Source organism: Inquilinus sp. NPDC058860, assembly GCF_042743185.1.
Classification (GTDB): domain Bacteria; phylum Pseudomonadota; class Alphaproteobacteria; order DSM-16000; family Inquilinaceae; genus Inquilinus.
The window spans coordinates 1-55,092 of sequence record NZ_JBHYMS010000051.1 but is presented as its reverse complement, the minus strand read 5'-3'; the positions used below and the strand labels follow the sequence as shown (position 1 = coordinate 55,092).

Below are 55,092 nucleotides of genomic sequence, written 5' to 3'. Positions count from 1 at the left end.
CGGCTGAAGGTCCGGCTCTCCCGCTTGGACATCGGTTCTCCTTCTCAGAGAACTGTCCCTATTTTCCCTGTCTCACCAGCGGGGTCCACTCCACCTCTCCCTGGCGGCGGCAGACTTCGTCCTGTGATCCGATAAACCGCGTCGGGGCCGGCGGGCGTGCCGGGTGGTGCCGACCCGGTTTGATTTCCCTTCATCAAATTTTGATGATATCCCTTCAATCAGGGAGGGGCTTCCGTGGCCAGGACGACGCTGCAAGACGTCGCACGGGAAGCCGGCGTCAGCGTCGCGACCGTCGATCGCGTGCTGAACGGACGTGCCGGCATCCATGCGCGCATGATCGACCGCGTGAAGGCGGCGGTCGAACGGCTGCAATACGAGCCGGACCGGCTGGCCTCGCGCCTGTCGCGGGCACGCGATTTCCGCTTCACCGCGATCCTGCCGGCCGGCACCAACGACTTCATGGACAATCTGGAGCGAGAGTTCCGCACCCTCGCCCGCCGCTATGAGGCCGAGCGGGTGGCGATCGACGTGCTGCAGGTCGACGTCTTCGACGGCGAGGCCCTGGCCGAGGCGCTGGAAAGGCTGCCGACGGAGCTGGACGGCGTCGCCGTGGTGGCGCTGGACCATCCGGCCGTGGTCGAGGCGCTGAACGCCCTGACGGCCCGCGGCATCGCGGTGGTCACGCTGGTCTCCGACCTGCCAAATGCCAGGCGGCACCATTATGTCGGACTCGACAACCACGCCGCTGGCCGCAGCGCCGCCAGCCTGCTGGGCCGCTTCCTGGGCCCGCGCCGCGGCAAGGTCGGACTGATCGCCGGATCGCTGCAGCTGCGCGACCATATCGAGCGGCAATTCGGGTTCGAGCAGGTCATCGCCCGCGAATACCCCCAGCTGGAGGTGCTGCCGTTGCGCGAGGCGCGGGACGATCCCGGCCGGGTGGAGGCTGCCGCCCGCACCCTGCTGGACGAGAACCCCGACCTGGTCGGGCTGTACAATGTCGGCGGCGGCCAGCAGGGCGTGGTCGCCGCGCTGGAGGCGACCGGCCGCGCCCGCGACGTCGTCTTCATCGGCCACGAGCTGACCGACTTCACCCGCCGCCACCTGATCCGCGGCACCATCGACGCCGTCATCAACCAGGATGCGGGCCACATGGCGCGCAGCAGCATCCGGGTGCTGCTGGCGCTGCGCGAGGGCGTGCCGATCGTGCCGGACCAGGAGCGGATCCGGATCGACATCTTCATCCGGGACAACCTGCCATGACCGTTCCCTCCCCTGCCCTCGGCCCGGTGCTGTCCGTCCAAGGCCTCGGCAAGACCTTCGGCACCGTGGCCGTGCTGCAGGAGATCGGCTTCGACCTGCTGCCGGGCGAGGTCCACGCCGTGATCGGCGAGAACGGCGCCGGCAAGTCGACGCTGATGAAAATCCTGGCCGGCCATCTCGAGCCGACCGCCGGCACCATCGCCCTGAACGGCGCGCCGATCCGCTTCGCCGGCCCGGTGGACGCGGAGCGGCACGGCATCGTGCTGGTGCATCAGGAGATCCTGCTGGCGCCGCACCTGACCGTGGCCGAGAACCTGTTCCTGGGCCGCGAGCTGCGCCGAGGCTTGGCGGTCGACGATCGCGCCATGAACGCCCGCGCAGCCGAGGCGGTGCGGTCGCTGGGGGCGGAGATCGACCCGGCCGTCGTGGTCGCCCAGCTGTCGATCGCGCAACGCCAGCTGGTGCAGATCGCCCAGGCGCTGCTGGTGCCGCACAGCGTGGTGATCTTCGACGAGCCGACGGCGTCGCTGACCTCGCACGAGACCGACGCGCTGCTCAAGGTCATCCACGACATCCGCGCCAAGGGCGTGGGCGTGCTCTACGTCTCGCACCGGCTGCCGGAGGTGAAGGCGATCGCCGACCGGGTGACGGTGCTGCGCGACGGCAGGCTGGTCGGCACCCGGCCCGCCGCGGAGCTGCAGCCGCTGGACATGGCGCGGATGATGGTCGGCCGCGACATGGCCAATCTCTACCCGCCGCGCACCGACGCCCCTTCCGGCGACCCGGTGCTCGAGGTCAAGGGCATGACCGTGCCGCGCTATGCCGAGGACGCAACCTTCACCCTGCGGCGCGGCGAGATCCTTGGCTTCGCCGGACTGGTCGGCGCCGGCCGCACCGAGCTGCTGGAGGGCGTTCTGGGGCTGCGCACGGCCCATGGCGAGGTCTTCCGCGACGGCAAATCGGCCCGCTTCGCCACCGTGCGCGACAGCATGGCGGCCGGCATCGTCTATCTCAGCGAGGACCGCAAGGGCAAAGGCCTGCTGCTGGCCCAGGACCTGCGCATCAACCTGACACTGGCGGCGCTGAAGCGCTTCACCCGCGGGCCGGTGATCGACGCTGCGAAGGAGTGGGCCGAGCTGGACCGCGCCATCGCCGCCTTCGACGTCCGCACCCGCCGGAAGGACCTGCTGGCCGGGCAGCTGTCCGGCGGCAACCAGCAGAAGCTGCTGCTGGGCAAGATGATGCTGCTGGAGCCGGAGATCGTGGTGATCGACGAGCCCACGCGAGGCATCGACATCGGCACCAAGCAGCAGATCTACCGCTTCGTCGCCGAGCTTGCGGCCCAGGGCAAGTCGGTGATCGTCATCTCCTCGGAGATGCAGGAGTTGATCGGCCTTTGCCACCGCATCCTGGTGATGCGGTCCGGCCGCATCGTCGGCGAGGTCACCGGCGACGCGATGACCGAGGACGAGATCGTGACCTACGCCACCGGCGTGAAAACCATGGCACCGGCGGAAGCGTCGGTGGAACAGGCATGAGCACCACCACCACCACGACAACCGCCGGACGGGGCTTCAAGTTCGACATCCGCACCGCGGCGCCGTTCTTCGCGCTGGCCGTGCTGATCGTCGTCGGCGCCCTGCTGAACCCGAACTTCCTCAGCGCCGACAACCTGCTGAACGTCGCCACCCGCAGCGCCTTCATCGCCATCATCGCGGTCGGCGCCACCTTCGTCATCACCGCGGGCGGGCTGGACCTGTCGGTCGGGTCGATGTCCGGCTTCGTCGCGGGCGCCATGATCCTCTTGATGAACGCGGCGCCGCTGGGCGACGGGGTCAGCCTGATCGCCCTGGCCATGGCCTCGGCGATCATGCTCGGCGCGCTGTGCGGCCTGGGCAACGGGCTGATCACCACGGTCGGGCGGATCGAGCCCTTCATCGTCACCCTCGGCACCATGGGCATCTTCCGCGGCCTCTTGATCTGGCTGGCCGAGGGCGGCTCGATCGCGATGAAGGCGCCGGACCTGCGGGCGCTGTACCGGCCGGTCTATTTCGGCACGGTGTTGGGCGTGCCGGTGCCGATCCTGGTGATCCTGGCGGTCGGCGCGCTGGGCGCCTTCGTGCTGTACCGCACGCCCTTCGGCCGCCATGTCCGCGCCGTCGGGTCGAACGAGGAGGTCGCCCGCTACTCCGGCATCGCCGTCGACCGCATCCGCACCCTGACATACGTCATCCAGGGCGTCTGCGTCGCCGTGGCCGTGCTGGTCTATGTGCCGCGGCTCGGCTCCGCCACCTCGACCACCGGGCTGCTGTGGGAGCTGCAGGCGATCACCGCCGTGGTCGTCGGCGGAACCGCGCTGCGCGGCGGCATCGGCCGGATCTGGGGCACGATCTGCGGCGCCCTGATCCTTGAGGTCGTCGGCAACATCATGGCCCTGTCCAACCTGGTCAGCGAGTACCTGATCGGCGCGGTGCAGGGCGCCATCATCATCATCGCCATGCTGGTGCAGCGGTCGCTGCTGCGCCGGCCGGGCAATTAGGGCCGCCCGTTCGCAACAGGCTCGATTTCTGGGGAGGAATAGATGCGTTTCAAGATGATCGGCCTCGCGGCCGTGGCCCTGATGGCGGCCTTCGGTGCCGCCCAGGCACAGGAGAGCAAGACCATCGCCGTGTCGATCCCGGCCGCCGACCATGGCTGGACCGGCGGCGTCGTCTATCACGCGCAGGAGCAGGCGAAGGCGCTGGAGGCTCGCTATCCGGGGCTGAAGGTGATCGTCAAGACCTCGCCGGACGGCGCGTCCCAGGCCAATGCGCTGGAGGACCTGACCACCCAGGGCATCGACGCGCTGGTGGCCCTGCCGCACAATTCCGACGAGCTGACCGACCCGATCCGCCAGGTGAAGTCGAAGGGCGTCTTCGTCACCGTGGTCGACCGGGCGCTGAGCGACCAGTCGATCCAGGACCTCTACGTCGCCGGCAACAACCCGGAGCTCGGCCGCGTCGCCGGCACGTACATCAAGGACACGCTGGGCACCGGCGACGTCGTGGTCATCCGCGGCCTGCCGATCGTGATCGACGAGGAGCGGATCAAGGGCTTCGACGAGGCGATCGCCGGCAGCGGCATCAAGGTGCTGGACAAGCAGTTCGGCAACTGGAGCCGCGACGACGCCTTCAAGGTGATGCAGGACTACCTGGCCAAGTACCCGAAGATCGACGCGGTGTGGTGCCAGGACGACGACATGGCCGTGGGCGTCTTGGAGGCGATCCAGCAGGCCAACCGCACCGACATCAAGTTCGTGGTCGGCGGCGCCGGCATGAAGGACATGGTCAAGAAGGTGATGGACGGCGACAAGATGATCCCGGTCGACGTGCTGTACCCGCCGGCCATGGTCGCGGTGGCGATGGACCTGACCGCCGCCAACCTCTACGACCACCTGCCGGTGCGCGGCCGCTACATCCTGGACGCCACGCTGGTGACCAAGGAGAACGCCGAGGAGTTCTACTACCCGGACTCGCCGTTCTGACGAGACGTCGTGGTGCGGACCTGTCCTGCACCTGCGCTATCTACTGACTGTCATCCTCGGGCTTGACCCGAGGATCCAGGGGCGGCCAGAGCGGCTCTTCGTGGCCCCTGGATTGCCGGGTCAAGCCCGGCAATGACAGTGTGGGGATGGTCACAACAAAAGGCCCCGACCTTCGCCGGGGCTTTTCGTTCGATACGCTACCGTCGGCTCAGAAGTTCAGCGCCTTGGCCTGGACCACGCTGGGCAGGCCCAGCACGGTCTTGACGATCTCCTCCGCCACCGGGCTGTCGACCGAGACCAGGGCCAGCGCGCTGCCGCCCTCGGGCCGCCGGCCGAGGTTGAAGTTGGCGATGTTGATGCCGGCGTCGCCCAGCACCGTGCCGAGGCGGCCGATGAAGCCCGGCTTGTCCTCGTTGCGCACGAACAGCATGTTGCGCGCCACCTCGGCTTCCAGCGAGATGCCCTCCAGCTCGACGATCCGCGGCTTGGTGCCGGCGAACAGCGAGCCGGCGATGCTGCGGGTCTGGCGCTCGGTCGTCACCGTCAGCCGCACCAGCGTGTGGTAATCCTCGCAGGTCTCGCGCTTGGTCTCGCTGACGTCGATGTCGTATTCGCGCGCCACCACCGGCGCCGATACCATGTTGACGCTGTCCAGCAGCGGCCGCAGCAGCCCGGCCAGGATGACGCTGGTGATCGGCCGGGTGTTGAGCTGGGCGACGTCGCCCTCATAGGTGATGTTGACCGCCTTCAGCCGGGTCTCGGTGATCTGCCCGGCGAAGCTGCCCAGCTGCTCGACCAGGGCCAGGTACGGCTTCAGCTTCGGCGCCTCCTCCGCCGTCACCGACGGCATGTTCAGCGCGTTGGTCACGGCGCCGGAGAGAAGGAAGTCCGAGATCTGCTCGGCCACCTGCAGCGCCACATTCTCCTGGGCCTCGCTGGTCGCCGCGCCGAGATGCGGGGTGCAGACCACGTTCGGCAGGCCGAAGAAGGCGCTCTCCTTCGCCGGCTCGGCCGCGAAGACGTCCAGCGCGGCGCCGGCGACATGGCCGGATTTCAGCGCCGCCAGCAGGTCGTCCTCGACGATCAGCCCGCCGCGGGCGCAGTTGATGATGCGCACGCCCGGCTTCATCTTCGCGATCGCCGCCGCGTCGATGATGTTGCGGGTCTGGTCGGTCAGCGGCGTGTGCAGGGTCAGGAAGTCGGCGCGCTGGAACAGCCCGTCCAGTTCGACCTTCTCCACGCCCAGGTCCAGCGCCCGCTCCGGCGACAGGAACGGGTCGTAGGCGATGACCTTCATCTTCAGCCCCACGGCGCGGTCGGCGACGATCGAGCCGATGTTGCCGCAGCCGATCAGGCCCAGCGTCTTGCCGAACAGCTCGACGCCCATGAAGCGGGACTTCTCCCATTTGCCGGCATGGGTCGACGCGTTGGCGTCCGGCAGTTGCCGGGCCAGCGCGAACATCATGGCGATGGCGTGCTCGGCGGTGGTGATGGAGTTGCCGAAGGGCGTGTTCATCACCACCACGCCGCGCTGGGTGGCGGCCGGGACGTCGACATTGTCGACGCCGATGCCGGCGCGGCCGACGACCTTGAGGTTGGTCGCGGCGGCCAGCACCTCCTTGGTCACTTTGGTGGCCGAGCGGATGGCGAGGCCGTCATACTGGCCGATGATCGCCTTCAGCTCCTCGGGCTTCAGGTCGGTCCTGACGTCGACCTCGACGCCGCGGTCGCGGAAGATGGCGACGGCGGCCGGGGACAGGCTGTCGGAAATGAGAACCTTGGGCATTGTCTTGCTCCGAAGGGAACCTGCGCCCCGCCGCTCCGCGACGATGGCGGGGCGAGGTGCAGGGTGTTGACGGGAGAAAGGATCAGGCAGCCAGCTTCAGCTCGGCCCGGGCGCGGTCGAACGCCCAGTCGAGCCAGGGCAGCAGCGCTTCGAGATCGGCGGTGTCGATCGTGGCGCCGCCCCAGATGCGCAGGCCCGGGGGCGCGTCGCGATAGCCGTTGATGTCGAAGGCGACGCCTTCCTTCTCCAGGAGCGAGGCGATCTTCTTCGGCACCGCGGCCTGCGCGTCGGCGTCCAGCGCCGTGACTGCCGGGTCGACGATCTTCAGGCAGATCGAGGTGCAGGAGCGGATCGCCGGATCCGCAGCCAGGAAATCGACCCAGGGGGTGCGCGCGACCCAGGCGGCGACGGCCGCCAGATTGTTCTCCGACCGCTCGATCAGCTTATCCAGCCCGCCGATCTCCTCGGCCCAGGCGAGGCCGTCGATCGCGTCCTCGACGCACAGCATCGACGGGGTGTTGATGGTCTCGCCCTTGAACGGCCCCTCGGCCAGCTTGCCCTTGGAGGTCAGGCGGAACACCTTGGGCAGCGGCCAGGCCGGCGTGTAGGACTCCAGCCGCTCCACCGCGCGGGGAGACAGGGCCAGCATGCCGTGCGCGCCCTCCCCGCCCAGCACCTTCTGCCAGGACCAGGTGACGACGTCGAGCTTGTCCCAGGGCAGGTCCATGGCGAAGGCGGCCGAGGTGGCGTCGCAGATCACCAAGCCCTGCCGGTTCGCCGGGATGGCGTCGCCATTGGCGAGCCGCACACCGGAGGTGGTGCCGTTCCAGGTCAGCACCACGTCGCGGTCGAAATCGACCTGCGCCAGGTCCGGCAGCTCGCCATAGGGCGCCTTGAAGGTGCGGACATCCGGCAGCTTCAGCTGCTTGACGACGTCGGTGACCCAGCCCTCGCCGAAGCTTTCCCAGGCCAGGAGGTCGACGCCGCGGGCGCCGAGCAGAGTCCACAGCGCCATCTCGACGGCGCCGGTGTCCGATCCCGGCACGATGGCCAGGCGCCAGCCGGCGGGCATGCCCAGCACGCGCTTCGACCGCTCGATCACGTCGGCCAGCTTGGCCTTGCCGATGCCGGCGCGATGCGACCGGCCGAGGGCGGCATTCTGCAGCGCCTCGAGCGACCAGCCGGGGCGCTTGGCACAGGGACCGGAGGAGAAATTGGGGTTGCGCGGACGGAGTCCGGGCATGGGGGCGAGCGCGCTCGCAGTCATGTCTATCCTTCCAGATAGCAGCGTCCCGGTGGGGGGACGTGGCCCGCCGCGGAGGATAGAGATCGCCCCGATTCCGTCAATCGGTATTTGCAAGAGGACTGGATCGTAGGTTGGGTTCGCGCTTGCGAACCCAACGATAGCTCAGGCGGCACGATGTTGGGTTCGCCGAGCGAACCCAACCTACGCACCGAGAATCACGCTGCGGTCTCGATCGTCGCGCAGATCTCGCCGACCAGGCTTTCGATCAGCGCTGCGTCCTCGCCCTCGGCCATCACCCGGATCACCGGCTCGGTGCCGGATTTGCGGATCAGCAGGCGGCCGTCCTTGCCGAGCCTGGCCTCCGCCTCGGCGATCGCCTGCTTGACCAGGGCCTGCTCCAAGGGCGACGGCGCGCCCGGCACCGGCTTGAAGCGGACGCTGCGCAGCCGCTGCGGCAGCGGCTCGAACACCCGGAACACCTCGCTCGACGGCCGGCCGGACTGCTGGATCACCGCCAGCACCTGCAGCGCCGCGATCAGACCGTCGCCGGTGGTGGCGTAGTCGCTCATGACGATGTGGCCGGACTGCTCGCCGCCGAGGTTGAGCCCGCGCTCGCGCATGGTCTCGACCACGTAGCGGTCGCCGACCGCGGTGCGGATCAGGCCGAGGCCGAGGCCGCCGAGGAAGCGCTCCATGCCGAGATTCGACATCACCGTCGCCGCCACCGCCGGCTGGGCCAGGCGGCCGCCGGCGAACCAGTCGCGCGCGATCATCGCCATCAGCTGGTCGCCGTCGATCTGCCGGCCGGTCTCATCGGCCATGATCAGCCGGTCGGCGTCGCCGTCCAGCGACAGGCCGAGATGGGCGCCGTGCGCCACCACCGCCTGCTGCATCACGTCGGTCGCGGTGGCGCCGCAGAGCTTGTTGATGTTGAGGCCGTCCGGCGACACGCCGATCTTGATCACCTCGGCCCCCAGCTCCCACAGCACCGCGGGGGCGACCTTGTAGGCGGCGCCGTTGGCGCAGTCGACCACGACCTTGAGCCCGTCGAGCCGCAGCCCCTTGGGGAAGGTGTTCTTGGCGTATTCGATGTAGCGGCCGGAGGCGTCGTCCAGCCGCCGGGCGCGGCCGAGCCGGGCCGGCGGCGCCAGCTGGTCCTCGGTCGGCTGGGCGATGCGGTCCTCGATCGCCTTCTCGACCTCGTCCGACAGCTTGTAGCCGTCCGGACCGAACAGCTTGATGCCGTTGTCCTCGTAGGGGTTGTGCGAGGCCGAGATCATCACCCCGAGATCGGCGCGCAGCGACCGGGTCAGCATGGCGATGGCCGGGGTCGGGATCGGGCCGACCAGGGTGACGTCCATGCCGGCGCCGATGAAGCCCGCGGTCAGCGCCGGCTCCAGCAGATAGCCGGACAGCCGGGTGTCCTTGCCGATCACCACCAGGTGGCGGTGGTCGCCGCGGCGGAACTGCGCCGCCGCCGCCGTCGCCACCTTCAGCGCCGTCTCAGCCGTCATCGGTTCGACATTCGCGCGACCGCGGATGCCGTCGGTCCCGAACAGCTTGCGCGTCATCTAATCCCCTGCCTCCAGCTCGGTCCCCACCTGCAGCGCCGACCACACGGCCAGCGCCTGCCGCGTCTCCGCGACGTCATGAACCCGTAAGATTTGCACCCCCTGAGCCACGCCGTACAGCCCCGCCGCGATCGACCCCGATACCCGCTCCTTCGGATCGGCGGCACCGGACAGGGTGCCGATGAAGCGCTTGCGCGACACGCCGAGCAGCACGGCGCAGCCGAGTCCGTGCAGCAGAGAGAGACCACGCAAAAGCGGCAGATTGTGGGTCAGCGACTTCTTGCCGAAGCCGATGCCGGGATCGACAGCGATGCGGCCGGGCGGGATGCCGGCGGCGGCGCAGGCCGCGATGCGCTCTTCCAGCCAGTCGAACACGTCGAGCAGGACGTCGTCGTAGACGGGATTCTGCTGCATCGTCCGCGGCTCGCCCCGGATGTGCATCAGCACCACCGGGCAGCCGGCGCGGGCGACCACGCCCAGGCTGGCGGGATCACCGGTCAGGCCGGTGACGTCGTTGACGATCCGGGCACCGGCGGCCAGCGCCGCCTCCATCACCGCGGCGTGGCGGGTGTCGACCGACACGGTCAGGCCGCGATTGGCCAGGTCGCGGATCACCGGCTCGATCCGGGCGATCTCCGCCTCCGGCGACACCGGGGCGGAGCCGGGCCGGGTCGATTCGCCGCCGATGTCGAGGACCTCCGCCCCCGCCTCGGCCAGGGCCAGCCCGTGCGCGACCGCGCGGCCGGCCTCGGCGAAGTCGCCGCCGTCAGAGAAGCTGTCGGGGGTGACGTTGACGATGCCCATCAGCCGCGGCCGGTCGAGATCGAGCCCGGCGAAGGCCGGCCGGGGCCGGCTCAGCCGGTCGAGCCGGTCTTCGATCGCGGCGCCGAGGCCGTGGCGCGCAGCCCAGCGGCGCAAGGTCACGAGGTCGGCGACGGCTCGTTCCAGACGGCCGTCGCCGCGCAGGATCAGCTCGACCCGGTCGAAGGACAGCGGGCCGCCGGCCAGGGGCAGCGCGTCCGGCGCGGCGTCGGCTAGGCCGAGCGGGCGCAGATACGGTCGCAACCCGGGCCGGGCGGCCCAGGGCGCGACATCGTCGGAGAGGGAAACGGCACGGGCCGCGTCGAAACGCGGCCCGTGGTCGGTCTGGGTCGTCACCAGGTTCCCGCCCGATTACGTACCAGGTTGGGGCTCCGGATCGATGCCCTTGGCACCGCCCGAGGGCACCGAGGTGCGCTTGCCGCTGGTCGGACGCTTCGGCGGCGGCGGCTCGTCGTTCGGCTCCGGCCGCACGATCGGCTCGCCGCGCAGGATCAGGCCCCGCACCTCGTCGCCGGTCAGCGTCTCGTATTCGAGCAGGGCGTTGGCCAGCAGGTGCAGCTGGTCGATATGCTCGGTCAGGATGGTCCGGGCCTTGGTCTCGGCCTCCTCGATCAGGCGACGCATCTCCTCGTCGATGATCTTGGCGGTCTCTTCCGAGACGTTCTGCGTCTGCGTCACCGAATGGCCGAGGAACACCTCCTGGCCGTTCGAGCTGTAGCGCAGCCGGCCCAGCTTGGGCGACATGCCCCATTCGGTCACCATGGCGCGGGCCAGGTTGGTCGCCGCCTGGATGTCGCTGGCGGCGCCGCTGGTCACCCGCTCCGGCCCGAAGATCAGCTCCTCGGCCAGGCGGCCGCCGAAGGTCATGGCCAGGCGGGATTCCATCTGGATCTTGGCCCAGCTGATGCGGTCGTTCTCCGGCAGGCTGACCACCATGCCGAGGGCGCGGCCGCGCGGGATGATCGTCGCCTTGTGGATCGGATCGTGCTCGGGCACGTACAGCCCGACGATGGCGTGGCCGGCCTCGTGATAGGCGGTGGTCTTCTTCTCCTCGTCGGTCATGACCATCGAGCGGCGCTCCGCCCCCATCATGACCTTGTCCTTGGCTTCCTCGAACTCGGCATGGGAGACCACGCGCTTGCCGCGCCGGGCGGCCAGCAGCGCCGCCTCGTTGACGAGGTTGGCGAGGTCGGCGCCGGAGAAGCCGGGCGTGCCGCGGGCGATGACGCGCGGGTCGACGTCCGGCGCCAGCGGCACCTTGCGCATATGGACCTTGAGGATCTTCTCACGGCCCATGATGTCCGGGTTCGGCACCACCACCTGGCGGTCGAAGCGGCCGGGGCGCAGCAGCGCCGGGTCCAGCACGTCCGGGCGGTTGGTCGCGGCGATCAGGATCACGCCCTCATTCGCCTCGAAGCCGTCCATCTCGACCAGCAGCTGGTTCAGCGTCTGCTCGCGCTCGTCGTTGCCGCCGCCCAGGCCGGCGCCGCGATGGCGGCCGACCGCGTCGATCTCGTCGATGAAGATGATGCAGGGGGCGTTCTTCTTGCCCTGTTCGAACATGTCGCGGACGCGGGACGCGCCGACGCCGACGAACATCTCGACGAAATCCGAGCCGGAGATGGTGAAGAACGGCACGTTGGCCTCGCCCGCGACCGCGCGGGCGGTCAGGGTCTTGCCGGTGCCTGGAGGGCCGACCAGCAGCACGCCCTTCGGGATCTTGCCGCCCAGGCGCTGGAACTTCTGCGGGTCCTTCAGGAACTCGACGATCTCCTCGAGCTCCTGCTTGGCCTCGTCGATGCCGGCGACGTCGTCGAAGGTGATGCGGCCGGTGCGCTCGGTCAGCAGCCGGGCGCGGCTCTTGCCGAAGCCCATGGCCTTGCCGCCGCCGGACTGCATCTGGCGCATGAAGAAGATCCAGACGCCGATCAGCAGCAGCATCGGCAGCCACGACATCAGCGTCGTCAGCAGCAGGTTCGGCCCCTCGGGCGCCGCGGCCTGCACGCGCACGCCGGCCTGCGTCATCTTATTGACGATGTCGGTGCCGTCCGGGACGTAGGTCTGGAACGACCCGCCGCCGCCGTTCTGATTGTAGTGGCCGATGACGGTGTTGCCCTGGACCTTGGCGTCCAGGACCTGCCCCTTCTCGACCGCGGTCACCAGGTCGCTGTAGGCCAGCTCACCCTGCGGGCTGCGGCCGCCGGAGCTCTGAAACAGGTTGAACAGCGCCAGGAGCAGCAGGCCGATGATGATCCAGAGCGCAAAGTTCTTGCCGAAATTGTTCACGGACGGTCGCCTCATGTCCCGCGCATACCGCTTGCGCGGCGCCACGGCGTCGTGGGTCCCCGGAATGCTCCGGGGGCTCGCTAGTAGATAATATAGCGCCGCCTCTAAACAACCGGGAATCCATTCGGCAGCAGCGGCCGAAGCGGCTCGAACCGCAGAAACAGGCCGGGCCCGGCCGCATCCGGGACCGGTCGGCGCAGCACGCGGCCGTTCCGCCACAGCGCCGGCAGCACCGCAGCGGCGTCGAAGGGCAGTCCGTCGGGACGCCCCTCCCCGGCCGCGGCGTCGCCCCAGGCCGCGATCCGGTCGTCCGGCGCGGCATCCGCCGGCGTTTCGATGCGGAAACGGCCATCCCAGAGCAAGGATGTGCCGGGCGGGGGCCCGACGACCTCCGGCAGGCGGCGCCGCTCGCGGAACACCAGCAGCCGGTCGCCGGCCGTGCGCAGGCGGCAATGGCCCAGGGTGCGACCCAGCAGCGCACCGTCCTGCACCGCGCCGGCCAGCCGCTCCAGCGCATCGAAGCGGGCCTCCGCGCCGCCGCCGATGCAGGCGGTGACGGAGTCGAGCAGGCGGCGGGCGATCTCCGGATCCGCCTCGCGCAGCGCCGGAAGATCGATCGCGGCATAGCCGGCGGGGTCCAGCCGCACGGCGCGCGCGCCCAGTTCGGCGGTGAAGCGCTCCAGCGCCGCCCGGGCCTGGCCGGCGCGGCGGGCCAGGGCGAACAGCCGGTCGTCGGTCAGCCCCTCCGCCGCCAGCACTTCGCGGGCGGCGCGCAGCCGGGCGCGGGCGTAGCGGCTGCGCCGGTTGGAGGGATCGTCGACCGGGACCACGCCGAATCCGGCGCAGGTGGCGATCAGCCGGGCCTTCGGCAGGTCGAGCAGCGGCCGCAGCAGCCGGCCCCAGGGCGTCGGGCGCCAGGCGGCCATGCCGGCGAGCCCGTCGACGCCGCTGCCCTTGGCCAGGCGCAGCAGCACGGTCTCGGCCTGATCCTCGCGGTGATGGGCGACCAACAGGTCGCGGATGCCGGCCTCCCGGCAGGCCCGGTCCAGCAGGGCGTAGCGGGCGCGGCGCGCCTCGTCCTGCGAGGCCCGGGCGGGGGCGTCGGTCCAGGTCAGGATCCGGTGCGGAATGTCGTGGCGGGTCAGGGAAGCGCCGGTGGCGGCGGCTTCGGCGGTCGAATCCGGGCGGAGCCGGTGGTCGACGGTCAGGGCCAGGATCTGGCCGCCCCTCTGCCGGACCCAGCATGCGGCGAGGAGGCTGAGCGCCATGCTGTCGGGACCGCCCGAGACGGCGACGGCAAGGCGAAACGGCCGGTCGAACGGGCCGAGGCGGTCGAGCCGCGCGGCGAATTCCTCATCCGAGACGGGCTCGGGCGCGACCGGACTGGTCATGCATCAGCAGCGCATCAGCAGCTGCTGGTCCTTGGCGCGGCGCAGCATCTGTGCCGGGGCGTCGGGATAGTCCGCCACCAGCCGGGCGAAGGCGTCGCAGGCCGAACGCTCCTGCCGGGCGGCGACCAGCGACTGGCCCAGGCGCATCAGGGCGTCCGGCGCCCGCGGCCCGCGCGGATCCGTCGACCAGGCGGTGTTGAAGGCGTTGGCCGCCTCGCCCGGCCGGCCCCTGGCCAGCAGGGACTCGCCGAGCCAATAGTTGGCGTTGCCGGCCAGGCCGCCGCCGGGGTCGGCGGCGATGACCTGGCTGAATCCGGCGATGGCGCCGTCATAGTCGCCCCGGTTGTACAGGCCCTGGGCCTGGTTGTACCAGGCCGTGACGTCGCCCGGCGCCGTGCCGCCGAGGCCGTAGGATTGCGGCTCGGTCGAGGCGAAGGCCGGGACCGAGGGCGCATAGCCCGGATCGGCCGCGCCCATCTCCTGCGGCGCGCCCAGGCTGTCGCCCTGGCCGTCGTAGCCAGGGGCCGGCGGGCCGGCGTCGGACCGCTTCGGCGGCACCAGCGGCGTCGGGGTGAAGGGCTGCGGCGTCCGCGGCGCGGTCTGGGCCGGCGCCCGCTTGGCGGGCGCCGGGGCCGGTGCGGCCTTGGTGCTGCCGCCACCGCCGCCTTCGAGCTCGTTCAGCCGGAACTCGATATCGGCCTGGGCCCGCTTCAGCTGGTCGGCGAGCTGCTGGTTCTGATACTGCAGCTGCTCGATCTGGCCGGTCAGCTGGGAGATCTGCTGCTCCAGCGTGCTGACCCGGACCTCGAGCTGGGCCTCGTAGCTCTGCGCCCGGCCGGGCCCGGACGGGGCCAGGACCGCGACGGCGAGCGCCGCGGCCGCAAGAATACTCCATCGCCTCTGCGAAACCGGCATGTCGCCTCCACCTCCATGGTTCGGAGCACGGGTTCGGTCTGGCCGCGGGACCGATCCTGAGCCGATCCCAGCGGCGAAAATAAGACGCGCCGGTCGCAGCGACAACGGCGATGCCGCTGCCGCCGCCCGGCGCGCAAGTCGTCCGACCGGCCGGCGGGCCACGCCGCGAAGGCGCCGCCCGCCGTCCCGGCGGAGATCAGTTGACGACCGTGACCGCCCGGCGGTTCTGCGCCCAGGCCGACTCGTCGTGGCCCGGCACAGCCGGACGCTCCTTGCCGTAGCTGATGGTGGTGACCCGCGACGGGGCCACGCCATTGGCGATCAGGTAGTTGCGCACCGAGTTGGCGCGGCGGTCGCCGAGCGCGAGGTTGTACTCGCGGGTGCCGCGCTCGTCGGCGTGGCCTTCGACGGTCACGGCGACGTTCTGGTACTGCTGCAGCCAGCCGCCCTGCTTGTTCAGCGTGGCCTGGGCCTCGGGGCTCAGGTCGAAGCCGTTGAGCGAGAAGAACACCCGGTCGCCGATGTTCTGAGCCAGATCCTGCTGCGAGCCGGGAACGGCGGTGCCGCCCGTGCCGAGGCCGCCGGCGCCGGCGCCGGTGCCGGCGTTCTGGGTGGAGCTGCAGGCGGTGGCCAGCAGCAGAGCCCCCATGAGGGACACAATCTTGAGACGCATGGTTCTTTGCCCCTGACGTGGATCCGACTTTACGATTCGGAAATCGGTTGAGGGAAAAGCAGGTTACTGCCTGCTCCGCAAGGTATTTCTTGCGGTATTTCTAGCATTTCTGCGGCTTGCCGTCACGGCAGCAGCGGCGACCAGGCGGCGTCGGACGCGTCGAAGGGCGTCGGCACCGCGGCGCTGACCCGGCCGGTGATGTCGACCGTGACCAGCTTGCTGCCGCCGCCGCCGCTGGCCGTGTACATCAGCACGCGGCCGTTCGGAGCCCAGGTCGGGCCTTCCGCCAGGAAGCCCGAGGCCAGGTCGCGCTCGCCCGTCCCGTCCGGCCGCATCACGCCGATCGAGAACTGGCCGCGCGTGATCTTGGTGAAGGCGATCAGGTCGCCGCGCGGCGACCACACCGGCGTGCCATAGGTGCCCTGGCCGAAGCTGAGGCGGCGCACGCCCGAGCCGTCGGAGTTCATGATGTAGAGCTGCTGGCTGCCGCCGCGGTCGCTCTCGAACACGATCTGCGACCCGTCCTTGGAGTAGGAAGGCGAGGTCTCGATCGAGGGGTCGGAGGTCAGGCGCTGCACCGAGCGGGTGCGCAGATCCTGGACGTAGATGTCGGTGTTGCCGTTCTGCGCCATGCTGAAGATCACCCGGTTGCCGTCCGGGCTGAAGCGCGGCGAGAAGGTCATGTTCGCGAAGTCGCCGAGCGATTCCTGCCGGCCGCTGCCGAGGTCGAGCAGATAGACCCGCGGCTTGTTGCCGACATAGGCCATGTAGGTGATCTGCTGCGTGTTGGGCGAGAAGCGCGGCGTCAGCACCAGCTGCGACCCGTCGGTCAGGAACTGATGGTTGGCCCCGTCCTGGTCCATGATCGCCAGGCGCTTGACCCGGTTGGTCTCGGGCCCGGTCTCGGAGACGTAGACGACGCGGGTGTCGAAATACCCGTCCTCGCCGGTGACGGCGCGGTAGATCTCGTCCGCGATCTTGTGGGCGACGCGGCGCATCAGGGCGCTGTCGCCGGTCAGGGTCAGGCCGGTCAGCTGCTGCTCGGCCGCGACGTCCCAGAGCCGGAAGTCGACGTCGAAGCGGCCGTCGCCGCGCGGCCGGACCTGGCCGGTGACCAGCGCCTGGGCGGCCAGCACCTTCCAGTCGGCGAAGCGCGGGCCCTGCTGCAGCGAGGCCGCATCCTGGGTGAAGGCGCGCGGGTCGATCGGCGCGAACAGGCCGGAGCGCTGCAGATCCGCCGTGATGATCTGGCTGATCTGGCTGCCGACGGCATCACCCGGGAAGTCGGTGATCGCGATCGGCATCGGCTGGGTCACGCCCTGGTTGATGTCGATCCGGATCTCGGCTTGGGCCGGCGCGGCCGCGAGCGAGAGGGATACGACCGCAGCCAGGGCGGCCAGCGTGGTCTGGAGGAAGCCTCGTTTCATTGTCTGCACCTCGGTTCCTGGCTGGTCAGAACATGTCCTTGGGATCGAACACAAGACGGAAGGTGTCGTCTGGCCACCCCCCTTGCGGGACGGGCCATTGATCGAACGTGACATAGACAGCGCGCACGGCTGCACGGGCGGCTGCGTTGCTGCGCATCGACGGATCGGCGATCTCCACGGAGGACAGCTTGCCGCTGCCGTCGATCCTGACGAGAACCTCGACGACGGGAACGTCCTGCGCTTGGCGATCCACGTTCCATTGGTCTCCGACCACGCGGGCGATCGCATCCTTCTCGCCCTTGCTGATGTCCCGCGACCGGGAGTTTTGGCCGGATGGCGCCGCAGTACGGTTCGAACGGCTATTGCTCGGCCGCGTCGACGTGGACTCACTGGCCAGGGCATCAAGGGCGTCGCTGTCGACCGACTGCGATTGGCCCTGCGCTGATCGCGTCGGCGTGGCCGCCTGCTGCGTCGGCGCCGGCGGCGGAGCCGTCGGCCGCTTGCCCGGGCGCGGCGCCTCGGTCGGGGCGATCGCCATCGGGTCGGCCTGCGCCGTCTCGGCCGGCGGCGTCGGCGGCGACGGAGTCGGGGTCGGCTCCGCCTGCGGCTTGCCCGAGGGCGGGTTCGGCCGTTGCGGCGGCGGGGGTGGTGGAGGCTGTTGCGGCGTCGGCGGAGGCGGCGGCTTGGTGGCCTCGGGCGACGGTGCCTGCACCGGCGGTGGCGGCGGCGTGGGCGGCGGCGGAGTCGGGGTCGGCGGCGTCGGCAGCTCCGGCGCCTGCGGCGGCGTCTTCGGCGCCGGCGGGGTCGGCGGCGGAGGCGGCGGCGAGGCCGGCTCGGGCTCAGGCGCCGGCCGCGCCTGCGGCGTCGGCTCGGACTGGCGCGGCTGCGGCAGCTGCGCCACCTTCGGCGGCTCCGGCCGCTGCGCCGGCGGCTTCGGCGACGGCGGCGTCTTGGCCGCGGCCGGCGGCGGCGGCGCCTCGGCGTCGCCGGTGGCATCCGGCGCCGGCGGGCGGTCCGGCGCGATCTCGCCGGTCGCGCCCGCGCCGACCGCATCGGCGCTGACGATCTCCACCGGCACGACCGCGATCGCCGGCGCGTCGCGCCGGAACAGCGGCAGCCCGAACATCAGCACGACCAGCAGGATCGCGTGCAGGGCCAGGGAGATGATGAGACTGGGACGCATGGGGCTCTTGTCAGCGCCTCGGTGCCGGTGCGGTGGTCGCCGGGGCCGGCGTCAGGGCGGCCTGCCCCTTCGGCGTCTCGGAGATCAGCGCCACCCGGGTGAAGCCGGCCGAGGTGATGGCGCCCATCACCTGCATGATCCGGCCATAGGCCAGGGCCTGATCGCCGAACACGAAGATGCGGGTCTCGGCCGGGCCGCCGCCGGTGCCTGCCGCCGAGCCCTGGGCCTGGGCCTTGGCGATCGCGGTCAGCATCGGCACCAGGTCCTCCATCGCCACCTGCTTCTTCTGCACATAGATCTGGCCCTGGGCATCGATGGTGACCTGCAGCGGCTGCTCCTTGGTCGGGATGTTCTGGGCCCGGGTCTGCGGCAGGTCGACCGGCACGCCGACGGTCAGGAGCGGCGCGGTGACCATGAACACGATCAGCAGCACCAGCATGACGTCGACGAAGGGCGTGACGTTGATGTCGGAGTTCGGGCGGAAGGTGCGGCGGCCGCCGCGTGTGCGACCCGTGGCGTGGGAGAGCGAGACACCCATCAGCTGCGGTCCTCGAGATAGCGCGACAGGATGGCGCCGAACTCGCCGGCGAAGTTCTCCAGCCGCTCGGCGTATTTGTTCAGGTCGTTCGAGAACTTGTTGTAGGCGGTGGTGGCGGGAATGGCGGCGAACAGGCCGATGGCGGTGGCGAACAGCGCTTCGGCAATGCCCGGCGCCACCACGGCGAGGCTGGTGTCGGCCTGGGCGGCGATCGACTGGAACGAGTTCATGATGCCCCAGACCGTGCCGAACAGGCCGATGAAGGGCGCGGTCGAGCCGACCGAGGCCAGCACGGTCATGCCGCGCTCGACCCGGCCCAGCTCACGCGTCATGGTCACCTGCATCACCCGGTCGATGCGCTGCTGCAGCCCGGCCCGCATGCTGCCGGAGGCGGCGATGCCGCGATCGGCGGCGATGCGCCATTCCTTCATGCCGGCGGCGAAGGTGGCGGCCATCGGATCGGGCGGGTTGGCGCCGACCTGGTCGTACAGGTCGTCCAGCGACCCGCCGGACCAGAACGCATCCTCGAAGGCATCGGCCTGGCGGTTCAGCCGGCGGACGCGGATCCACTTCTCGAAGATGATCGCCCAGCACCAGACGGATGCCGCCAGCAGCAGCAGCATCACGAATTTGACGATCACGTCGGCCTGCAGGAACAAGCCCCACATGCTCATGTTGTGCACGGCACCTTGCCCGACCGCCTGGGCGGTTTCGATCACCGACTGCTCCATACCTTCGCCCTTCACTCCGCCGCGTGCGACGCGGTCTGACCTTTGATCGCGTTGAAGACCTCGCGAAGCCGCGGCGGCATCCGTGCCGCCCGGCCGTCACGAGTGATGCAGGCCAATTTCAGCAGCAATGTGACGATGTCGTCCCCATCGCGCCGGATCACCTGCGACATTTCGAGACTGGCGCCGCCGATCGCCGTCACCCGCGTCTCGACCAGAAGCTGGTCGTCGAGCCGGGCGGAACGGCGGAAATCGATGGCGCAGTGGCGCACGGCGAAGGCGATACCGGTCTTCGCCAGCATCGACCACTGCTCGAACCCCGCCGCGCGCAGAAGCTCGGTCCGCGCCCGCTCGGCGAAGCGCAGATAGGAGGCGTGATAGACGATTCCCGACCCGTCCGTGTCCTCCCAATAGACCCGGACGGGAAAAAAATGGGGCGCGGTCACGGCTCGTCTTCCGGCAACAGATCGAGCTGGGAGGCGGCGCGCTTCGGCTCGGCCAGGCCGAGCGCGCGGTAGCCGCGGTCGCCCAGGACGCGGCCGCGCGGCGTGCGCTGCACCAGGCCCTGCTGCAGCAGGTAGGGCTCGATCACGTCCTCGATCATGTCGCGCTGCTCGCTCAGCGCCGCCGCCAGCGTCTCGACCCCGACCGGACCTCCGCCGTAATGCTCCGCGATCAGGCGCAGATAGCGCCGGTCCATGGCGTCGAGCCCCGCCTCGTCGACGTCGAGGCGCTTCAGCGCCTGGTCGGCGGCGCGGGCGTCGATCCGGTCCAGCCCGGCCACGGCGCCGAAATCGCGCACCCGGCGCAGCAGCCGGCCGGCGATGCGCGGCGTGCCCCGCGACCGCTTGGCGATCTCGTGCGCGCCCTCGTCGGTCAGCGGGCAGCCGAGCAGCCGGGCGCCGCGGCTGACGATCGATTCCAGCTCCGGCGTGCCGTAGAAGTTCAGCCGCAACGGGATGCCGAAGCGGTCGCGCAGCGGCGTGGTGATCAGCCCCGACCGGGTGGTGGCGCCGACCAGGGTGAAGGGCGGCAGGTCGATCCGCACCGACCGTGCCGCCGGCCCCTCGCCGATGATCAGGTCGAGCTGGAAGTCCTCCATCGCCGGGTAGAGGATCTCCTCCACCGCCGGGTTCAGGCGGTGGATCTCGTCGATGAACAGCACGTCGCGCGGCTGCAGGTTGGTCAGGATCGCGGCCAGGTCGCCGGCGCGGGCGATCACCGGGCCGGAGGTGGCGCGGAAGCCGACGCCGAGCTCGCGCGACACGATCTGCGCCAGCGTGGTCTTGCCCAGGCCCGGCGGGCCGAACAGCAGGACATGGTCCAGCGCCTCGGCCCGGCCGCGGGCGGCGGTGACGAAGACGCGGAGATTGTCGCAGACCTCGCGCTGGCCGACGAAATCCTCCAGCGTCTGCGGCCGCAGCGAGGCGTCGTCGTCGCCCTGGCGCTCGCCGGTGACGATGCGGTCGGTGTCTCCGGGGCCGCTCATGACGCCAGCTCACGCAGGGCGGCGGGGATGATCGCCGACACGGTCGCCTCGGAGCCCAGCCTGCCGCCGGCCCTGGCCACGGCGGCGAAGGCCTCGGCCCGGCCGTAGCCGAGATTGACCAGGGCGGAGACGGCATCGGCCGCGGCGCCCGCCTCCGCCGGCGCGGAGGGGGCCGCGGCGCCCCCGCCATGGAAGGCGGCGACGGCTGGCCCGAGCGCGATGCCGCCGACCTTGTCCTTCAGCTCCGACGCGATCCGGCCGGCCAGCTTCGGCCCGACGCCCTCGGCCCGGGCCAGCATCGCCTTGTCGCCGGCGGCGATGGCGGTGGCCACCTGGTCCGGCGACAGCACCGACAGGATGGCCAGCGCCACCTTGGCGCCGACCCCCTGCACCGTGGTCAGAATCCGGAACCAGTCGCGCTCCGCCGTGTCGGCGAAGCCGTAGAGATGGATGTGGTCCTCGCGCACATGGGTCTCGACATGCAGCGCCACCGCCTCGCGCGGACCGCCCAGCAGGCCGAGGGTGCGGCGCGAGCAGAAGACCAGGTAGCCGACGCCGTTGCAGTCGATGACCGCATGGTCGGCCCCGGCGCTGTCCAGGAGGCCGCGCAGCCGGGCGATCATCGCGCCACCTGCAGCCGGATGCCGGCGATGCTGGCCTCGGTCTGGCGATGATGGGCGTGGCAGATCGCGACCGCCAGCGCGTCGGCCGCGTCCGGCGTCTTGAAGGTGGTCCCCGGCAGCAGCATCCGCACCATGTGCTGGACCTGGGTCTTGTCGGCATGGCCGGCGCCGACCACGGATTTCTTGATGTGGTTGGCGCCGTATTCCGCGACCCGGAGGCCGGCCAGCGCCGGCACCAGCAGCACCACGCCGCGGGCGAGGCCCAGCTTCAGGGTCGAGGTCGGGTTCTTGTTGACGAAGGTCTCTTCGACCGCCGCCTCGTCCGGCGTCCAGCTTCGGATCACCTCGACCAGCCCGTCATGCAATTGCACGAGACGCGTGGCGAGGTCGGCCTTGTCGTCGGAATCGACGCTGCCGTCGGCGATGTAGCGCAACCGGTTGCCGTCGACATCGAGGACGCCCCAGCCGGTGTGGCGCAACCCGGGGTCGAGGCCGAGGATCCTCATCGGCTGCTCATTGCCGGAAACCGGCCTCGATAGCATTTTTTGCTGTCATTGCCGGGCTTGACCCGGCAATCCAGAAGATGTCGACAGCCTCTGGATGCCCGGGTCAAGCCCGGGCATGACAGGATGGGAGGTGTCGGCGAGGACAAGACAAAAGCCGGCCAGCCGCTCGCGGCCGTCCGGTCCGATCCCATCTCCATCCCCCGAAATGCCATCACCCCTCCGCCGGCTCAGGCCGTGAGCCGCGCCATGATCTCGTCCGGGATCTCGAAATTGGCCGAGACCCGCTGCACGTCGTCATTGTCGTCGAGCGTGTCCAGCAGCTTCAGCAGCGCCGCGCCCTGCTCCTCGTTCACCGCGATCGTGTTGAGCGGGCGCCAGACCAGCCCGGCCGAATCCGGCGCGCCGAACTTTTCCTCCAGCGCATCGCGCACGGCGGCGAAGCCCTCGACCGAGGTGGTCACGGTGTGGCTCTCGTCATCGCTCTGCACGTCGTCGGCACCGGCCTCCAGCGCCGCCTCGAACACCGCGTCGGCGCTGGCGGCCTTGGCCGGGAACACCAGCTCGCCGACCCGGTTGAACATGAAGCTGACCGAGTTGGTCTCGCCCAGCGACCCGCCATGCTTGGTGAAGATCGAGCGCACTTCCGCCGCGGTGCGGTTGCGGTTGTCGGTCAGCGCCTCGACGATCACGGCGATGCCGGCCGGGCCGTAGCCCTCGTAGCGGATCTCGACATAGTCGCTGTCGTCGCCGTCGCCGGTGGCGCGCTTGATCGCCCGCTCGATGTTGTCCTTCGGCATGTTCTCCTTGCGCGCGGCCTGGATGGCGGCGCGCAGGCGCGGGTTCATCGCCGGGTCGGGCAGGCCGAGCTTGGCGGAAATGGTGATCTCGCGCTGGAGCTTGGTGAAGATCTTGCCCCGCTTGGCGTCCTGCGCGCCCTTGCGGTGCATGATGTTCTTGAACTGTGAATGACCGGCCATGGGGCTGCGCCTGACTGACTTTGGAAACTCGCGGCGGGAGACATATGCGGCCGGCCCGTCGACGGCAAGCGCCACCGCTCGGTCACCCGCGCCGCGTTAGGCCCAGACTATGGCGGTTTTGTGGCCCGGAGGAAAGAGGCACGAAAGTTTCCAGCCCGGGATATTCCGTTTCACTGCAATCGGATAGACGCAATTGCAGAGAAACAAGTTGAATAGGATCAACCCGCCGATTCGGCCGGGGCGAAGCCGCTGGGCCAGGCCGGCGTCAGCCGGCCGCCGATGCGCAGCGGCTCGACCCGCCGGGCGAGTCCCGTGGTCTCGTCGGTCTCCAGCACCAGGCCGCAGATCGTCGGCTGGCCGTCGGCCGGGGTCAGCCGCTCGGTCGGCATCTTGCGGATGAAGCGGGCGATCGCCGGCTCCTTCACCATGCCGATGACGCTGTCGTAGTCGCCGCACATGCCGGCGTCGGTCTGATAGGCGGTGCCGCCGCGCAGGATGTGCAGATCCGCAGTCGGGACATGGGTGTGGGTGCCGACCACCAGCGTCACCCGGCCGTCGAGATGGTGGCCCATCGCCATCTTCTCGCTCGACGCCTCGCCGTGGAAATCGACGACGATGGCGTCGACCACGCCCGGCATGGCCATGTCGGCCAGCAGCTTGTCGACCGCGGCGAAGGGGTCGTCCAGCGCGTCCATGAACAGCCGCGCCATGATGTTGACCACCAGCACCTGGCGCCCGCCGCGGGCCTGCAGCAGGGTGGCGCCGCGCCCCGGCGTGCCGGCCGGGAAGTTCGCCGGACGCACGATCCGCCGATCGCGGTCGATGCTGCCCAGGAGCTCGCGCTGGTCCCAGACATGATTGCCGGTGGTCAGGCAGTCGACGCCCGATTCGTAGAACTCCTCGGCGATCTTCGGGGTGATGCCGAAGCCGCCGGCCGAGTTCTCGCCGTTGACCACCACGAAATCGAGGTCGAGGCGCTGCCGCAGCCGCGGCACCTGCTCCATCACCGCCAGGCGGGCGGCGCGGCCGACGACGTCACCCAGGAAAAGAATGCGCATCCGAAATCCGTCTCAAGCAGCAATGCGGATCGCCTCGCGATCCGTCACGATCCAATCCAGGGCCTCGTCGTGCAGGCCGACCGGCACCGCCGTGACCTCCTGCCCGGCATAGCCGATGCCGACCGCGACCACGGGCCGCTGCGCCCGCAGCCCGGCCAGGGTGCGGTCGTAGAAGCCGGCGCCGTAACCCATGCGGAAGCCCTTGCGGTCGAAGCCGAGCAGCGGCACGAACAGCAGATCCGGCACCCGCTCGGGTGCCGAGGGCGCCGGCACCGACACCCCGAACACACCCTCGACCAGCGGCGCCTCGGGCGTCCAGTCGCGGAAGATCAAAGGCTGGCCCTTGCCCTGCACCACCGGCACGCAGGCGGCATGGCCGCGATCGATCGCGGCGCGCAACAGCGGCAGCGGGTCGAGCTCGTCCTCGATCGGCAGGTAGCCGCTGACCACCCCGCCCGGCGGCATGGGAATCGCCTGCAGGACGATGTCGCGGAGCCGTTCGCCCGCCCCGGCGCCGTGCCGGGCGTGGTAGGCGGCACGGCGTTCCCGCGCCGCGGCCCGGAACGCCTTCTTGGCGTCGCGCAGCTCGGTCCCGTCAGGCATCGCGGCTGGGAAAGAGAGAAGTGGTAGCGGAGCCGCATCGGCCGGTGGTCATATCGTCTCCTCTTGGGCCCTGCAACAGCAGGTGGGTGCCGTGTGTCCGGGACCACGATCCCGGCAGGGACAGCCCCCTAAGAGAAGCGCATCGGCCCCAGGGACAAAGCGACCTGTCGAACCGCGCAGCCCCGCTCCGTGCACAGATTTAGGGCGTCTCGACCCGGGCTGCAATGGCCTCGATCCGATCCGCGAGCTTCTGCAGCCGGGACGCCAGCTCCGGATCGTCCAGCGGCGACGGCGCCGGGGCGGGCGCGCCCGGGACCTTGCCCTCGCGCAGGTCGAGCAGCTCGTCGCCCAGCATCAGGGCGACCATGACCAGGAGATGGGTGTCGGTCGCGGTCCGCACCGAACCCTGGATCTCGCGGATCCGCTCCGCCACGAAGGCGGCGACCTCGCGGACGCGGCCTTCCTGCCCGTCCTCGCAGGCGATCGGATAGGGGCGGTTGTTCAGAGTGATTTCGACCCGGGCCACGGCGCTACTTTTCCAAAAGGGTCTCGATGCGCTGGATCACCTGGTTGACCCGCGCCGCCACCGTCGCCGTGTCCTCGCGCAGCTCGGTCTCGATCTCGGTCACCGCCTGCGAGCGCACGCGGTCCGCGATCTCGTCGATCTGCGTCTGGCGACGCTCCTCCTGGGCCGCCACGGCGGCGTCCAGGCGCTCCAGGGCGCGCTCCAGGCGGTCGAGCTCCGCGGTCAACCCGCTCATGGGCGGGACTCCAGATCCAGCGTCATCCGGGTGAAACTATGCGCCGGCCTGCGCCCCGTCAACGGAAGCCTCCGGCGTGGGCACGCCGACGGTGCCGGCGAAGGCCGTCAGACGCTCCCAGGTGCGGCGGTCCAGCGGCACGCCGAGCCGTTCCCGCTCCGCCGCCTCGCGCTTCTCCGGATCGCCCGGCGCCATCACCTCCTGTCCCGGCTGGGCCGGCTGCGTCCGCAGATCCGAGAGAATCGCCGCGAGCGACGAGTCGAAACCGCCGGCGGCGAAGGCCTGCGGCTTCAGCAGAAGGAAGAAATGGCCGATATGCACCGGCTGGCCCGGGCCGGTGAACTTGGTCATGCGGAAGCCGTGCGACATGCCGGTCAGGCTGGCGCACAGGATCTCCACCATCATCGCCAGGCCGGCCCCCTTGTAGCCGTAGCTCAGCCCGCCGATCGGAATCAGGCCGGTGGCGACATGCGGGTCGGTGGTGGCGACGCCGTCGTCGCCGACCGCCACCTCGGGCGGCAGGGGCGTCCCGGTGTCGCGGCGCAGATGCACGCGGTTCAGCGGGACGGCGCTGGTCGCCATGTCCAGCAGCATCGGCTCCTCGTCCCGCGCCGGGGCGGCGAAGCTGATCGGGTTGGTGCCGAAGAACGGCTTCACCCCGCCATGCGGCACCACCAGCGCATCGGCATGGGTGCAGCCGAAGGCGACGAAGCCGCGCTTCGCCGCCGCCAGGGTGTAGACGCCGGTGGCGCCGTGATGGGACGAGCGGGTGACCACCGCCGCGGCCAGCCCCGTCTCCTCCGCCGCCCGCGCCGCCTCGTCGATGGCGCGGTAGCTGGCGAGGTGGCCGAGGCCGCCATCGGCATCGACCACGACGCAGGCCGGCGCGGTGCGGGTCGCCGTCACCGCCGGGGTCGGGTTGACCCGTCCGTTCTGCAGCTGGTCGAGGTAGAAGGGAATCAGGCGCACGCCATGGGTGTCGACGCCGCGGGCCGAGGCGTCGGTCATCGCCCGCGCGGTCGCCGCCGCGCTGTCCTCCGACATGCCGGCGCCGCGCAGCAGCGCCGCCGCGAAGTCTTCCAGCGCCGCCCGCGTCAGGCGCACCCCGTCGAACCGTTCCATCCCTACGTCTCCGAAACCCTCTCGCCGGCGCCGCCGCCGTTATGTCCGACATGTGTAGCGCGGCGCCGGGAGGGTCTCCAGGACTTATTCGGCCGAAGCGATGGGCCCGCCGTAGCGCAGGCCGAAGCCGAACGGGTACAGCGGCGCCCGGCTGTCATAGGGCGCATCCGAGGCCTGGGCCAGCACCGCCGCCATCGAGGACGGCAGCTCGAAGGGCAGCCGGCCGCGCGGCCGGGCCTTGCCCTGCAGCACGTCCAGCAGCGCGTCGTCGGTGATGCCGAAATTGCCGAGCAGCGCCGCGGCGCGGCTGCTGATGTTGGTCAGCACCGCCGGCCGGTCGAGATAGACCGTAACGATGGTCGGCACGACGGCCGAGGCGCGCTTGACCGCCTCGTAATCGGCATCGCCGTCGCGGAAATCCAGCCGCCCCTCGTGCTGCCGGCTGCCGAAGGTGTAGTTCGGGTGCAGGATCTCGTACGGCGCCGCCGTCCGCACCAGGGCGAAATCGGCCTGAGCCGGGTCGTCGACCACGGTGAAGCCGCGGGCGCGGACGGCCGCCGCGTCGACATTGTGCAGCCAGACCCGCTTCAGCAGCGGGTTCAGCGGCAGCATCGGCCGGCCGCGGCCGGCGCCGCGCATCGCCGCGGGCTTGTTCTCCAGCAGCACCAGCGAGGCCTGCTGGGCGGACTTGCCCTCCGCCACGAAGCGGGCGTTGCCGGCGATGCGGCCGGCCGCAGCCTCGTCGGCATAAGGGTTCTCGAACAGGCCGAGGGCGAATTTCTGCACCAGGATACGGACCACCGACTGGTCCAGGCGCCGCTCGCTGACCTGGCCGCCGCGCACCGCCTGCACGATCGGCGCCGGATCGTCGCTGGTGCCGCCGAACTGGTCGATGCCGGCATCGATCGCCTTGACGAAACGCTGCTGGACCGTGGCCTGCTCCATCCCCCAGGGCGTGCCGAAGCCGGCGAAGCCCGGCGCCTGCCCGTCCGGCCAGCCGTCGCGGCAATGGACGTCGCAGTCCTGGGTGATCGCCCAGTCGCTGAGGATCAGCCCGTCGAAGCCGAAGCGGCCGCGCAGCAGGTCGGTCAGCAGCTGCTTGCTGAAGCCGGCGCCGACCCGCTCGAGCGGCCGGCCGAACAGGGTCAGGCCCGCGGGCGGCACCGAATAGGTCGGCATCACCCCGGCCACGTCGGCGGCGAAGGCACCGCGGAAGGCGCGGACATGGTCCTGGAAGCGGCCGGCCGGGAAGGTCAGGTCCTGGCCGTAATGATTGTGGCCGTCGAAGCCGTCGACGGCAGCGCCATAGCCGACCCAGTGCTTGACCACGGCGACGACGCTGCCGCGGTTCAGGCCGCGTTCGCCGTTCTGGAAGCCGGCGACATAAGCCTCGACCAGGCGGCTCGCCAGGTCCGGATCCTCGCCGAAGGTGCCGTTGATCCGCGGCCAGCGCGGCTCGGTCGACAGGTCGGCCTGCGGCGACAGGGTCATGCGCAGGCCGACCGCCTCGTATTCCTGCCGGGCGACGTCGCCGAAGCGGCGCACCAGGCGGGGATCGCCGATGGCGGCCAGCCCGGTCGTCTCCGGCCATTGCGAGAACGCGGTGTTCTCGACGCTGGCGCCGGGCACGTATTGGAAATGGTTGCGGGGGTCGGAGCTGAGCATCACCGGGATGCCCAGCCGGGTCTGCTCGGCCACTTCCTGGGCCTGGTTGGCGGCCACGGCCTGGGCCTGGGCCGTGCCGGCCAGGCGGCTGATCATGGCGCCGACATGCCGGCCGCCGATCAGCGTCGCCAGCGACTCCGCGGTCCAGCCGTCGCCGGTCGCGGTCGTGGCCGGCGTGGCGTGCAGCATCTGGCCGGCCTTCTCCTCCAGCGTCATGCGCCGGACCAGGTCCTGGGCCCGCACCGCCGGCGGCAGGCGGCGATCCTCATAGGGATCCAGCCGGCCGTTGCGGTTCAGGTCCTTGTACGGGACGCCGCGCTCCACCAGCAGCGGCGCCGAGCGCGCCGCCAGGGCCGAGGTGGCATCGGCCAGGGCCGGGCCGCAGGCCAGATATCCGCCCAGGCCGATGACGGCCGCGGCGGGCCAGAATTGAAACTTCCGCAATCATCCCTCCCCTCTTCCGATGTCTATGGACCCTATAGAGCGATTCCGGATTTCATCAATTCAAATCCATGGCCTTCGGCAATACTGCGAAAATTCAACGATTACGCATCAAAGTCTTTTAAATTTTATGGTTTCGAATGCCGACACAGCAGATCATGGACGCTGCGGATGGCGGGCGAGGCCTCGCGAATGTCCGACCTTTCCGCCGGCAATTTCGGCCCGAAATGGGCATTTGGTGGCATTGACGCGGGCCGACCGGGGCTGCATGGTGCCGCCGCTTCCGACGAGAGCCCGGGCGGGTTATCGTCGGATCCTCCCGTGTCCCGAACGGATCGATGCCATGAGCGACAGCCCCCGGACCGTGACCCACACCGACATGGCGAACGCCATTCGCTTCCTGTCCCTGGACGCGGTCGAGGCGGCGAAGAGCGGCCATCCCGGCATGCCGATGGGCATGGCCGACGTCGCGACGGTGCTGTTCAGCCGCTACCTGAAGTTCGACGCCGCCGCCCCGACCTGGGCCGACCGCGACCGCTTCATCCTGTCGGGCGGCCACGGCTCGATGCTGCTCTATTCACTGATGTACCTGACCGGCAACAGCAAGATCACGCTCGACGAGATCAAGCATTTCCGGCAGCTCGGCCACCACACCGCGGGCCATCCCGAGGTCGATCACGAGGCCGGGATCGAGACCACGACCGGCCCGCTGGGCCAGGGCCTGGGCAACGCCGTCGGCTTCGCCCTGGCCGAGCGCATCCTGAACGCCCGCTTCGGCGACGACCTGGTCAACCACCACACCTGGGTCACCTGCGGCGACGGCGACCTGATGGAGGGGATCAGCCACGAAGCCTGCTCGCTGGCCGGACACCTCAAGCTCGGCCGGCTGATCGTCCTCTACGACGACAACCACATCTCGATCGATGGCCCGACCACGCTGTCCTTCAGCGACGACGTCCAGAAGCGGTTCGAAGGCTATCACTGGCATGTCCAGCGGATCGACGGCCACGACACCGACGCGATCGCCGCCGCGATCGACGCGGCGCTGGCCGATGAGCGGCCGAGCCTGATCGCCTGCAAGACCATCATCGGCTGGGGCGCCCCGAACAAGCAGGGCACCAGCGCCACCCACGGCTCGCCGCTGGGCAAGGACGAGGTCGCCGCCACCCGCGCCAACCTGAACTGGCCGTACCCGCCCTTCGAGGTGCCGGAGGCCACGATCGCGGCCTGGCGCGAGATCGGCAAGCGCGGCGAGGCCGAGCGCCTGGCCTGGGACGCCCGCCTGCTGAAGACGCCGGCCGAGACCCGCGCCGCCTTCCGCCAGGCCAACACCGGCGTCCTGCCCTCCGGCCTCGACGGCATCCTGGCGAAGTTCAAGGCCGAGATCTCGGAGACCAAGCCGAGCCTGGCCACCCGCGTCGCCTCCGGCCAAGTGCTGGAGCTGCTGGTGCCGGCGATCCCGGAGCTGATCGGCGGCTCGGCCGACCTGACGCCGTCGAACAACACCAAGACCAAGGCCTCGACCGACATCGAGCCCGGCAAATATGGCGGTCGCTACGTCCGCTACGGCGTGCGTGAGCACGGCATGGCGGCGGCGATGAACGGCCTGGCCCTGCATGGCGGCGTCATCCCCTACGGCGCCACCTTCCTGACCTTCACCGACTATTGCCGTCCGTCGATCCGCCTGGCGGCGCTGATGCGCCAGCGCGTCGTCTTCGTCATGACGCATGACTCGATCGGCCTCGGCGAGGACGGCCCGACCCATCAGCCGGTCGAGCATGTCGCGGCGCTGCGGGCGATCCCGCACCTGATGGTGTTCCGCCCCTGCGACGCGGTCGAGACCGCCGAGGCCTGGCAGATCGCGCTGGAGACCGAGGACGCCCCGTCGGTGCTGGCGCTGACCCGCCAGAACCTGCCGACGCTGCGCCGCAACGCCAATGCCGAGAACCTGTCGGCCAAGGGGGGCTACATCCTCGAGGAGGCCACCGGCACGCCGCGCGTGCTGCTGGTCGCCACCGGCTCGGAGGTGTCGATCGCCAAGGAGGCGCGCGAGGCGCTGGAGGCCGAGGGCATCGGCACCCGCCTCGTCTCCATGCCCTGCTCGGCGCTGTTCGACCGCCAGCCGTCGGATTACCGCCGCCGGGTGCTGGGCCAGGGCGTGGTCCGCATCGCGGTCGAGGCGGGCGTGCGCCAGGGCTGGGACCACTATATCGGTCCGGAGGGCGGCTTCGTCGGCATGACCGGCTTCGGCGCCTCGGGCCCCTATGACCAGCTGTACAAGCATTTCGGGATCACGGCCGAGGCGGTTGTCGCCGCCGCCAAGGCCAAGCTGTAATGCCGATGCCGGGGACCGGCCCGTCCTGAAGGGAACGGGTCGGCGCCCCATCCGCTATCGGTACGAGACCATCGGATCGGAGAAGACGACATGGCCGTGAAGGTTGCCATCAACGGGTTCGGGCGCATCGGGCGCCTGGTGCTGCGGGCGCTGATCGAATCCGGGCGCAAGGACATCGAGGTGGTCGCGATCAACGACCTCGCCGACGTCAAGACCAACGCCCATCTGCTGAAATACGACAGCGTGCACGGCCGGGCGCCGTTCGACATCGCGGTCGAGGGCGACACGCTGGTCGTCAACGGCCACGGCATCAAGGCGGTGCAGCAGCGCGACCCGACCCAGCTGCCCTGGGGCGCGCTGGGCGTCGAGATCGCGCTGGAATGCTCCGGCATCTTCACCAAGCGCGACGACGCCGCCAAGCAGCTGGCCGCCGGCGCCAAGAAGGTGCTGATCTCGGCCCCGGCGACCGACGAGGACCTGACCGTCGTCTACGGCGTCAACCACGACAAGCTGACGGCCGAGCACAAGATCGTCTCCAACGCCTCCTGCACCACCAACTGCCTGGCGCCGGTCGCCTGGGTGCTGCATGAGGCGATCGGCATCGATCACGGCTTCATGACCACGATCCACAGCTACACCGGCGACCAGCGCATCGTCGACACGATGCACAAGGACCTGCACCGGGCCCGGGCCGCGGCGCTGAACCTGATCCCGACCTCGACCGGCGCCGCCAAGGCCGTCGGCAAGGTGCTGCCGGAGCTGAAGGGCAAGCTGGACGGCACCTCGATCCGCGTGCCGTCGCCGAACGTCTCGGTCGTCGACTTCAAGTTCGTCGCCAAGCGCCCGACCACGGTCGAGGAGGTCAACGCGGCGATCAGGCAGGCCGCCGGCGGCAAGCTGAAGGGCATCCTCAGTTTCTACGAGGAAGACCTGGTGTCGACCGACTTCAACCACGACGCCCATTCCTCGATCTTCGCGATCAACGAGACCAAGGTCATCGACGGCACCTTCGTGCGGGTGCTGAGCTGGTACGACAACGAATGGGGCTTCTCGAACCGGATGGGCGACACCGTGATCGCCATGTCCCAGGCCCGCTGACGCGGGATCCCGGTTCAGGACTGAGGGAGGGCGGCTTCGGCCGCCCTCTTCTTTTGTGCCCAAGAAATCGGCAGCCCGCGCCACGGGCAAAAAAGGGGCGTCCCGGAGGACGCCCCAAGTCTGGCCGCCACTATGCGACGCGCTATTGCACCGCCTCGCCGTGCAGGGCGAGGTCGAGGCCGTCGCGCTCCGCCTCTTCCGAAACCCGAAGGCCCATGACCGCCTTGATCAGGAACAGCAGCACCGCGGTGACCACGCCGCTCCAGATCAGCGTGGCAAGCACGCCCTCGACCTGGATCCAGACCTGGCCGGGGTTGCCGTAGAGCAGGCCGGTCCCGAGCGAGTTGATCGACGGATCGGCGAAGACGCCGGTCAGGATCGCGCCGACGATGCCGCCGACGCAGTGCACGCCGAACACGTCGAGCGAGTCGTCGTAGCCGAACGCCTTCTTCACCGAGGTCGCGGCGAAGTAGCAGATGATGCCGGCGGCGACGCCGATCGCCAGCGCACCCATGGGGTTGACGAAGCCGGAGGCCGGGGTGATCGCCACCAGGCCGGCGACCGCGCCGGAGATGACGCCGAGCACGCTGGGCTTACCCTTGGCGCCCCATTCGACGAACATCCACGCCAGCGCCGCGGCCGCCGTGGCGATGTGGGTCACGGCGAAGGCCATGCCGGACAGGCCGCCCGCCGCCAGCGCCGAACCGGCGTTGAAGCCGAACCAGCCCACCCACAGCAGCGAGGCGCCGATCACGCTGAGCACCAGGTTGTGCGGCGCGAAGGCATGCACCACGCCGGCGCCGTAGCCGTGCCGCTTGCCGATCACGATACAGGCGACGAGGCCGGCGATGCCGGCATTGATGTGCACCACCGTGCCGCCGGCGAAGTCGAGCACGCCGGCCCCGAACAGCCAGCCGTTCGACTGCCAGACCCAATGCGCGATCGGCGAGTAGACGATGATCGACCACAGCGCGGTGAAGACCAGCAGCGACGAGAACTTCATGCGGTCGGCGAAGGCGCCGACGATCAGCGCCGGCGTGATGATCGCGAAGGTCATCTGGAACATCATGAACACGCTTTCCGGGATCGTCCCGGTCAGCGCGTCGACCGACAGCCCCTTCAGGAAGCCGCGCGACAGGTCGCCGACATAGGCTCCGCCGGGGCCGAAGGCGAGGCTGTAGCCCAGCACCATCCAGATGATGCTGATCAGGGCGGTGATGGCGAAGCACTGCATCAAGATGGACAGCACATTGGCCTTGCGCACCATGCCGCCGTAGAACAGCGCCAGGCCCGGAATGGTCATCATCAGGACCAGCGCGATCGATGTCTGCATCCAGGCCGTGTCGCCCGAATTCAGCGTCGGCGTCGCCGCCGCGTCCTGCGCCCATGCCGGCAACGCCGTCAGCAAGGCGGCGCACACGCCCCCCAGTCCCCAAAACGTCCGCTTCATTGAGTCTTCTCCAGCCTACGTCTTTCCGGCTGACGGTCGGCAGCCGCCCTGTCGGCACCGGCACGAACCGCCTTCGCCGAGGGTTCAAGCAAGTGCCGTGCCGGTTTTGCCGGCAGCGGGCGAAACCGAGGATCGAGGCGAGCCGATCAACCCGGATTGGGCAAAATTTAGGCAACACTCGCGGCACTGGCGAAAAAATCATCAGCTGGAGACTGATGCCTTCCGGCGACCGCTGCGCTAGGGTGCCGCGCCTTTAGCCAGAGCGCCGCCATGACCAAGACCGTCAGCCAGATCCCGCTGCCCTCCCCCGCCCTCGGCACCAGCCGCGCCGTGACCGTGCACCGCTACGGCCGGCCCGGGGCCCGTCCCAAGGCCTATGTCCAGGCCGGGCTGCACGCCGACGAGCTGCCGGGCATGCTGGCCGCCCATCACCTGCTGCGCCGGCTCGACGCGCTGGACGCCGCCGGGGCGATCAAAGGCGAGATCGTGGTGGTGCCGGCCGCCAACCCGATCGGCTTGTCGCAATCGGTGCTGGAGTATCACGTCGGCCGCTTCGCCCTGGACGGCCGCGGCAACTTCAACCGCCACTACCCGGACCTGGCCTCGATCGTGGCGCCGCGCATCGCCGGGCAGCTGACCGGCGACGCCGAGCGCAACATCCGGCTGGTGCGCGCGGCCCTGCTGGCGGCGCTGGCGGAACAGCAGCCGGCCGATGAGACCGGCGCGCTGCGCAAGCTGCTGCTGGGCCTGTCGATCGACGCCGATTTCGTGCTCGACCTGCATTGCGACAACCGGGCGCCGGTGCATGTCTATCTCGGCACGCCGCTGTGGCCGGATGGCGAGGACCTGGCCCGCGAGTTCGGGGCCGAGGTGGTGCTGCTGGCCGAGGAGTCCGGCGACAACCCGTTCGACGAGGCGAATTCGGCGCCGTGGTGGGTCTTGCGCAAGCTGCTCGGCGACGCCCATCCGCTGCCCCCGGCCTGCCTGGCGGCGACGATCGAGCTGCGCGGCCAGGCCGATGTCGACGACGCCACCGCCGGGGCCGACGCCGACGCCCTGGTCCGCTTCCTGCAGCGCCGCGGCGTCGTGGCCGGCGATCCCGGCCCGCTGCCCGAGGCGCGGTGCGACGCCACGCCGCTGGCCGGCAACGAGATGCTGCGCGCCCCGGTGGCCGGCATCGTGACCTACTCCCAGCCGCTCGGCGCCCGGCTGCGCCGCGGCGAGCATGTCGCCGACATCGTCGACCCGACCGCCGATCCGGCGCAGGCGCGCACGCCGCTCCACGCCGGGGTCGACGGGGTGCTGTGGTCGCACTGCCTGCATCGCCTGGTGCGGCCCGGCGACATCGTCGCCAAGATCGCCGGCGCCGAGCCGATCGAGGGCCGCGGGGCCATCCTGCTCACGACCTGATCCGTCCCGGATCCGCCTCGCCGGGGTGGCGGGAGCCATGCACGCCATGCGTGCACTTCCCTCTCGCCTTCCCCGACCGATCGCGGCAGGATGCTCCTGCTTGGGCCATTGCACGGCCAGACTGCCCGTGCCTCGCCATCGGACCCTCGGCCGGCAGAGTCACGGCCCTGCGTCCGCCAATCGGATCGCCCCATGAGTGCCCCGAACCGTTCCCCGATCCCGCTCGTCACGCGCGCCGGATCGAAGCCGACAACCTTTCCGACGGCCGAAACGGCCCGCGCGGCCGCCTATCTGATCCGGCTGCGCCATTTCGTCGTGCCGATGTCGATCGGCGTCTATGCCCATGAGGAGGAGCGGCGCCAGCGCGTCCGCATCAGCGTCGAGATGGAGGTCGAGCTGCCGGCCGGCGGCATCGGCGACGACATCGGCCGCATCCCCTCCTATGAAGGTCTGGTGCAGGGCCTGCGGGCGCTGGCCGAGAAGGAGCATGTGCGGCTGATCGAGACGGTTGCCGAGCATGTGCTGGACCTCGCCATGGCCCATCCGATGGTGCTGCGGGCGACGACCGAGGTCGAGAAGCTCGACGTCTTCCCCGAGGCCGAGGCGATCGGCGTCCGCTTCGAGCGCCGCCGCGAGGGGTGAGCCGCTCAGTCGTACTTCAGGTAGGCGAACCTCGGATCGGCGGGGGTGCCGTCCAGCCCGGCGCCGTCGCGGGCCGGCTGCCAGGCCACCACCTCCTCGATCTTGCGGGCCAGGGCGAAGTCGCGGTCGGTGATGCCGCCGCCGGCGTCATGCGTGTTCAGCCGGACCTCGACCCAGCCCCAGGATGCGGCGATCTCCGGATGATGCCAGGCGGCCTCGGCCAGATGGCCGATGGCGCCGATGACCAGCATCGTGCCCTTCCAGCCATGCGTCTCGTAGCGCCGGCGGATGGTGCCGTCCTCGAAGCGCCAGCGCGGCAGGTCGCGGGCCAGGCGGGCCTCGACCTCCGCGGGCGGATAGGCATGTTTCGCGGCCATCGCGATCCTCCCGATGGGATCGGCGGCCCTGGCGGGCCGCCTTCACCCAAAGGATAGCGCGTCAGTCGCGGACGGCATCCCCCTGCGCCACCACGACGGCGAAGCGGTCGGCCAGGGCGGTCAGCGCCGCCCGGTGCACCTCCGCCGCCGGCCGCACGCCGCCGAGCGGATCCGGCAGGTCGCGGGTGCCGCAGGCCGAGGCGACGACCGTCGAGAACAGCCCGTGGTCAACCGCCGAGCGGGTGGTGGCGTCGACGCACATATGGGTCATGAAGCCGACCGTCACGAGCTTGCTGCGCCCCGTGGTGGCGATGCGCCCGGCCAGGTCGGTGCCGGCGAAGGCGTTGGGCAGGCCCTTCTTCACCACCACCTCCCCGGCCGCCGGCGTCACCGCCGCGATCGGGGCGACATAGGGGCCGTCGACGTCGAACAGCCCGCCCTTGCGCTCGTTCAGCACATGGATGATCGGGGTGCCCAGGCGGCGCGCCCGGGACAGCAGGCCCGCCGCCTCCTCGACCGCCGCGCTCCATCCGGGCAGGGACAGTTGGCCGTCGCTGTATTCGCGCTGCATGTCGATCAGCACCAGCACCGCCTCCGACAGGGCGGTGGGCTCCAGCCGGGCGCCGGCATGGTCGAGCAGGGTCTTGGGACGCATCGTCGTTTCCTGGGGTGAAAGGGGTCAGGCGGCCTGGGCCGAGCTCTCGGCGGCCAGCGCCGCCGTCACGGAGGGGCGGGCGCCGATGCGCTGCAGATAGGCCGCGATCGCCGGCCAGCGGCCGAGGTCGATGGCGAAGAACCGGGTCCAGCCCAGCAACGTGAACAGGTACACGTCCGCGACGCTGAAACCGCTTTCGAGCAGGTAATCCCGTGCCTGCAGCGCGTCCTCGACCACGGCGAAGCGGCGGAACAGCTTGTCGCGCAGGATCGCCTTCGCCTCCTCTGGCAGCATCGGGTTGAACAGCGGGCTGAAGCCGGCATGGATCTCGCTGGTGATGAAGCTCAGCCATTCCTGCAGCCGCACCCGCTCCCACGTCCCGTTGGTCGGCGCCAGCCCGGCCTCGGGCTTGAGGTCGGCGAGGTATTGCACGATCACCGCCCCCTCGGTCAGCACCCGGCCGTCATCAAGCTGCAGCGCCGCGACATAGCCCTTGGGGTTGATCGCCAGGAAGTCGCCGCCATCGGCGGTCCGCTTGGTCCGGTTGTCGACCCGGACCAGGTTGAAAGGCAGGCCCAGCTCGCGCAGCACGATGTGCGGCGACAGCGAGCAGGTGTCGGGGGCGTAGTACAGCTTCATCCGGCTCTCCGGCATCCGGCCGCCGCGGGGGTCGCGGCGGATCACGCGATCAGATTTGGCTGCCGCCTCGCCTGCAGGAAAGCCGAGATTCTGCCGAAGCAGTCTGCAATACTGCAGATATGGATTGGGATCTCGCCCGCTTTGTCCTGGCGATCGCCAGGCACGGCACCGCCTCCGCCGCGGCGCAGGCGCTGGGGGTCGACCAGACCACCGTGTCGCGCCGCCTGGCCGCAGCCGAATCCGTGCTGGGCACGCCGCTGTTCGAGCGGATCGACCGGCGGTTCCGGCCGACGCCGGTCGGGACCGCCGTGGCCGCCCAGGCGGAGGCGATGGAGCGGGCGGCGGCGGCCATCGAGCACGCCGCGCGCGACCGTGACGCCGCGGTCTCCGGCCCGATCCGGATCGCGGCGCTTCCCAGCTTCGCCTCCTGGCTGATCCCGCGCCTCGGTGCGCTGTACCGGCACCATGCCGGGCTGCGGCCGACGATCCTGAGCGCGGAGACGAATGCGGATCTGGAGCGCCGCGACGCCGACATCGCCCTGCGCCTGGCCCGGCCGCGCGCCGGCGATCTGGCGGCGCGGCTGGCGGCCCGGATCGGCCACGCCGTCTATCGCGCGCGGGGCACCGATGGCGATGGCTGGATCGCCCTGGACAAGGCGCATGAGGAGCTGCCGCAGAGCGTCTGGCTGCGCGACCAGCCCGGCGGCCGTGACCCGCTGCTTCGGGTCAGCGGCGGCATCGAGCTGCTGGCCGCAGTGCAGGCCGGACTCGGCCGCGCCATGCTGCCCTGCTTCATGGCGGATGAGGAACCGGGGCTGGAACGCCTGTCCGGCCCCGTCCCGGTGGTCACGCGCGAACTGTGGCTGCTGCTGCCCGGCCCGGCCAGGGACGTGCCGCGCATCCGGACGGTGGCCGACTGGCTCGCGGCCGCGCTGGCGGAAGACCGCGTCCGGCTGGAGGGCGTTCAGGCCTGATTGGGCTCCGGCACCCAGCTGCCTTCCCGGTCGGCCCGCCCGTAGAGTCGCTCGACCAGCAGCCGGATCGTCGGGTCGCTGTCCAGCGCCTCCTGCATCCGGCTGAAGGTCCGGGTCCGGGTGACGCCGTGCTCGTGCCAGGACTTGCCGCCGCTCATGACGTTCTGGGCGAAGGCCTGCAGCCGGTCGAGCGCGCGGGCGAAGCGGGCCTCCGGCGTCTCGCCGGCCTCGAACTCGGTCCACCAGCCATGCACCCGGTCGCGCAGGTCGGGCGGCAGCAGGCCGAACAGTTTCACCGCCGCCTCGGCCTCACGCGCCGCCTGATCCTGCCGGCCGACATCGTCATAGGCGAAGGTGTCGCCGGCATGGATCTCGACCAGGTCATGCACCAGGATCAGCGACAGGACCTTGGCGATGTCGACCTCGAAGCCGATCTCGTCCTTCAGCAGCAGGGCGTACAGCGCCATGTGCCAGGTGTGCTCGGCGTCGGTCTCGCGCCGGCTGCCGTCGGTCAGGGTGTTCTGACGGGTGATCTGCTTGAACTGGTCGCAGACCAGCAGGAACTCCTGGATCTGGGCCAGGCGGTCGCCAGGAGTCGGGGCGGCGGGCGGGGGCGTCTCGCTCATGGGGTCACCAGACGGGGTCGATGCTGCGTTGGCCGAGGACCTCCTGGATCCGGCGATGGGTCGCGGGCTGGATGTCGCGCGGCAGGTCGTTGGCCGGGAAGAAACGGGCCTCGGCGATCTCGTAGGACAGGCGGCCGCCGGAGGGGCGCCAGCGGTCGGCCAGGAACACCGCGACGTGATCGCAGCGCAGCTGGTCGAAATGGGCGTAGACCGAGAACAGCTTGGCGCCCGATTCGACCTCGACCGCCGCCTCCTCGCGTGCCTCGCGCACGGCGCAGGCCTCGAAGCTCTCCCATTTCTTGACGCCGCCCCCGGGGAAGTACCAGCCGGAGCGGTAGGTGTGATGCACCAGCAGGAAGCGCCCCTCCCCGTCCCGCACCACCATGCGGGCGCCGAGGGTCAGCGGCTTGCGCAGCCTGAGATAGGCGTTGTGGGCGCGGTGCAGCAGGTGCGGCAGGGTGCGGCGGGCCGAATTCATGGCCCGCAGATGACCCGGCGGAGCGGGCCCGTGTCAACCGCTCCGGACGCCGCCCTGCCTTCCCCGCGGCGCCTAGCGCTCGACCGACAGCCAGCGGGTCGGGTGCTGGTCGCGCAGGTTGTCGGCCCATCCCTTCACCGCCGGCGAGACCAGGTGCCGGCTGGTGTAGAAGAACAGCGGGATCACCGGCGTGTCGGCGATCATCAGCCGCTCCGCCTGCTGCAGGATCGCCGCCCGCTTTCCTGCATCCGTCTCGGCCGAGGCCTGGTCCAGCAGCGCGTCATAGGCCGGGTTGGAATAGTCCGAGGTGCTGAGCTCGCCGATGCCGCTGCGCTGCAGCTCCAGGAAGAAGTTCGCGTCGTTGTACTGCCCGATCCAGCCGGTACGGGCGAAGTCCTGGAACTCCTTCCGGTGGTGCTGGGTCAGGTAGGTCGACCATTCCAGGTTCTCCAGCGTGGTCTCGACGCCGAGCTTCTGCTTCCACATCGCGGCGACGGCGACGGCGATCTTCTTGTGGTTTTCCGAGGTGTTGTAGGTGATCTTCACCTGCAGCGGCTGGTCCGGACCATAGCCGGCCTGGGCCAGGAGGGCCTTCGCCTCCTGGTCGCGCCGCGCCTGGGTCCAGCCCGCCTCTTCCGGCTGCCAGGCCGGGAAGCCCTCGGTCCCCGGCGGCACGAAGCTGTAGGCCGGGGTCTGGTTGCCCTGCGCCACCTTGCCGATGATGACGTCGCGGTCGACCGCCAGCGACAGGGCGCGGCGCAGCGCCGGGCTGCCCTTCCACGGCTCGTGGTTCAGGTTGATGGCGTAGAAGTAGATGCCGAGATAGGGCGCGATGTGCAGCTCGTCGGGATGGCTCTGCTTCAGCGCCGGCACCTGCTGGCTCGGCACCTCGGTGGTGACGTCCAGCTCGCCCGCCTGGAAGCGCGACAGCTCGCTGTCGACATCCTCGGTCACGACATAGCGCACCGCGTCGATCGTCACATTCGCCGCGTCGTGGAACTGCGGGTTCTTCCGCAGCGTCATGTGCGACTGCGGCACGTCCTCGGCCAGCACATAGGCGCCGTTCGACACCAGGTTGCCCGGCCGGGCGAAGGCGTCGCCGAATTTTTCGACGTTCGCCCGGCTCACCGGGAAGGTCGAGTTGTTGACCAGCATCGACAGGAAATAGGAGGTCGGGCCGACCAGGCTGACCTCGAAGGTCCGGTCGTCGACCGCGCGGACGCCGAGATCCTCGGGCGGCTTCTGCCCCAGCCGCACCTCCTTCGCCCCGACGATGCGGTCGAGGAAATAGGCATAGGGCGCCGCGGTCTTCGGGTCGACTAGCCGGCGCCAGGAATAGACGAAGTCCTGCGCCGTCACCGGGCTGCCGTCCGACCATTTGCCGTCGGCGCGCAGCGTGAAGGTGTAGGTCCTGCCGTCGTCGGAGACGGTCCAGCTCTCAGCCGCGCCGGGCACCAGCTCGCCCTTCGGCCCCGGCGCCAGCAGCCCCTCGAACAGGTCGAGCTCGATCCAGGATTCCGGAATGCCGACGGATTTGTGCACGTCCAGCGTCTCCGGCTGGCCGCCATTGCCGCGGGACAGGATGGTCTCCGCCCCGGCCGCGCCGCTCCACAGCGCGGCGGCGACCAGGCCGATGAGGATGTGATGGCGCATCGAATCGTCCTTCCTTCCGTTGGCGGAAGGCGTGCCATCATGTGGAATGCGGATCAACCACGCAGATTCTTTGCTGAATCGTAGGTTGGGTTCGCGGATGCGAACCCGACATGTCGACGCAGCACCGTGTCGGGTTCGCCCGTAGCGAACCCGACCTACGTCCCGACGAACCCGGTGATCGCCGCCCGCAGCGCCTCCGGCTCGTCGACCCGGATCGAGTGGCTGCTGTCCTCGAAGATCCGCAATGTCGAGCCCGGGATCAGGCGGTGGATCTCCTCGGAGAACTCCGGCGGGCAGATCCAGTCGTGCCGGCCGGCCAGGATCAGGGTCGGGGCGGTGATCCGCGCCAGCTCCGGCCGCAGGTCGAGCCGGCGCAGGAAGCCGTCGGGGCCGAAGGCGCGGTTGATCGCATCCGGCGAATGGATCGCCCGCCCCCGCGTCGCCGCGGCCGCCGCAGGGTCGTAGCGGCGGGAATAGAGCGGGCCCATCGCCTCGTAATAGGCCTCGAGATCCGCCTCGGAGCGGAAGCCGCCGGCCCACAGGACCTCCCCGGCCGCGACCTGCTCCGCCGTGCCGCGCTCGCGCAGGATCTGCTGCGCCCGCGGGATGAAGCCGGCATGGGCGGCGGTGACGATCAGCACCAGATGCGACACCGCCTCCGGGTAGCGCGCGGCATGCGCCATCGCGACCATGCCGCCATAGCTGGTGCCGATGCTGGCGATCGGCCCGAGGCCGAGATGGCGGCGCAGCGCCTCCATGTCCTCGACATTCTCGTCCAGCGTGTAGCGCGCCGGGTCACCGCGGGCGGAGCGGCCCTGGCCGCGATGGTCGAAATAGACCAGCTGCATGTGCCGGGCCAGCGGGCTCATGCTCGGCTTGAAGCCGCTGTGGTCCGAGCCCGGGCCGCCATGGATCAGGAAGCCGGTCGGCCGCTCGCGCATCGCGCCGCCCTCCGGCACCAGCCCGGCGCCGTCGATGTCGAACCAGATCTCGGTGTCGCGGAGCTTCGCGCGCATCTCGTCCCTCGAAATTCAGATCCCGGCGTGGACCGCCACCCCGGCGGCCAGGCGGCGCAGGTCCAGCCCGGCCTGCCGGCGCCGTTCCTCGGCCTCGGCCAGCCCGACCGGCACGAAGCGCAGCACGTCGCCCGGGCGCAGCTGGCCCAGCAGCGGCAGGTCGGCCTCGATCACCTGGGCGATGCGCGGATAGCCGCCGGTGCTCTGGGCATCGGCCATCAGCACGATCGGCTTGCCCTCGGGCGGCACCTGGACCGTGCCGGTGGTCACCGCCTCCGACAGCAGGTCGCGGGGATACGACAGGCTGAGCACCGGCCCGTCCAGCCGGTAGCCCATGCGGTCGGAGCGCGGGCTGACGGTGAAGCGCTCGCCATGGAAGGCGGCCAGGCTGTCGCGGTCGAAGGCGGTCGCCTGCAGCCCGGGCAGCACCCGGACATGCGGCGACCGCCGCAGCGACGGGTCGAGATCGGCGGCGGCGGACCAGGCGGTGGTGGCGAAGGGCCGGTCGCCGCGCTCCGCCGCCAGCAGCCGGACCAGGCGTTCGCCCAGCGCCGTCGGCGCGCCGGCCGGCAGCCGGTCGCCCGCCTGCAGCGCCCGACCCTCGAGCCCGCCGAGCCCGGCCCGGAGATAGGTCGAGCGGCTGCCCAGCACCGGCGGCACGGCGATGCCGCCGGCGACCGCGAGATAGCTGCGGCAGCCGATATTGGTCGGGGTGAAGCGCAGCTCCGCCCCCGCCGGCACCAGCACCGGCCGGCGGACCGGCACGGCCTCGCCGCCCACCGTCCCGCGCATGCCGCCGCCGGCCAGCGCGACCAGCGCCTCGGCCTCGAAGCGCAGCACAGCACCCATCAGCGTCATCTCCAGCGTGGCGGCGCCGGGGTCGTTGCCGACCAGGATGTTGGCCACGGCGTGCGAGCGCCGGTCCATCGCCCCGCCGACCACCACGCCGTGCCGGCGATGGCCGAAGCGGCCGAGATCCTGCACCGTCGACAGCAGGCCGGGTTCGAGAACGGCAACGGTCACTTGGCGCCTCCGGCCAGGGCCTCGAACTCCGCCGCCGCGATCGGGCGGAAGCGGATGCGGTCGCCCGCCTGCAGCAGGCAGGGCGGGTCCTCGCCCGGCAGGAACAGGGCCAGCGGCGTGCGGCCGATCAGGTTCCAGCCGCCCGGGGATTCGACCGGGTAGATCCCGGTCTGCGGCCCGCCGATCGCGACCGAGCCGGCCGGGATCTTCAGCCGCGGCGAGGCCCGGCGCGGCGTCGCCAGCCGCTCGGCCAGCCCGCCGAGGAACGGAAAGCCGGGGCTGAAGCCGATCATGTGCACCCGGTATTCGCCGCCGGAGTGGAGGGCGATCACCTCCTCCTCGGTCAGGCCGTGATGCTGCGCCAGCTCGGCCAGGTCCGGGCCGAAGGAGCCACCATAGGCGACCGGGATCTCGACCAGCCGGGGCTCCCCCAGTGTCGTGGGATCGAGGCCGGACAGCCGCGCCTCCAGGAGCCGCTGCACCGTGGCGGCCGGCGGCTCGTCGCGGTCGCGCGGCACGGCGTCGGGATCGAAGAACACCGCCAGCGTGGCGAAGCCGGGCGAGGCCTCGACGAAGCCGGGGAACGGGTCGCTCTCCAGCGACACGGTCAGGGCATGGATGGCGTCGGCGATCGCGCCATCGATGGTCTCGCCGAAGCGCACCACCATCGCGGTCTCGGTCATCACGGCGATCGACGCAGCGGTCACGGGCCTCTCCTCGAATCCTGCCGTCAAGCCATAGCGCGGCAACGCCCGCGGCGGAAGCATGCGCCTCTTGATTAGGCCGCCGGGGCGGTGATGATGGGCACGGCACCCTTGCGCCACCCCACAGCGACCCGGGAGACCCCGCGTGACCGATCCGGCCCTGTTGTCGGCAGCCGAGCTGTCGAGCCTCTATGCCGCCCGCGACCTGTCCCCGGTCGAGGCGGCGCAGGCCAGCCTCGACCGGATCGAGCGGCTGAACCCGCAGCTCAACGCCTTCTGCGGCGTCCATGGCGAGGAGGCGCTGGCCTCGGCGCGGCAATCCGAAGCGCGCTGGCGCGAGGGCCGGCCGCTGAGCCCGATCGACGGCGTGCCGACCTCGGTGAAAGACCTGGTCCTGGCCCGCGGGTGGCCGACGCTGCGCGGGTCGAAGACGGTCGACCCGGCAGGCCCCTGGGACCAGGACGCCCCGTCGGTGGCGCGGCTGCGCGAGGCCGGGGCGGTGCTGGTCGGCCGCACTACCACGCCGGAATTCGGCTGGAAGGGCGTCACCGATTCGGCGCTGACCGGCATCACTCGCAACCCCTGGGACCCGACGAAGACGCCCGGCGGCTCCTCCGGCGGCGCGGCGGTGGCGGCGGCTTCCGGCATGGCGGCGCTGAACATCGGCACCGACGGCGGCGGGTCGATCCGCATCCCCGCCGGCTTCACCGGCATCTTCGGGCTGAAGCCCAGTTTCGGCCGGGTGCCGGCCTATCCGCTGAGCCCCTTCGGCACGGTCGCCCATATCGGGCCGATGACCCGCACCGTGCGCGACGCGGCGCTGATGCTGTCGGTGCTGTCCCGGCCCGACCCGCGCGACTGGACCGCCCTGCCCTTCCCGGTCACCGATTTCACCGACGGGCTGGAGGACGGCGTCCGCGGCCTGCGCATCGCCTACGCCCCGACACTCGATAACGCGCCGGTCGATCCGGAGGTGGCGGCCTCGGTCGCCCGGGCGGCCGAGGTCTTCGCCGGGCTCGGCGCCCGAGTGGAGACGGTGACGCTGGACCTGCCCGGCACCGGCCCTATCTTCCGCGCCCACTGGTTCGTCGGCGCCGCGACCCTGCTGTCCTCGATCCCCGAGGAGAAGCACGCGCTGATCGACCCCGGCCTCCGCGCCGTAGCGGCCGAGGGCGCGGCGATCCCGCTGCTCGACTACACCAAGGCGACGCTGGCCCGCGGCCGGCTGGGCGTGGCGATGAACCGGTTCCACCAGGACTGGGACCTGCTGCTGATGCCGTCGCTGCCGATCCCCGCCTTCGCCGCCGGGCAGAACCTGCCGGAGGCGCCGGACGGTTCGACCTGGGCCAATTGGACGCCCTTCAGCTATCCCTTCAACCTGACGCAGCAGCCGGCAGCCAGCGTGCCCTGCGGCTTGACCGCATCAGGCCTGCCGATCGGCCTGCAGATCGTCGGCCCGATGTTCCAGGACGCGCTGGTGCTGCGCGCCGCCCGCGCCTTCGAGGCGCTGCACCCGGCGCCGCTGCCGCCGCTGGCCCGCCCGTGACCGCCTGATGGCGACCGAAAGCAAACCCTTCTGGCGCCGCAAGCGCCTTGACCAGATGACCCGCAAGGAGTGGGAGTCGCTGTGCGACGGCTGCGGCCGCTGCTGCCTGCACAAGCTGCGCGACGCCGACGAGCCGCCGGACACGCCCAATGTCGACTACACCGACATCGCCTGCAAGCTCTTGGACACCCACAGCTGCCGCTGCACGCATTACCCGACCCGCCGGCGCTACGTGCCGGACTGCGTGCAGCTGACGCCGAAGAACGTCGACCATCTCGGCTGGATGCCCTCGACCTGCGCCTACCGCCTGCTGTCCGAGGGCCACGACCTGTACTGGTGGCACCCGCTGGTCTCCGGCGACCCGGAAACGGTGCACATCGCCGGCATCAGCGTGCGCGGCAAGGTGATCTCCGAGACCGAGGTCGAGGAGGACGAGTACGAATACCATATCGTCGAGTGGCCGGCCTGAACGGCCGGCGGGTCGAATGGCCGGCGTGAGCCCTCTCAGGGCAGATCCTTCCGCGGCAGCACCGGCTTGGGCAGGGGCGCCAGCTCGACCGATTTCGACTGCCCGCCGAGGAACTCCGGGTCGAGCAGCCCGCCGCCGGAGGGGTCGCCGCCCGGCGGCGCCCCGGCGTTGACCGGGCCGATCACCCCGGCATTGGGCGGCGGGTTGCCGAAGAACTGCGACCGGCCGCCCTGCGGGTTGCCCTTCTCGATCTCCGCCTGCGCCGCGGACACCCGGCCGGCCAGCTCCCGCGAATAGGGCAGCAGATAGGCCCTGGGCACGCCGCTCGGCAGGTTGGCGTCGTCCAGTTCCTCCAGCCAGAGATGGATGGCGCCGGGCTCGCCATGCGCGGGATTCGGCTCCAGCACACGGGTCCACAGCAGCTGGAACCGGTCCGGCACCGCCACCGGCGCCGACCAGCCGAGCAGCCCCTGGGTGGCGAAGAACACGACGACATAGAAGGCGCTGGCGGCCAGGATCGCGGCGATCTTGACCAGCCGCCGGACCGGCAGCCAGATCAGCACCGCGAGCAGCAGCACGCTCAGCAGCACATAGGCCAGGGACAGGCCGAGAACGCCGGTCTGCAGCGAGGTCATCGGCCGTTCTTCCAGCTGTTGTGGAAGGTCTGCAGGATCGACCGCTGGGTGTGGCTGGTCTCCGCCACCGCGCCCGTCGCATCCAGGGTGAAGCGCACCGCTGTCCTCTCCTGCCCGCCCTGGTCGAGATCGACCGTCTCCTTGGCGACGATCGTCACCGACGGGTTGAGCTTCTGGACGGTCACCGTCACCGGCACCGCCTGCCCGGTCAGCGCCGCGAAGTGGTAGACGTTGACCGTGTATTCGCCGGCGACGATGCCGCGGATGCTGACCAGCTCCTGCCGGGTGGCCGTCGGCACCTTCCGCCCGTTCACCAGCACGAAGTCGTTGACGCCGCCGCGGTCGTCGCGGTCCAGCAGCATGAAGCCGGCCTCGCGCCGGCGGAACCAGACGATGTTGCCGAGCGGGTCCTGGACGAAGATGTCGAAATCGTCGGGATGGTTGTCCGGCCAGTCCAGGCTGATCAGGAACTCGGCCTTGCTGTCGACCTTCCCCTCCTTCGCCTCCGGTGCTGCGATCAGCAGCGCGACGAAGAACAGGAAGGCCAGGATCTGCAGCGCCTTGAACAGCACCACGCTGAACGGGTCGAAGGCCTCGTCGCGCGGCAGCAGGTCGAAATCGTCGATCATTCGGCGGGCGCCCGGGCTTCCAGCGCCGAGACGACATGGACCTCGGTGAGGTCGACCGCGAAGGCGAAGATCCTGGCCGTGGCGCTGTCCAGCAGCGCGTACTGGATCTTGAGCAGGACCGATCCCGCCAGCCCGACCAGCGTGGTGTACATGGCGACCGCCATGCCGTCGCTCATCAGCGACATCGACGACCGCACCGCCTCGCGGTTCTCGGTGTCCAGCCCGGCGATCGGCGCCAGCATCATGATGAAGCCGATGATCGTGCCCAGCAGGCCCAGCTTCATCAGCGTGTCGCTGGCGAAGGCGCCGAAGGCGTTCGATCCGCGCAGCCGGCTGGCGAGGACCCGCAGCAGCAGCGTCTGGTCGAGCCGCTCGGCGCCCTGCAGCGCGGCCTTGGTGACGAGGTCTCGGATATGGATCGAGACCAGGCCGGGCGGCAGGGCGTCCTTCCCCTCGGCCAGGACCCGGCGGCCGTTCCCGACCACGGCCTGCCCCGCCTTCAGGGCCGCATCGCCCTCCCGCGAGATCGCGAGGACACGCCACAGGCAGTGCAGGCTGCTGGCGATATAGAGCAGCGCGATGGTCAGCGAGATGTGGGTCGGGTCGCTGGCCACCATCCGGCCGATCAGGCCGAAATACCACAAGAGGACGAAGGCGAAGAGGCTCACGCCGGTGAAGATCAGCCAGGGCAGCAGCGGATCGCGTCCGGCCAGTTCGACTCTGCGCTCGCTCATGCGAAGGCTCCGGCAAATCGTCGACGATGGCTCGGAGCCTATCGGCGGAGCGGAGGGGAAGGCCTGGGCACCGGTCCCGAGTGGCGTTGGGCAATATGCCCGAGCTGCGCCGTAGCCGGCCTCCGCGCTTGCCAGGCCGGGGCGCGGGCGACCAGTATCGGCAAGATCCCTTCGTGCAGGGGCGGCCCATGAACCTTTTCGTTCATCTCGTCTTGCGCCTTGCCGCGGTCGTCCTGCTCTGCCTGGCCTGCGCCGTCGGCTGGGTGCTGGTCGACACGCACCGCGCCATCGAGACCGAGGCGGCGGCCTCCGCCGAGCGGGTCGCCGGCACTCTCGAGACGCTGTACTGGCGCGAGCTGCTGTGGCGCGGCGGGATGCGCCGCGAGCATCTGGTGCCGGTCCCGGACTGGGAGACGCTGGCGACGATGAAGGTCATCTCGCCCGGCGTCTGCGTCACCTTCGCCCCCGGCAGCGAGGCGCCGCGGCGTCTGTGCAGCCAGCTGGAGACGATCGGCGATCCGGCGCCGTCCTGGTTCCGGGCCGTCTACGACCAGCTCTTCGGCCCCTATGCCCGGACCGAGCGGCCGCTGTCCGCGCGGCAGCCCCTGGCCGGCGTGGTCACCGCCGAACCGGATCGGGGCGCCGCGATCCGCCAGGCCTGGCACCAGATCGATGTCGTACTCAGCGTCGCGGCGCTGCTGGCCGCGGGTATCGGTGTCCTCGCCGCCCTGTGCATCGGCCATTCGCTGATGCCGGCCCGGACCATCGTCGCCGGCCTGCAGCGGCTCGGGCGCGGCGACTACAGCTACCGCCTGCCCCGCACTCGCACGGCGGAGTTCGACCAGATCTCCCGCGCGGTGAACGACCTGACCGCCCGCCTGGCCGAGACCACGGCGCAGCGCGTGGCGCTGACCAACCGCCTGTTCCAGGTGCAGGAGGAGGAGCGCCGGGCGCTGGCCCGGGACCTGCATGACGAGTTCGGCCAGTGCCTCGCGGCGGTCGGTGCCCTGGCCACGGTGATCGAGCTGGAGGCGGCGGACCGCCCCGACCTCGCCAAGGACGCGCGCTCGATCCGCGACACCAGCAGGCGGATGGCCGCGACGCTGCGCGGCGCCCTGGCGCGGCTGCGGTCGCAGGAGGTCGAGGAGCTCGGCCTGGAGGCCAGCCTGGCCCAGCTCGTCGCCGGGTGGAACGCCCAGAAGGACCGGCAGGCGGCCTTCCATCTCGACATCGTCGGCAGCCTCGCCGGGCTGCCCGAGGCGACCAGCCTGAGCATCTATCGCATCGCCCAGGAATGCCTGACCAACGCCGCCCGCCACGGCAAGCCGCGCGACGTCCGCCTGCAGGTGCAGCGGGTCGACGCGGAGGGCCGCGACGCCGTGGCGGTCAGCGTCGAGGACGACGGCGGCGGCACCCTGTCCCGGCTGAACTGGGCCCCGGGCTACGGCATTCTCGGCATCCGCGAACGGGTCACGGCGCTGGGCGGCAGCCTGTCGATCAGCCAGGCGCGGTGGGGCGTGCGCGTCGCCGCCCTGATCCCCCTGCTGCCGGCCGGACCGGCCGCGGCGGCTCCGGCGTGACCGAGCTGACCATCCTGCTGGTCGACGACCATCCCATCGTCCGGGAGGGCTACCGGCGGCTGCTGGAGCGCACGCCGGGCTACCGGGTGGTGGCGGAGGCGCATGACGCCGCCTCCGCCTATCAGGCCTACCAAAAGTCCAGGCCCGACGTCGTGGTCATGGACCTGTCGCTTCCCGGCGTCGGCGGGATCGAGGCGCTGCGGCACATCCGGCAATGGGACCGCGACGCGCGCATCCTGATCTTCACCATGCACGGCGGCGCCGGCTTCGCCCTGAAGGCCTTCGAGGCCGGCGCCGCCGGCTACGTCACCAAGGGCAGCGACGCCGCCGAGCTGGTCAACTCGGTCGCGGTCGTGGCCCGGGGCGGCCGGGCCATGAGCGACGACGTGGCCCGGGAGATCGCCGCCGAGCGCCTGTCCCGCCCGAGCTCTCCGCTGGACGAGCTCAGCCCGCGCGAGACCGAGATCCTCCGCCTCGTCGCCTCGGGCTGGTCGGACGAGGAGATCGCGACCCTGCTGCATCTCAGCCTGAAGACGGTCCGCAACTACCACTACCAGATCAAGGCGAAGCTCGGCGCCCGCACCGACGCCCATCTGGTGTGGCTGGCCATGGGCATGGGCCTGGTTCAGGCGGAGCCGCCGTCGGGCCTCGGGATGGCCGGCCTGCCGCGATAGGCCGTCCTCCGGCCGCCAGAGCCGTCGTGCCGCCCGGGCGGCGCGGGGCGCAGCTGCGGGTTCAGCCGCCGCTCGACCCAGCCGCAGGCCAGGGTCAGCAGCCCGACCAGGACGATGTAGATCAGCGCCGCGCCGATCAGCGGCTCGTAGACGCGGAAGCTCCGGCTCCGGATGGTGTTGGCGGTGCCCAGCACATCGAAGACGGTGATGGTCGAGGCCAGGACGGTGGATTTCAGCAGCAGCACCGCCTCGTTCGCCAGGGCCGGCAGGCACAGCCCGACCGCCCGCGGCAGCACGATCCGGCGGAACGCTTGGCCGCGCGTCATGCCGAAGGCGCGGGCGGCCTCGACCTCGCCCTCCGGCACGCCGCGGATGGCGCCGCGGAACAGCTCGGCGACATAGGCGGTCTCGTTCAGCGACAGGGCGACCAGGGCGTACCAGAAGGCGTCGCGCAGATAGGGCGCCGCCCAGCCCTGCCGCATCCAGCCGGCCGGCACCAGATGGCCGAAGCCGTAGTAGAGGATGTAGATCTGCACCAGCAGCGGCGTGCCGCGGATCACCAGCGAATAGCTGCGCACCGCCCAGCGCAGCGGCTTCGGCCCCCAGGCCATCGCCAGGCCGAGCGGGATGCCGAGCAGCAGGCTGGCGGCGGCGCTGAGGCCGAACAGCGCCAGCGTCACCGGGATCGCCGCGACCAGCGCCGGCATCACCTGGTCGAGCAGGAAGGGCAGCGAGATCATGCCGGCTTCCGCAGCCCGCGGCTGGCCCGGCGCTCCAGCACGTCCAGGAGCAGCAGGGAAACGAGGCTGAGCAGCAGGAAGGCGCCGGCGGCGACGGTGTAGAAGAACAGGTAGTGCTTGGTCGCCGCCGCGGCCAGGCTGCTGGCCTTCAGGATGTCGGCGAAGGCGCCGAGCACGCTGACCAGCGCGGAATCCTTGGTCGCGTTGAGCCAGATGTTGCCCATCGCCGGCAGAGCGTGGCGCAGCGCCAGGGGCAGGCTGACGCGCCGCAGCACCAGCCGGCGCCCCATGCCGAGGGCGCGCGCCGCCTCGACCTGCCCCGGCGGCACCGCCTGGAAGCCGGCGCGCAGCGCCTCGGTCATATAGGCGCCCTGGATGAAGCCGAGCGCCGTCACCGCCACCACGAAGGGGTCGAGCTCGACCGCATCGCCGGCGAAGCCGAGCGCCTGCAGCGCCGAGGCCAGCAGCGCGGTCCCGGCGAAGAAGGCGATCAGCAGCAGCAGCAGCTCCGGCAGCGCCCGGATCGTCGCCGTGTAGAGCCCGCCGAGCAGGCGCGGCACCCGGCCGCGCGCCAGCTTCAGCCTGGCGCCGGCGAGCCCGAACAGCAGCGCCAGCGCATAGGAGCAGGCCGAGATCTCGACGGTCAGGACGAAGGCATCGAGCAGCTGCCCGCCGTAGCCCCCGTCCCCGAAGGACAGGAGCGACAGCAGCGACGGGTCGGCGGTCACGAGAGCCTCACTGCGGCTTGGTGATGGCCTCCGACAAGCCCGGATACTTGGCGGTGATCGCGTCCCACTCCCCGCTCTGCACCACAGCGCGGATGGCGCCGGAGACGGTCTCGCGCAGGGCGTCGTCGCCCTTGCGCAGGCCGCCGCCGACACCCTCGCCCAGCACCGGATCGGCCGGGCAGATCGACTTCACCTCGAAATCCGCGCCCTCGGCGGAAGCGAGGAAATGGCCGAGCGTGCCCTTGCTCTCCTGGACATAGTCGACCCGGCCGGCCGTCAGATCGGCCAGGGCGTTGTCGAGCTTGTCGTAGGTCTTGATCTCGGCCTTGCCGGTGAAGCGCGCCTCGACGAAGGCGGAATGGTTGGTCCCGGCCTGGACCCCGATCACCTTGCCGGAGAAGCTGTCCGGCTGGGCGCAATCCACCTTCGTCGCATCCTCCTTCGGGCCGATGAACAGGGTCTCGCTGCCGTGATAGGGCGCGGTGAAGTCGATGACCTGGCGTCGCTCGCCGGTGATCGTCATCGACGACCAGATCAGGTCGATGCGGTTCTGCTGCAGCGACGGGATCAGCCCGTCCCAGGCGATCTCGGTGATCGGGCAGTCGGCGCCGAGCTGGCGGCAGACCGCGCCCAGCAGGTCGATCTCCCAACCCACCCATTTGCCGTCCGGCGCCTTCGAGAAGAAGGGCGGGTAGGATTCGGCGTCGAGGCCGATCCTGATCGTCGATTGGGCGTGGGCGGCGCCGCCCCACAGCAGGGCGGCGGCGAGGGCGGCCGAAAAGATCTGTCCGAAGCGCGGCATCAGGGGTCCTGGGATTGTGGGGAGTTCGGCGTCTCGACGCCCGGCTGTGCGTGCCCGGGCAAAGAACATGGCACATCTGTTGTTGATGCCATTTGACCGAATTTCCATCGCAGTAATATAAGTCCGACGATATGGCAAGGCCCTCGGCTCCGGGCCGGCGCGGAAGGATTCGACATGTCAGGACTCGACGTGACGCTGCTGGATGGCGGCATGGGACGGCAACTCGCCCGGATGGGGGCGCCGTTCCGGCAGCCGGAATGGTCGGCGCTGGCGCTGCTGGAGGCGCCGGAGACGGTGCGGGCGGCACACGAGGCCTTCATCGCCGCCGGGGCGCAGGTGATCACCACCAACAGCTATGCGCTGGTACCCTTCCACATCGGCGAAGAGCGTTTTGCTGCACGGGGGCTGGAACTGGCCGATCTGTCCGGCCGGCTGGCGCGCCAGGCCGCGGCCTCGGCCGCCGCCCCGGTGCGGGTGGCGGGATCGCTGCCGCCGCTGTTCGGCTCGTACCGGCCGGACCTGTTCGAGCCGGAGCGCGCGCCGGAGCTGGCCCGGGTCCTGGTCGAGGGGCTGGCCCCGCATGTCGACCTCTGGCTGGCCGAGACCCAGAGCTCGATCCGCGAGGTCGCCGCGGCCGCCGCGGCCGTGGCCGGGCACGGCAAGCCGCTGTGGATCTCCTTCACCATCGAGGATGAGCGGCCCGAGCCCGGCGCGCCGCGGCTGCGCTCGGGCGAGCCGGTCGAGGACGCGGTGCGGGCGGCGCTCGACCTCGGCGCCGAGGCGGTGCTGTTCAACTGCAGCCAGCCCGAGGCGATGGGCGACGCCGTCGCGGCTGCCGCGCGGGTGATCGGCGCGGCCCCGGCCCGGATCGGCGTCTATGCCAACGCCTTCCCGCCGCAGCCGGAGGACGCCGCCGCCAATGACGGTCTGTCGGAGCTGCGGGCCGACCTCGACCCCGACAGCTATCTCGGCTGGATCCGGCGCTGGGTCGGGCTCGGCGCCTCGCTGGTCGGCGGCTGCTGCGGCATCGGGCCGGAGCACATCGCCCGCATCCGCGCGGCGCTGCCGGAGCTGTCGAAGGCCTGAAGGCAGCCGGGCCCCGTCTCGAGCCCCCTCACCGGGGCGGAGCCGGTTCGCAATACTCGATCAGCAGTTCGGTGAGGACCCGTATCTTCCGTGCGGGATGCTGACCTGGCGGGCGGACGACATATGCACCGGCCGGAGGCGGTGGATGACGTGTCATGACCGGCACGAGCGCGCCGGAGGCCACATGGTCATGGGTGAGGCAATCGGGCAGGTACGCGATCCCGAGTCCTGCTGTTGCGGCGGCAACCAGAGCCATGCCGTTGTCGGCCTTGAAGCGCCCCTGCGGACGAACCGTGATGATCCTGTCGCCATCCATGAGCTGCCAGCTTTCGGTGCCCTGCATGAGAGCCTCGTGAGCGGCGAGTTCCTCCGGCGTCTCGGGCGACCCGTGCGCCTCGATGTAGTCCGGGCTCGCGACGAGCTTCCCGTAGATCGGTCCGACGCGTCTTGCGATCAGGTTGGAGTCCTGAAGGTAGCCGACCCGGATCGCACAATCATAACCCTCTGCGATGAGATCGACGAAGCGGTCGCTGTAGCAGGTGTGGATCTGGAGCCGGGGGTGGCGGCGCGCCATTTCCGCGAGGATGGGAGCGAAGTGGGTCGGGCCGAAGGAAAGCGGCACGGCAACCCGCAAGCGGCCGCGAAGGTCGCCGGCGGGCAGGATCGTTTCCCTGGCCACGTCGATCTCGGCGCAGACTCGGGCGGCATAGTCCCGGAACGTGGCCCCTGCTTCCGTGAGAGCGGTGCCCCGGGTGGTCCGTGCAAGAAGCTGGACACCCAGTTCCGCCTCGAGCCGGAGCGCAGCAGGCGAAACTCCCCCGGCATCAGCCACTTCCACGAAGGTCCGCAGCTCTTCGATGTCCATTTGGCGTTCCCCTTTCCGCGACACAGCTTCACATGAAAGGGTGCTACTGCATCTCGAACGGAAGCGGCAATACAGGCCCCAGGCAATGTCGCCCCTGGCGCATGTCTCCCGCAAAACCAATGCCGCTGATGGGCGGCAGCAAAGGATGCAACGATGACCTTTCGTAACGGCCTTGCGTCGCTCCTTCGTCCCGAGGACTCGGTACTCGTTCTGATCGACCACCAGCCCTACCAGCTCACGAACCTGAACAGCCACGATCCGCAGGCGGTGGTCAACAATTCGACGGCTCTGGCGAAGGCCGCCAAGGCCTTCGGTGTCCCCACCATCCTGACCAGCGTGATCGCTGATCGGGGCGGCCTCATCTTCCCGCAAATCACCGATGTGTTCCCCGGTCAGGAGGTGATCGACCGGACGTTCATCAACACCTGGGAGGATCGAAAGGTGGTGGATGCGGTCAAGGCGACAGGCCGCAAGCAGCTGATCATCGCCGGCCTGTGGACCGAGATCTGCGTCGCGATGCCGGTGATCCACGCTCTCGGCGAAGGCTGGGATGTGACGGTCATCACCGACGCCTCGGGAGGGACTTCGGTCGAGGCCCACGAGGTCGCCATCCAGCGCATGATCGGGGCCGGCGCGAACATGATGACCTGGCTGGCGCTGGCGTCGGAATGGCAGCGGGACTGGGCCCGGACCGATCACGCCGCAGAGCTGACGGACGTGCTCAAGCACCATGCCGCCGGCAGCGGCATCGCGTACCTGTGGGAGCAGCAGTTGCTCAACACGCCGGTGCCGGGCACCGCAGGATAATCTGAGCGGGGGTGCGGAGGTTTTCGGGGTCAGCATCCGGTGAGGACCGCAGTGTGGTCTACTGCGAGGATCCGGGCTTGGGCGGAGCGAGGCCGGCAGCGCGCCGGTCGGCGATGATCTCCT

The 55,092-nt window shown here is 70.5% G+C and carries 55 protein-coding genes and 1 other RNA gene; 15 read left to right on the top strand and 41 right to left on the bottom strand.

Going from position 1 to position 55,092, the window contains the following annotated elements:
* Window positions 1-234 precede the first annotated feature (234 nt).
* From ACFW16_RS27695 to ACFW16_RS27680, 4 genes are read left to right on the top strand one after another with little or no spacing between them, the layout of a single operon-like run.
* Window positions 235-1,260, top strand: a complete 1,026-nt coding sequence (locus ACFW16_RS27695; protein ID WP_380311211.1) for a LacI family DNA-binding transcriptional regulator — start codon at window positions 235-237, stop codon at window positions 1,258-1,260.
* A complete protein-coding gene (locus tag ACFW16_RS27690; RefSeq protein ID WP_380311209.1) occupies window positions 1,257-2,798 on the top strand; it encodes a sugar ABC transporter ATP-binding protein in 1,542 nt (513 codons plus the stop codon). Before ACFW16_RS27695 ends, ACFW16_RS27690 begins: the two co-directional genes overlap by 4 nt.
* The gene (locus tag ACFW16_RS27685) at window positions 2,795-3,799 is read left to right on the top strand and encodes an ABC transporter permease (RefSeq protein ID WP_380311207.1); all 1,005 of its coding nucleotides are present in this window, start codon (window positions 2,795-2,797) and stop codon (window positions 3,797-3,799) included. The genes ACFW16_RS27690 and ACFW16_RS27685 overlap by 4 nt, the downstream gene beginning before the upstream one ends.
* Window positions 3,800-3,841: 42 nt before the next feature.
* Window positions 3,842-4,783: an ABC transporter substrate-binding protein gene (locus ACFW16_RS27680; protein WP_380311205.1), complete on the top strand. Its 942-nt coding sequence runs from the start codon at window positions 3,842-3,844 to the stop codon at window positions 4,781-4,783.
* Window positions 4,784-4,991: 208 nt separating this feature from the next.
* Here the strand turns inward: ACFW16_RS27680 and serA are convergent, their stop codons facing one another.
* The 24 genes from serA to ACFW16_RS27560 all read right to left on the bottom strand — a co-directional run bounded on the left by serA (window position 4,992) and on the right by ACFW16_RS27560 (window position 28,597).
* Entirely contained in the window at window positions 4,992-6,569 is a 1,578-nt protein-coding gene (serA, locus tag ACFW16_RS27675) for a phosphoglycerate dehydrogenase (protein WP_380311203.1), read from the bottom strand.
* An 82-nt stretch (window positions 6,570-6,651) separates the two neighbouring features.
* The gene (locus ACFW16_RS27670; RefSeq protein WP_380311201.1) at window positions 6,652-7,836 is read right to left on the bottom strand and encodes a phosphoserine transaminase; all 1,185 of its coding nucleotides are present in this window, start codon (window positions 7,834-7,836) and stop codon (window positions 6,652-6,654) included.
* A 194-nt stretch (window positions 7,837-8,030) separates the two neighbouring features.
* Window positions 8,031-9,386 carry a phosphoglucosamine mutase gene (gene glmM / locus ACFW16_RS27665; protein WP_380311199.1) on the bottom strand — a complete coding sequence of 452 codons (1,356 nt, stop codon included), beginning with the start codon at window positions 9,384-9,386 and terminating at the stop codon, window positions 8,031-8,033.
* A complete protein-coding gene (gene folP / locus ACFW16_RS27660; RefSeq protein ID WP_380311197.1) occupies window positions 9,387-10,544 on the bottom strand; it encodes a dihydropteroate synthase in 1,158 nt (385 codons plus the stop codon). It lies immediately after the preceding gene.
* Between the two features lie 15 nt (window positions 10,545-10,559).
* Window positions 10,560-12,509, bottom strand: coding sequence for an ATP-dependent zinc metalloprotease FtsH (gene ftsH, locus ACFW16_RS27655; protein ID WP_380311195.1), 1,950 nt, complete (start codon window positions 12,507-12,509; stop codon window positions 10,560-10,562).
* A gap of 89 nt (window positions 12,510-12,598) precedes the next feature.
* The gene (gene tilS, locus ACFW16_RS27650; protein WP_380311193.1) at window positions 12,599-13,885 is read right to left on the bottom strand and encodes a tRNA lysidine(34) synthetase TilS; all 1,287 of its coding nucleotides are present in this window, start codon (window positions 13,883-13,885) and stop codon (window positions 12,599-12,601) included.
* 3 nt (window positions 13,886-13,888) lie between these two features.
* Window positions 13,889-14,800 carry a tol-pal system protein YbgF gene (ybgF, locus tag ACFW16_RS27645; RefSeq protein ID WP_380311191.1) on the bottom strand — a complete coding sequence of 304 codons (912 nt, stop codon included), beginning with the start codon at window positions 14,798-14,800 and terminating at the stop codon, window positions 13,889-13,891.
* Between the two features lie 196 nt (window positions 14,801-14,996).
* Window positions 14,997-15,473: a peptidoglycan-associated lipoprotein Pal gene (gene pal, locus ACFW16_RS27640; RefSeq protein WP_343714477.1), complete on the bottom strand. Its 477-nt coding sequence runs from the start codon at window positions 15,471-15,473 to the stop codon at window positions 14,997-14,999.
* Window positions 15,474-15,595: 122 nt separating this feature from the next.
* Entirely contained in the window at window positions 15,596-16,900 is a 1,305-nt protein-coding gene (gene tolB / locus ACFW16_RS27635; protein WP_380311188.1) for a Tol-Pal system beta propeller repeat protein TolB, read from the bottom strand.
* 25 nt (window positions 16,901-16,925) lie between these two features.
* A complete protein-coding gene (locus ACFW16_RS27630; protein WP_380311186.1) occupies window positions 16,926-18,026 on the bottom strand; it encodes a hypothetical protein in 1,101 nt (366 codons plus the stop codon).
* Between the two features lie 67 nt (window positions 18,027-18,093).
* Window positions 18,094-18,621 (bottom strand): protein TolR, encoded by a 528-nt coding sequence (gene tolR / locus ACFW16_RS27625; protein ID WP_380311184.1) that lies wholly within the window; start codon window positions 18,619-18,621, stop codon window positions 18,094-18,096.
* On the bottom strand, window positions 18,621-19,352 hold the full coding sequence (tolQ, locus tag ACFW16_RS27620) for a protein TolQ (RefSeq protein WP_380311212.1): 732 nt from the start codon (window positions 19,350-19,352) through the stop codon (window positions 18,621-18,623). The genes tolR and tolQ overlap by 1 nt, the downstream gene beginning before the upstream one ends.
* 11 nt (window positions 19,353-19,363) lie before the next feature.
* Complete coding sequence (ybgC, locus tag ACFW16_RS27615) at window positions 19,364-19,795, bottom strand: tol-pal system-associated acyl-CoA thioesterase (protein ID WP_380311182.1); 432 nt, start codon at window positions 19,793-19,795, stop codon at window positions 19,364-19,366.
* On the bottom strand, window positions 19,792-20,838 hold the full coding sequence (gene ruvB / locus ACFW16_RS27610) for a Holliday junction branch migration DNA helicase RuvB (RefSeq protein WP_380311180.1): 1,047 nt from the start codon (window positions 20,836-20,838) through the stop codon (window positions 19,792-19,794). Before ruvB ends, ybgC begins: the two co-directional genes overlap by 4 nt.
* Window positions 20,835-21,461, bottom strand: coding sequence for a Holliday junction branch migration protein RuvA (ruvA, locus tag ACFW16_RS27605; protein WP_380311178.1), 627 nt, complete (start codon window positions 21,459-21,461; stop codon window positions 20,835-20,837). The genes ruvB and ruvA overlap by 4 nt, the downstream gene beginning before the upstream one ends.
* Window positions 21,458-21,967, bottom strand: coding sequence for a crossover junction endodeoxyribonuclease RuvC (ruvC, locus tag ACFW16_RS27600; protein ID WP_380311176.1), 510 nt, complete (start codon window positions 21,965-21,967; stop codon window positions 21,458-21,460). Before ruvC ends, ruvA begins: the two co-directional genes overlap by 4 nt.
* Before the next feature lie 227 nt (window positions 21,968-22,194).
* The gene (locus ACFW16_RS27595; protein ID WP_380311174.1) at window positions 22,195-22,944 is read right to left on the bottom strand and encodes a YebC/PmpR family DNA-binding transcriptional regulator; all 750 of its coding nucleotides are present in this window, start codon (window positions 22,942-22,944) and stop codon (window positions 22,195-22,197) included.
* 218 nt (window positions 22,945-23,162) lie between these two features.
* Window positions 23,163-24,002: a YmdB family metallophosphoesterase gene (locus ACFW16_RS27590; protein ID WP_380311172.1), complete on the bottom strand. Its 840-nt coding sequence runs from the start codon at window positions 24,000-24,002 to the stop codon at window positions 23,163-23,165.
* Window positions 24,003-24,014: 12 nt separating this feature from the next.
* Entirely contained in the window at window positions 24,015-24,605 is a 591-nt protein-coding gene (locus tag ACFW16_RS27585; RefSeq protein WP_380311170.1) for a 5-formyltetrahydrofolate cyclo-ligase, read from the bottom strand.
* A 25-nt stretch (window positions 24,606-24,630) separates the two neighbouring features.
* A non-coding RNA gene (gene ssrS / locus ACFW16_RS27580) (6S RNA) lies at window positions 24,631-24,791 on the bottom strand.
* A gap of 13 nt (window positions 24,792-24,804) precedes the next feature.
* Entirely contained in the window at window positions 24,805-25,131 is a 327-nt protein-coding gene (locus ACFW16_RS27575; RefSeq protein WP_225766787.1) for a cell division protein ZapA, read from the bottom strand.
* Window positions 25,132-25,135: 4 nt separating this feature from the next.
* Window positions 25,136-25,366 (bottom strand): hypothetical protein, encoded by a 231-nt coding sequence (locus ACFW16_RS27570; protein WP_225766788.1) that lies wholly within the window; start codon window positions 25,364-25,366, stop codon window positions 25,136-25,138.
* A gap of 36 nt (window positions 25,367-25,402) precedes the next feature.
* Window positions 25,403-26,488: an Ldh family oxidoreductase gene (locus tag ACFW16_RS27565; protein WP_380311167.1), complete on the bottom strand. Its 1,086-nt coding sequence runs from the start codon at window positions 26,486-26,488 to the stop codon at window positions 25,403-25,405.
* Window positions 26,489-26,572: 84 nt separating this feature from the next.
* Window positions 26,573-28,597: a glycoside hydrolase family 3 protein gene (locus tag ACFW16_RS27560; RefSeq protein ID WP_380311165.1), complete on the bottom strand. Its 2,025-nt coding sequence runs from the start codon at window positions 28,595-28,597 to the stop codon at window positions 26,573-26,575.
* A gap of 340 nt (window positions 28,598-28,937) precedes the next feature.
* On the opposite strand from ACFW16_RS27560, the gene tkt reads away from it, so the two are divergent.
* Together tkt and gap are read left to right on the top strand one after the other, a co-directional pair.
* Window positions 28,938-30,929 carry a transketolase gene (gene tkt / locus ACFW16_RS27555; RefSeq protein ID WP_380311163.1) on the top strand — a complete coding sequence of 664 codons (1,992 nt, stop codon included), beginning with the start codon at window positions 28,938-28,940 and terminating at the stop codon, window positions 30,927-30,929.
* Window positions 30,930-31,019: 90 nt separating this feature from the next.
* Window positions 31,020-32,027 carry a type I glyceraldehyde-3-phosphate dehydrogenase gene (gene gap, locus ACFW16_RS27550; protein ID WP_380311161.1) on the top strand — a complete coding sequence of 336 codons (1,008 nt, stop codon included), beginning with the start codon at window positions 31,020-31,022 and terminating at the stop codon, window positions 32,025-32,027.
* Between the two features lie 142 nt (window positions 32,028-32,169).
* Here the strand turns inward: gap and ACFW16_RS27545 are convergent, their stop codons facing one another.
* Entirely contained in the window at window positions 32,170-33,477 is a 1,308-nt protein-coding gene (locus ACFW16_RS27545) for an ammonium transporter (protein ID WP_380311159.1), read from the bottom strand.
* 270 nt (window positions 33,478-33,747) lie between these two features.
* Here ACFW16_RS27545 and ACFW16_RS27540 point away from each other — a divergent pair, with 270 nt between their 5' ends.
* The gene (locus ACFW16_RS27540; protein WP_380311157.1) at window positions 33,748-34,887 is read left to right on the top strand and encodes a succinylglutamate desuccinylase/aspartoacylase family protein; all 1,140 of its coding nucleotides are present in this window, start codon (window positions 33,748-33,750) and stop codon (window positions 34,885-34,887) included.
* Between the two features lie 192 nt (window positions 34,888-35,079).
* Window positions 35,080-35,529, top strand: a complete 450-nt coding sequence (locus tag ACFW16_RS27535; RefSeq protein ID WP_380311155.1) for a dihydroneopterin aldolase — start codon at window positions 35,080-35,082, stop codon at window positions 35,527-35,529.
* 5 nt (window positions 35,530-35,534) lie between these two features.
* Here ACFW16_RS27535 and ACFW16_RS27530 read toward each other — a convergent pair whose 3' ends face one another.
* The 3 genes from ACFW16_RS27530 to gstA form a co-directional block, all read right to left on the bottom strand.
* On the bottom strand, window positions 35,535-35,906 hold the full coding sequence (locus tag ACFW16_RS27530) for a 4a-hydroxytetrahydrobiopterin dehydratase (RefSeq protein ID WP_380311153.1): 372 nt from the start codon (window positions 35,904-35,906) through the stop codon (window positions 35,535-35,537).
* A gap of 61 nt (window positions 35,907-35,967) precedes the next feature.
* Window positions 35,968-36,561 carry a cysteine hydrolase family protein gene (locus ACFW16_RS27525; RefSeq protein WP_380311151.1) on the bottom strand — a complete coding sequence of 198 codons (594 nt, stop codon included), beginning with the start codon at window positions 36,559-36,561 and terminating at the stop codon, window positions 35,968-35,970.
* Window positions 36,562-36,585: 24 nt separating this feature from the next.
* Window positions 36,586-37,200: a glutathione transferase GstA gene (gene gstA / locus ACFW16_RS27520; protein WP_380311149.1), complete on the bottom strand. Its 615-nt coding sequence runs from the start codon at window positions 37,198-37,200 to the stop codon at window positions 36,586-36,588.
* A gap of 119 nt (window positions 37,201-37,319) precedes the next feature.
* On the opposite strand from gstA, the gene ACFW16_RS27515 reads away from it, so the two are divergent.
* On the top strand, window positions 37,320-38,174 hold the full coding sequence (locus ACFW16_RS27515; protein ID WP_380311146.1) for a LysR family transcriptional regulator: 855 nt from the start codon (window positions 37,320-37,322) through the stop codon (window positions 38,172-38,174).
* On the opposite strand, the gene ACFW16_RS27510 is transcribed toward ACFW16_RS27515, so the two are convergent.
* The 6 genes from ACFW16_RS27510 to pxpB form a co-directional block, all read right to left on the bottom strand.
* Entirely contained in the window at window positions 38,165-38,800 is a 636-nt protein-coding gene (locus tag ACFW16_RS27510) for an HD domain-containing protein (protein ID WP_380311144.1), read from the bottom strand. The genes ACFW16_RS27515 and ACFW16_RS27510 overlap by 10 nt on opposite strands.
* 4 nt (window positions 38,801-38,804) lie before the next feature.
* The gene (locus tag ACFW16_RS27505) at window positions 38,805-39,278 is read right to left on the bottom strand and encodes an NUDIX domain-containing protein (RefSeq protein ID WP_380311142.1); all 474 of its coding nucleotides are present in this window, start codon (window positions 39,276-39,278) and stop codon (window positions 38,805-38,807) included.
* Between the two features lie 72 nt (window positions 39,279-39,350).
* Window positions 39,351-40,931 (bottom strand): peptide ABC transporter substrate-binding protein, encoded by a 1,581-nt coding sequence (locus ACFW16_RS27500; RefSeq protein WP_380311140.1) that lies wholly within the window; start codon window positions 40,929-40,931, stop codon window positions 39,351-39,353.
* Between the two features lie 155 nt (window positions 40,932-41,086).
* On the bottom strand, window positions 41,087-41,947 hold the full coding sequence (locus ACFW16_RS27495; RefSeq protein WP_380311138.1) for an alpha/beta fold hydrolase: 861 nt from the start codon (window positions 41,945-41,947) through the stop codon (window positions 41,087-41,089).
* A gap of 15 nt (window positions 41,948-41,962) precedes the next feature.
* A complete protein-coding gene (locus ACFW16_RS27490) occupies window positions 41,963-42,970 on the bottom strand; it encodes a biotin-dependent carboxyltransferase family protein (protein ID WP_380311136.1) in 1,008 nt (335 codons plus the stop codon).
* Window positions 42,967-43,677 carry a 5-oxoprolinase subunit PxpB gene (pxpB, locus tag ACFW16_RS27485; RefSeq protein ID WP_380311134.1) on the bottom strand — a complete coding sequence of 237 codons (711 nt, stop codon included), beginning with the start codon at window positions 43,675-43,677 and terminating at the stop codon, window positions 42,967-42,969. The genes ACFW16_RS27490 and pxpB overlap by 4 nt, the downstream gene beginning before the upstream one ends.
* Window positions 43,678-43,819: 142 nt before the next feature.
* Between pxpB and ACFW16_RS27480 the strand changes: the two genes are divergently transcribed.
* Together ACFW16_RS27480 and ACFW16_RS27475 are read left to right on the top strand one after the other, a co-directional pair.
* On the top strand, window positions 43,820-45,220 hold the full coding sequence (locus tag ACFW16_RS27480; protein ID WP_380311132.1) for an amidase: 1,401 nt from the start codon (window positions 43,820-43,822) through the stop codon (window positions 45,218-45,220).
* A 7-nt stretch (window positions 45,221-45,227) separates the two neighbouring features.
* On the top strand, window positions 45,228-45,689 hold the full coding sequence (locus ACFW16_RS27475) for a YcgN family cysteine cluster protein (RefSeq protein WP_380311130.1): 462 nt from the start codon (window positions 45,228-45,230) through the stop codon (window positions 45,687-45,689).
* Window positions 45,690-45,724: 35 nt separating this feature from the next.
* Here ACFW16_RS27475 and ACFW16_RS27470 read toward each other — a convergent pair whose 3' ends face one another.
* The 3 genes from ACFW16_RS27470 to ACFW16_RS27460 are packed head-to-tail and all read right to left on the bottom strand — an operon-like array spanning window position 45,725 to window position 47,687.
* Window positions 45,725-46,324 (bottom strand): hypothetical protein, encoded by a 600-nt coding sequence (locus ACFW16_RS27470; RefSeq protein ID WP_380311128.1) that lies wholly within the window; start codon window positions 46,322-46,324, stop codon window positions 45,725-45,727.
* Complete coding sequence (locus ACFW16_RS27465) at window positions 46,321-46,953, bottom strand: hypothetical protein (RefSeq protein WP_380311126.1); 633 nt, start codon at window positions 46,951-46,953, stop codon at window positions 46,321-46,323. The genes ACFW16_RS27470 and ACFW16_RS27465 overlap by 4 nt, the downstream gene beginning before the upstream one ends.
* A complete protein-coding gene (locus ACFW16_RS27460; RefSeq protein ID WP_380311124.1) occupies window positions 46,950-47,687 on the bottom strand; it encodes a MotA/TolQ/ExbB proton channel family protein in 738 nt (245 codons plus the stop codon). Before ACFW16_RS27460 ends, ACFW16_RS27465 begins: the two co-directional genes overlap by 4 nt.
* A gap of 188 nt (window positions 47,688-47,875) precedes the next feature.
* On the opposite strand from ACFW16_RS27460, the gene ACFW16_RS27455 reads away from it, so the two are divergent.
* Both ACFW16_RS27455 and ACFW16_RS27450 read left to right on the top strand, forming a co-directional pair.
* Window positions 47,876-49,267: a histidine kinase gene (locus ACFW16_RS27455; RefSeq protein WP_380311122.1), complete on the top strand. Its 1,392-nt coding sequence runs from the start codon at window positions 47,876-47,878 to the stop codon at window positions 49,265-49,267.
* Window positions 49,264-49,941: a response regulator gene (locus tag ACFW16_RS27450; protein WP_380311120.1), complete on the top strand. Its 678-nt coding sequence runs from the start codon at window positions 49,264-49,266 to the stop codon at window positions 49,939-49,941. The genes ACFW16_RS27455 and ACFW16_RS27450 overlap by 4 nt, the downstream gene beginning before the upstream one ends.
* Here ACFW16_RS27450 and ACFW16_RS27445 read toward each other — a convergent pair.
* Genes ACFW16_RS27445 through ACFW16_RS27435 form a run of 3 tightly spaced genes read right to left on the bottom strand, consistent with a single transcriptional unit; the run spans window position 49,893 to window position 52,211 of the window.
* Window positions 49,893-50,681, bottom strand: coding sequence for an ABC transporter permease (locus tag ACFW16_RS27445; RefSeq protein WP_380311118.1), 789 nt, complete (start codon window positions 50,679-50,681; stop codon window positions 49,893-49,895). The two genes, ACFW16_RS27450 and ACFW16_RS27445, sit on opposite strands and share 49 nt — an antisense overlap.
* Entirely contained in the window at window positions 50,678-51,409 is a 732-nt protein-coding gene (locus ACFW16_RS27440; protein ID WP_380311116.1) for an ABC transporter permease subunit, read from the bottom strand. The genes ACFW16_RS27445 and ACFW16_RS27440 overlap by 4 nt, the downstream gene beginning before the upstream one ends.
* A gap of 7 nt (window positions 51,410-51,416) precedes the next feature.
* Window positions 51,417-52,211: a transporter substrate-binding domain-containing protein gene (locus tag ACFW16_RS27435; protein WP_380311114.1), complete on the bottom strand. Its 795-nt coding sequence runs from the start codon at window positions 52,209-52,211 to the stop codon at window positions 51,417-51,419.
* A gap of 174 nt (window positions 52,212-52,385) precedes the next feature.
* On the opposite strand from ACFW16_RS27435, the gene ACFW16_RS27430 reads away from it, so the two are divergent.
* Window positions 52,386-53,297 (top strand): homocysteine S-methyltransferase family protein, encoded by a 912-nt coding sequence (locus tag ACFW16_RS27430; protein WP_380311112.1) that lies wholly within the window; start codon window positions 52,386-52,388, stop codon window positions 53,295-53,297.
* 28 nt (window positions 53,298-53,325) lie between these two features.
* Here the strand turns inward: ACFW16_RS27430 and ACFW16_RS27425 are convergent, their stop codons facing one another.
* Window positions 53,326-54,162 carry a LysR substrate-binding domain-containing protein gene (locus ACFW16_RS27425; protein ID WP_380311110.1) on the bottom strand — a complete coding sequence of 279 codons (837 nt, stop codon included), beginning with the start codon at window positions 54,160-54,162 and terminating at the stop codon, window positions 53,326-53,328.
* Between the two features lie 153 nt (window positions 54,163-54,315).
* On the opposite strand from ACFW16_RS27425, the gene ACFW16_RS27420 reads away from it, so the two are divergent.
* On the top strand, window positions 54,316-54,969 hold the full coding sequence (locus ACFW16_RS27420) for a hydrolase (protein ID WP_380311108.1): 654 nt from the start codon (window positions 54,316-54,318) through the stop codon (window positions 54,967-54,969).
* Window positions 54,970-55,092: the final 123 nt, after the last annotated feature.

Excerpts from the sequence above, each read along its gene's own strand:
- ACFW16_RS27585 (WP_380311170.1), bottom strand. The coding sequence starts at position 24,605 with ATGCCTGACGGGACCGAGCTGCGCGACGCCAAGAAGGCGTTCCGGGCC.
- tolQ (WP_380311212.1), bottom strand. The coding sequence starts at position 19,352 with ATGGAGCAGTCGGTGATCGAAACCGCCCAGGCGGTCGGGCAAGGTGCC.
- ybgF (WP_380311191.1), bottom strand. The coding sequence starts at position 14,800 with ATGCCGGTTTCGCAGAGGCGATGGAGTATTCTTGCGGCCGCGGCGCTC.
- ACFW16_RS27535 (WP_380311155.1), top strand. The coding sequence starts at position 35,080 with ATGAGTGCCCCGAACCGTTCCCCGATCCCGCTCGTCACGCGCGCCGGA.
- ACFW16_RS27455 (WP_380311122.1), top strand. The coding sequence starts at position 47,876 with ATGAACCTTTTCGTTCATCTCGTCTTGCGCCTTGCCGCGGTCGTCCTG.
- ACFW16_RS27595 (WP_380311174.1), bottom strand. The coding sequence starts at position 22,944 with ATGGCCGGTCATTCACAGTTCAAGAACATCATGCACCGCAAGGGCGCG.
- ACFW16_RS27430 (WP_380311112.1), top strand. The coding sequence starts at position 52,386 with ATGTCAGGACTCGACGTGACGCTGCTGGATGGCGGCATGGGACGGCAA.
- ruvC (WP_380311176.1), bottom strand. The coding sequence starts at position 21,967 with ATGAGGATCCTCGGCCTCGACCCCGGGTTGCGCCACACCGGCTGGGGC.
- tkt (WP_380311163.1), top strand. The coding sequence starts at position 28,938 with ATGAGCGACAGCCCCCGGACCGTGACCCACACCGACATGGCGAACGCC.
- ACFW16_RS27425 (WP_380311110.1), bottom strand. The coding sequence starts at position 54,162 with ATGGACATCGAAGAGCTGCGGACCTTCGTGGAAGTGGCTGATGCCGGG.
- ACFW16_RS27495 (WP_380311138.1), bottom strand. The coding sequence starts at position 41,947 with ATGCGCGCGAAGCTCCGCGACACCGAGATCTGGTTCGACATCGACGGC.
- ACFW16_RS27685 (WP_380311207.1), top strand. The coding sequence starts at position 2,795 with ATGAGCACCACCACCACCACGACAACCGCCGGACGGGGCTTCAAGTTC.
- tolR (WP_380311184.1), bottom strand. The coding sequence starts at position 18,621 with ATGGGTGTCTCGCTCTCCCACGCCACGGGTCGCACACGCGGCGGCCGC.
- ACFW16_RS27515 (WP_380311146.1), top strand. The coding sequence starts at position 37,320 with ATGGATTGGGATCTCGCCCGCTTTGTCCTGGCGATCGCCAGGCACGGC.
- ACFW16_RS27690 (WP_380311209.1), top strand. The coding sequence starts at position 1,257 with ATGACCGTTCCCTCCCCTGCCCTCGGCCCGGTGCTGTCCGTCCAAGGC.
- gstA (WP_380311149.1), bottom strand. The coding sequence starts at position 37,200 with ATGAAGCTGTACTACGCCCCCGACACCTGCTCGCTGTCGCCGCACATC.
- ACFW16_RS27530 (WP_380311153.1), bottom strand. The coding sequence starts at position 35,906 with ATGGCCGCGAAACATGCCTATCCGCCCGCGGAGGTCGAGGCCCGCCTG.
- gap (WP_380311161.1), top strand. The coding sequence starts at position 31,020 with ATGGCCGTGAAGGTTGCCATCAACGGGTTCGGGCGCATCGGGCGCCTG.
- ACFW16_RS27445 (WP_380311118.1), bottom strand. The coding sequence starts at position 50,681 with ATGATCTCGCTGCCCTTCCTGCTCGACCAGGTGATGCCGGCGCTGGTC.
- ACFW16_RS27510 (WP_380311144.1), bottom strand. The coding sequence starts at position 38,800 with ATGAGCGAGACGCCCCCGCCCGCCGCCCCGACTCCTGGCGACCGCCTG.
- ACFW16_RS27460 (WP_380311124.1), bottom strand. The coding sequence starts at position 47,687 with ATGAGCGAGCGCAGAGTCGAACTGGCCGGACGCGATCCGCTGCTGCCC.
- ACFW16_RS27545 (WP_380311159.1), bottom strand. The coding sequence starts at position 33,477 with ATGAAGCGGACGTTTTGGGGACTGGGGGGCGTGTGCGCCGCCTTGCTG.
- pal (WP_343714477.1), bottom strand. The coding sequence starts at position 15,473 with ATGCGTCTCAAGATTGTGTCCCTCATGGGGGCTCTGCTGCTGGCCACC.
- ruvA (WP_380311178.1), bottom strand. The coding sequence starts at position 21,461 with ATGATCGCCCGGCTGCGCGGCCTCCTGGACAGCGCCGGGGCCGACCAT.
- ftsH (WP_380311195.1), bottom strand. The coding sequence starts at position 12,509 with ATGAGGCGACCGTCCGTGAACAATTTCGGCAAGAACTTTGCGCTCTGG.
- ACFW16_RS27670 (WP_380311201.1), bottom strand. The coding sequence starts at position 7,836 with ATGACTGCGAGCGCGCTCGCCCCCATGCCCGGACTCCGTCCGCGCAAC.
- serA (WP_380311203.1), bottom strand. The coding sequence starts at position 6,569 with ATGCCCAAGGTTCTCATTTCCGACAGCCTGTCCCCGGCCGCCGTCGCC.
- ACFW16_RS27565 (WP_380311167.1), bottom strand. The coding sequence starts at position 26,488 with ATGGAACGGTTCGACGGGGTGCGCCTGACGCGGGCGGCGCTGGAAGAC.
- ACFW16_RS27590 (WP_380311172.1), bottom strand. The coding sequence starts at position 24,002 with ATGCGCATTCTTTTCCTGGGTGACGTCGTCGGCCGCGCCGCCCGCCTG.
- ACFW16_RS27570 (WP_225766788.1), bottom strand. The coding sequence starts at position 25,366 with ATGAGCGGGTTGACCGCGGAGCTCGACCGCCTGGAGCGCGCCCTGGAG.
- ruvB (WP_380311180.1), bottom strand. The coding sequence starts at position 20,838 with ATGAGCGGCCCCGGAGACACCGACCGCATCGTCACCGGCGAGCGCCAG.
- ACFW16_RS27475 (WP_380311130.1), top strand. The coding sequence starts at position 45,228 with ATGGCGACCGAAAGCAAACCCTTCTGGCGCCGCAAGCGCCTTGACCAG.
- tolB (WP_380311188.1), bottom strand. The coding sequence starts at position 16,900 with ATGAAACGAGGCTTCCTCCAGACCACGCTGGCCGCCCTGGCTGCGGTC.
- ACFW16_RS27465 (WP_380311126.1), bottom strand. The coding sequence starts at position 46,953 with ATGATCGACGATTTCGACCTGCTGCCGCGCGACGAGGCCTTCGACCCG.
- ACFW16_RS27505 (WP_380311142.1), bottom strand. The coding sequence starts at position 39,278 with ATGAATTCGGCCCGCCGCACCCTGCCGCACCTGCTGCACCGCGCCCAC.
- ACFW16_RS27540 (WP_380311157.1), top strand. The coding sequence starts at position 33,748 with ATGACCAAGACCGTCAGCCAGATCCCGCTGCCCTCCCCCGCCCTCGGC.
- ACFW16_RS27435 (WP_380311114.1), bottom strand. The coding sequence starts at position 52,211 with ATGCCGCGCTTCGGACAGATCTTTTCGGCCGCCCTCGCCGCCGCCCTG.
- ACFW16_RS27420 (WP_380311108.1), top strand. The coding sequence starts at position 54,316 with ATGACCTTTCGTAACGGCCTTGCGTCGCTCCTTCGTCCCGAGGACTCG.
- ACFW16_RS27500 (WP_380311140.1), bottom strand. The coding sequence starts at position 40,931 with ATGCGCCATCACATCCTCATCGGCCTGGTCGCCGCCGCGCTGTGGAGC.
- ACFW16_RS27470 (WP_380311128.1), bottom strand. The coding sequence starts at position 46,324 with ATGACCTCGCTGCAGACCGGCGTTCTCGGCCTGTCCCTGGCCTATGTG.
- ACFW16_RS27525 (WP_380311151.1), bottom strand. The coding sequence starts at position 36,561 with ATGCGTCCCAAGACCCTGCTCGACCATGCCGGCGCCCGGCTGGAGCCC.
- ACFW16_RS27630 (WP_380311186.1), bottom strand. The coding sequence starts at position 18,026 with ATGTTCGGGCTGCCGCTGTTCCGGCGCGACGCGCCGGCGATCGCGGTC.
- ACFW16_RS27680 (WP_380311205.1), top strand. The coding sequence starts at position 3,842 with ATGCGTTTCAAGATGATCGGCCTCGCGGCCGTGGCCCTGATGGCGGCC.
- tilS (WP_380311193.1), bottom strand. The coding sequence starts at position 13,885 with ATGACCAGTCCGGTCGCGCCCGAGCCCGTCTCGGATGAGGAATTCGCC.
- glmM (WP_380311199.1), bottom strand. The coding sequence starts at position 9,386 with ATGACGCGCAAGCTGTTCGGGACCGACGGCATCCGCGGTCGCGCGAAT.